Source organism: Streptomyces sp. NPDC041191, from assembly GCF_055591945.1.
Map to the genome: position 1 here is coordinate 93,080 of NZ_JBVIZC010000014.1, position 52,960 is coordinate 146,039.

Genomic DNA, 52,960 nt, shown 5'->3' on the forward strand with positions numbered 1-52,960 from the left:
GGAGGAGACGTCGCAAAACAGGTCAAGCCGCGGCGCTGTGCGGAGGTGCGTGGTGGGGCAGGGGATCACGATCAGGGCCCGGGGGGGCGAGCGGGTCGCTCCCGGTTCAGGGGAACAGGACCCGGGCGGCGGCGAGCCCGGCGAGCACGGCGCCGACCCCGGCGACCACGGAGGCGACGACGTTGGCCGCGGCGAGGAGCTTCGCCCCGGTCTCGGCCAGCCGCAGCGTCTCGTAGGAGAACGTCGAGTACGTCGTCAGCGCGCCGCACAGCCCGGTTCCCAGGAGGAGCCGCGCGGTGTGCCCGGCCGCGCCGGACAGGACGGCGCCCGTGAGGAGGCCGAGGAGCAGGGACCCCACGACGTTGACGGTGAGGGTGCCCCAGGGGAAGGCGGTGCCGAGGCGGGCCTGGACGGCGCGGTCGGTCAGGTGGCGCAGGGACGCGCCGGCGGCGCCGCCGGCGGCCACGAGGAGGAGGTCGTTCACCGGGGGCCCGCCGGGGAGCCGGTGCCGGAGGCCGGGCGCACCGGCGCGTGCGTACGGAGGGTCATGACGCGCTCCGGTCCGCCAGGAGGCGGCGCGCGCCGAACACGCCGGCGCCGACCGCCGCCGCCGCGGCGACGACGGTCGCCACGAGGTAGGCGAGCGCGACGGGGGCGCGGCCGTCGCCCAGGAGGCGGCCGATGTCCGCGCAGTACGTGGAGAAGGTGGTGAACCCGCCCAGCACCCCGGTTCCGAGGAACGGGCGCAGCAGGGGGTGGGCGGCGAAGACCTCCGTGACGGCGACGAGGAGGACGCCGAGCAGGAGGCAGCCGACGGCGTTCACCGTCAGGGTCGTCCAGGGGAAGGCGTCGGGGGCCGTGGGCCACAGCCGGGACGCCTCGAAACGGGCCAGGGAACCGAGCGCGCCGCCCGCCGCGACGGCCGCGAGGACGCCGTGGCGCGATCGGCGCGGCTCCCGGGGCCGGCGGACGTCCTCCGGCCCGTCGCCGGGGCGGGCCGGCCCGGACGCCGCGGCCCGCGGGGGTTCGTCGGAACGCATGTCTCTCCCTACGCGTGGTCTCCCGCACGCGGGCGCGGACGGGACGGGTCACGCGCGGGGACCGTCGGCGACGGCGTGCCTCGCGGTTCGGGTACGGCGGGCCCCACCGCCGCGCGGCGGCCCGGGGACGGTCGCGCCTCCAGGATACCGGGCGGCACCGGGACCCCACCGCCGGGCGCGGGGCGCCGACGCGCGGCCGCCGCGAGCGGTCGCGCGCCGGCACCCCGCCGGACGGCGCGCGCGACCGGAAGCCGCGCGCAGGACGGTGCCCGGGATCAGGCGGTGTGCAGGGTCAGCCCGTAACGGCCCAGGATCTCGTTGACCGGCTGGAACCAGGTCTCGCCGCCGCCGGAGCAGTTGCCCCAGCCGCCGGAGGTGACGCCCTGGGCCTGGTCGCCGCTGATGAACGCGCCGCCGGAGTCGCCGCCCTCCGCGCAGACGCTGGTCTTCGTCATCTGCTGGACGGCGCCCTGGCTGTAGTTGACCGTCTCGTTCTTGGCCAGGACCGTGCCGCAGTGCCACTTGGTCGTGGAGCCCGAGCGGCAGACGGACGAACCGACGGGCGCCTCGGCGGAGCCGCGCACCAGCCGGTCCGGGACGGTGCCCCAGCCGAGGACGACCGGGACGGTCCACCATCCGCTGTGGATGCTCACGTACGCGTAGTCGTTGCCCGGGAACGAGGAGCCCTGGAAGGTGCCCATGGCGGAGCCGTCCCAGCCGCGCACCGCCGCTCCGGCCTGACCGCAGTGTCCGGCCGTCACGAATCCGCCGTGCACGGAGAAGCCGATCGAACAGCGCACGTTGCCGGTGTAGTACGGGTCGCCGCCGACGGTGCCCGCCGCGTACGTACGGGGCGCGGCGGGCGCCTCGGCGACGGTGACCGGTCCGCCGGCGCGGGCCCGCGCGACGAAGGCGCGCACGGCGGGCGCGTCCTTCTCGGCGCGCACGACCGTGACGACGACGCTGTTGCTCCTCGGGTCGACGTGCCAGCCGGCCACGCCCGCCGGGGCGGGGAGCGCGTCCAGGCGGGACTTGGCGCGGTCGAGGGCGGCGGCGCCGTGGCGGACGACCCGGGTGTCGGCGCCGAGGGCGCGCACCCCGGCCTCCCGGGCGCGGTCGGTGAGGGCGACGACGAGGCGTCCCGTCGCGGGCTCGAACCACGACCCTCCGTACGCGTCCCCCGCGGCCCGCCGGGCGGCCTTCTCCACGGCCGTGGCGGTCTTCTCGGCGCGCAACCGCTCCTCGGCCCGCGAGGGAGTCAGGCCGAGGTCCCGCCGCAGGGCGTCGAGAAGGCCGGCCGAGGCCGAGGGGGAGGCCGGGGCCGGTTCGGGGAGCGGGGCGGCGTTCGCGGTCCCGGCGTGGGCGGCGCCGAGACCGAGTGTCAGCAACAGGGCCGCGAAGGCGGCGCCCAGGGAGGTGGTGCGTTTCACGAAGCCTCCTGGTGAGGGGGAGTCGAACGCGTGAGAGCGCTCTCAGGGAGCGTCGGCGCCACGCTAGCGGCATTGTTTTGTCAGGTCCATACCAGAAACAGGTCGCCGTTTCCCCTTCTCGTCCCCCCGCCCGCACGACCGGTCGGCGCCCCGCGCGGCACCGGAGCCGGACGCCGGCCCGCTCAGGTCCGGGAGGCGGTGCCGGTACCGGTGCCGGGATCCCCCGCCGGGGGGCGGGTGGTGTCGCCCGGCGCGGGCCGGACCACGACACCCGTGACGACGCGGGGACCGTCGGCCGTGGACGGCCGCGCCGGTTCGGACTTCATCGCGGCCGCCTCGCTCTTGAGGATCCGTGCCGACGTGCCCAGGGAGCGGGCGAGCCCGGGAAGCTTCTTGGCGCCGAGGAGAAGAATGACGACGATGAGAAGGATGGCGATTTCACTGATGCCGAACATGAGGGCGTGTCCTCTTCTGTGATGCGGGGGGCGGGCAGGCGCCCCGGAGCCGGGGGGTTCGCCGTACGGGGCGGGTGCGGGTCGGACGCGTACGCCGGGGCCGGCCGCGACGCGGGTGGGAGCGCCGGGGGAGGGCCCCGGCGCTCCCGGCGCCGCTCCCGGCCGGGAGGGGGGGATCACTCCTCGTCGGCCCCTTCGTCGCTCCCGCCCTCGTTCTCGCCCTCGCCCTCGTCCTCGTCTTCGTCCTCGAAGAAGTCGCCCACCTCGTCCACGACTTCGGCGGCGATCATGCCGCCGGCCACGCCGACGGCGAGTCCGGCCGCGCCGGCCGCGATCGCGGTGCCCGCGCCGGGACCCGTGCGGCGGTGGCCGCCGTGCCCGCCCTTGTGGGCGTGGTCGTCGTGCGGGCCCCGGCCGAAGAACGCCCCGCCCTCTCCGTACGCGTCCTGGTGGCGGTATGCGGCGTGGTGGTCGAGGAGCCGGTCGATCCACTCCTCCACCCGGGCGTTCCAGTCGGTCCGTTCGACGTCGTGATGGCTCACGGTGAAACGGGTGAGCACGTCGTGGCTCCCGGAGAAGGCGCCTCCGCGCTTGTCGGCCTCCAGGACGACCTCCAGGCCGGCCGGACCGGCCAGGAACGTCAGCTCGATCTCGCCGACCCGGTGCGCGTACCCGGGGGCCGGGACGATCTCGATCTCCTGGTAGAACGGAAGCCGCTGGCCGGTCCCGTCGATGCGGCCCAGCTCCAGGTCCGCCGACTTGAAACCGAAGCCCAGTTGGCCGAACGCCTCCAGGACCGCCTCCTGCGCGGGCAGGGGGCGGACCGCGAGCGGGTCCAGGTCGCCCTTGTCCCGCGCCCCGGCGACCCCGAGTTCGGTCCGCACCCCCAGGGTGATGCCCAGGCCCTGCCCGTACAGCTCGGTGACCGGCGTCTCCCACGGCAGCGCGAAGGAGAAGGGCACGCTGAGCCGTTCGTGCTCCGTCAGGCGGAAGTTCCCGCCGACGACGTGCCGGTGGAAGACGACCGTGCCCTCCGACTCGCCGTCGTCGTGTTCCGCCTCGACGCGGGCCACCAGCTCCAGGGTGAGGTGCTCGACCGTGAAGTCGGCCTCGCCGCCCCGGAGGTGGACCTGCCCGCCGAGGGTGCCGCCCGGGGTTACCGCGCCCGGGTCGAGCACGGTGTCCACCGAGGGGCCTCCTACGCCGAGCGAGCCGAGCAGACGCTTGAACACCATCGGGCGTTCACTCCTTCATGTCACGTGCGGGGAACGGCGCTTCGGGCCGCGCCACCCCTTGTCTACATCCATGTAGAAGCATAAGGGGAGGAGGGCCGCCGCCCGTCGGCCCGAACGGCTCGCCACGGACGCGGTGACCGGGGAAGGGTCCGTGGCGCGGTGAATCCGGTGTGCGGCCCGACGGCCCTGTCCGGGACGCGACCCGGGAGCGGCGCCCGCCGGCCGGCTCGCGCCGGTGGGGGCGTGCGGCTCCCGGCCGGCCCCGGGGGCGTGGCGGACGCGACGGAGCCGCCGGGCCCACCGGAAACAGGCAGCGGCCGGGGACGGAAGCACGGGCCGCCGGAAAGGCTCGGGCGACGGCGGTCCACGGGGCGGGCACGGGCGGACCGCCACCCTCCGGTTCCCGCACCCGTGGGTGTCGCCCGTTCGCCTCCGAGATCGACTCGGCAGGTGTGGGGCGCGGACGAAGGGGCAGGCGGGTGGAGCGAGCGGCCCGTACGTACCGCTCCGTCGCCCGCGGCCCCCGCCGCGGGCGACGGAAACGTCCCGGACGCCCGCACCCGCCGGTCCCGCCGACCGTCCGGCCCGCGGGCGCGTCCGCGCCGCCACGACCGGACGGAACGCCGACACGCCGACGCTGTGCCGTTGGACGGAGATCGGGGGCGCATGCGTTACGGCGCTCCCGCGACCGGTCATGGCTACGGAGTCCCCGCCCGACCACGGAGGAACGATGTCCCACGAGAACCCCCTCAAAGCAGCCGTGAAGAAGCTGACCGAACCGCTCAGGCAGGACGGGCCCCCGGAGGGCGTCCCCGGTGCTCCCTCCCCGGCGTCGGCGTCCCTGGAGGAGCCCACCACTCCGCAGGAGCCCCTGCCGCCCAAGCCCGACCAGACCGGTCCGGAGACGGTGAGCCCCACCGGCCAGCCCACCGGTGCGGAGCAGGCGCGGGTGGCGCAGAGCGGGGCCTATCTGACCACCGCGCAGGGCACCCGTCTGTACGACACCGACCACTCGCTCAAGGCGGGCCCGCGCGGGCCGGTCCTCCTCCAGGACCACCACCTGCGCGAGAAGATCATGCACTTCGACCACGAGCGCATTCCGGAGCGCGTGGTCCACGCCCGCGGCGCCGGGGCGCACGGCGTCTTCCAGTCGTACGGCACGGCGACGGGCGTGACGAAGGCGGCGTTCCTCGCTCCCGAGGCCGAGACCCCCGTGTTCGTCCGGTTCTCGACCGTGCTCGGTTCGCGCGGCTCGGCCGACACGGTCCGGGACACCCGCGGGTTCGCGACGAAGTTCTACACCGAGGAAGGCGTCTTCGACCTCGTCGGGAACAACATCCCGGTCTTCTTCATCCAGGACGCCGTCAAGTTCCCCGACGTCATCCACGCGGGCAAGCCCCACCCCGACCGGGAGATCCCGCAGGCCCAGAGCGCCCACGACACCTTCTGGGACTTCGTGTCGCTCCACACCGAGGCCCAGCACCACGCGCTGTGGAACATGTCCGACCGGGGCATCCCCCGCTCCTACCGGATGATGGAGGGCTTCGGCGTCCACACCTTCCGCCTCGTCAACGCCGAGGGCGCCACGACGCTGGTGAAGTTCCACTGGAAGCCCAAGCTGGGCGTGCACTCCCAGGTCTGGGAGGAGGCGCAGATCGCGGGCGGCGTGGACCCCGACTTCCACCGCCGTGACCTCGCCGACGCCATCGAGGCGGGCGCGTACCCGCAGTGGGAGCTGGGCATCCAGACCTTCCCCGACACCCCCGACCAGACCTTCGAGGGCATCGACCTGCTCGACGCGACGAAGATCGTCCCCGAGGAACTCGCCCCGGTCCAGCCGATCGGCCTGCTCACCCTCAACCGCAACCCCTCCAACTTCTTCGCCGAGACCGAGCAGGTGGCCTTCCACGTCGGCCACCTGGTGCCCGGCATCGACGTCACCGACGACCCGCTGCTGGCCGGGCGCCTCTTCTCGTACCTGGACACCCAGATCACCCGGCTGGCCGGCCCCAACTTCAACCAGATCCCGATCAACCGGCCGCACGCCCCGGTCAACGACATGCTCCGCGACGGCTTCCACCAGCAGGCCGTGCACACCGGCGTCGCGCCCTACAAGCCGAACTCCCTGGACGGCGGCTGCCCGTTCTTCGCGGGCGCGGACACCGGCGCCTTCGTCGAGGTGCCGGTCGAGGTCCCGGCCGGGCGCAAGGTCCGCGAGGCGCCCGCCTCCTTCGGGGACCACTTCAGCCAGGCCCGGCTGTTCTGGCTGAGCATGAGCCCGGTGGAGCGCGAGCACATCATCGCCGCCTACACCTTCGAACTTGGCAAGTGCTGGGACAACGCCATCAAGGAGCGCCAGCTCCAGGCCCTCGCCAACATCGACTCCGAGCTGTGCGCCCAGGTCGCCGCCGGCCTCGGCATGTCCGTCCCCGCGGCCACCGAACCGGCTCCGGACGTCCGGCCCAGCCCCGCCCTCTCGCAGGTCGGCGGGGAGTGGCCGACCGACGGACGGATCATCGGCATCGTCTCCGACGGTTCCACCGACGCCGACGGCGTGCGCGCCCTGCGCCGGGCGGTGCTGGACGCGGGCATGGTCCCGCTGGTCATCGCGCCCGCCGGCGGGGAGATCGGCGGCGACGCCGACCCGATCACCGTCCAGCGCACCTTCGCCACCGCGCGCTCGGTCGAGTTCGACGCCGTCGTCGTCGTGGGCACCCCCGCCCCCGGCGCCGACTCCCTGGGAGCCCGGGACGCCAAGGCCGGCGAGCCCGGACAGGGCGGGGCGTCCGTGGACCCGCGCCTGGCGCTCCTCGTCTCCGAGGCGTTCCGGCACGCCAAGGCCATCGGCGGCTGGGCGGGCGCGGAGGCCGTCCTCGAAGCGGCCTCGGTGCCCACCGGCGCCCCCGGTGTGGTGCTCGCGGACGGCGGTGAGGCGGTCCTGTCGGGACTGACCCCGCTCCTGGCCAAGCACCGCGTCTGGGACCGCTTCCCCACCACGGTCTGACCCCTCCGCGTCACGGGCGGGGCCGCCGTCCCGTACGGCGGCCCCGCCCGTACGGGACGGCGGCCCGGAACGGCTCTCCCCACCGGCTCACGGAGCACGCCGACATCCGGCCACGACCCGCCGCGCCCTTCCAGCCAGGGCGCGGCGCTCCGGTTTCTCCGGTTTCTCCGGTTTCTCCGGTTTCTCCGGCGCCGGACGGGCCGGGGACGCGCGGAGCCCGTACGGGGCTCAGCGCCCGCCCCGCCTCCGCCCGGCGGGCTCGTCCTCGTCCTCCTCCTCGTAGCCGTCCTCCTCGTCGTCGTACGCGTCCTCCTCGGCGGGCTCGTCCTCGTCGTCGTACTCGTACTCGTACGCCTCGTCCTCGTCCTCCTCGGGCTCGTCCCCGTACTCCTCGGCCTCCTCGCCCTCCTCGGTCTCCTCGGTCTCCTCGTCGGGGTCCCGCCCCTCTTCCCCGTCGTCCTCCTCCCGGCCGGCTCCGTCCGCCTCCTGCTCCTCCTCCAGGGCCTCCTCGTGCGTACGGACCACTTCGCCGTCGCGGATCTCGCCGCGCCAGCCCTCCGGCTCGTCGTCGGTGAGGGTGACGTGCCGGCGGAAGTGCTTCAGGTCGAGCCGGAGGCGGCGACCCTGGGCGCGCCAGAGGTTGCCCGTCTTCTCGAAGAACCCGGAGGGGTAGTACTCCACGGTGACCAGGACCCGGGTGAGGGACGGTCCCAGCGCGTGGAAGCTGACGCAGCCCCGGGTCGAACCCTTGGCGCCCTCGGAGGTCCAGACGATGTGCTCGTCGGGGACCTGTTCCTGGACCGTCGCCTTCCAGCCGCGGGTGGAGGGACCCACCTTGACCTTCCAGTCGCTGGTCGTCTCGTCGCCCCGCGACACGTCGCGGACGCCCTTCGTGAAACCGCTGAAGTCCTCGTACTGGCACCAGTGGTCGTAGACCCTGCGGAGCGGAGCACCCACGTCCACCGTCTCGACGATGCTGGTGATCTTCTGCGTTCCGCTCTTGCGTTTGCCCTTGCCCCCGTCCTTGCCGAACAGGCCGGACGCGGTGTCGGCGACCTTGTCCTTCAGACCGCCGAGCGAGTGGCCCACCATCGCCTTGACGGGCGAGTCCCCCTGGAGCATGCGCCCGCCGATGTCCGCGAGGCTGCCACCGTTGTCGGCCACGTCCTGCAGCTGTCCGGTGAGGTCCCCGAGCCTGTCCGTGGCCTTCTCCGCCAGCTGCCCGGTCCGGGCGGAGACGTAGCCGCCCACCTCCCCGAGCAGCTTGTCCAGTCCGGAACCGGCCTCCGTGGGCCGGGTGCGGTCGTCGCGTGCCATGGCCTACCTCCGCGCCGACGGCCTGCGCGCGGCCGTCTTCTTCGCGGCGGTCTTCCCGGCCGCCGGCTCGCGGGCCGTGCTCTTCTTCGCCGCGGGCTTCCCCGCGCCGGTCCTGGCGGCCGCCGTCCCGCGTGCCGCCGTCTTCTTCGCCGCGGTCTTCTTCGCGGCCGTCTTCTTCGCCGGCGGGGCACCGGCGGTCTTCTTCGCGGGAGCGGCCTTCTTGACGGGAGCGGCCTTCTTGACGGGAGCGGCCTTCTTCGCGGGCGCCCGGCCCGTCGCGGGCCCCTTCTCCGCCCCGGTGCCCTTCGCGGACGCCTTCCCGGCGGAGGCGGCCGGGCTCCTTGACGGGGCCTTCCTCCCTCGTGCCGCGGGCGCCCCGCGCGGACGGGTCCCCGGGGCTCCTCCGTCCCGGGCGCGGCCCGGGGCGCGCGAGGACCTGCGCGGCTCCGGGGTTCCGTTCCCCGGTCCGGGCTCTTCGGGTTCCCCGGGCTCCTCCTCCCGGGCGTCCGGGTCCTCCTCGTCCTCCTCGTCCTCGTCGTTCTCCTCGTCCTCGTCGGGCTCCTCGGGCTCGTACGTGCCGTCCTCGTCCTCCTCCCCGTCCTTGTCCTCGTACTCGTCCTCGTCCTCGTACGGTTCCTCCTCCCCATCGTCGCGGTCACCGAGCGCCAGGGTTCGCTCGTGGAGCGTGTCCGCGAGATCGGCGAGCTTGCGGTCGGCCGCCGCCCTGAGAGCCCGGCGGCCTGCGGTCAGGGCCTCGCCCCTGAGCTGGTCACCCATCTCCGCGACCTGCGGTACGTCCTTGAGCCTGGTCAGACCCTCCGTCAGGAGCTGCCGGGGTTCGAGGCCGAAGCGCCGGCCCGCCAGGTAGGTCGCCGCGGTGAACGCGAGACGGCCCTTCTTCGTACGCCCCAATACGTAACCCCCGACCACCGCGGCGGCCAGAGTGATCTTGGACGTGTCCTCCATGGTCTCCGTCCCTTCATCGGGCGCCCGTGGCCTCGCCGTCGCCCGTACGGAACCTTCCGTATCGGGTCGCACATCGGCACGCACGCCGGTGAAGAACGCCCCGCGCGGGCGGTGGGGAACGAGCCTGCTCTCCCGGGCATGGCATATGTCCCTATACCATGAAATTCTAGCCACAACCGGCTGGACGTTCTCTGGGAGTGCCCCATGGCCTCAGCAGACCCGGACCGCCCCCGACGAGCCGCCCCCCACGCCGACGCCGAGCGGCGGGGACGGGCTCCCGCCCGCCGCCGGCCCGCGCCGGACCGGGCGAAACCCGTCGACGCGGGCTCGGCGATGAGTTCGGCCGCCGCCCAGCTGGCGAAGCTGCTCGGCAGACCGCCCGAATCCGTCTCCTCGCTCAGGCCCACCGACTCGGGATGGGAGGCGCAGGTGGAGGTGGTGGAGCTGGAACGCATCCCCGACACGACCAGCGTGCTGGCCAGTTACAAGGTCTCGCTCGACGAGGAAGGCGCCTTGATCTCCTTCGAACGGACCCGTCGCTACAACCGCGGAATGATCGATCGGCCGTTCTGAAACCGGTTCGGCCGCGAAGGGAGGCACCATGACCATGGTGCCGCAGGGCGGCAGCGCAGCCGGGGGCAGGGGCTCCACGGGCAGTCTCTACGACGTCCTGGAACTCATACTGGACCGGGGCCTGGTGATCGACGTCTTCGTCCGCGTCTCGCTGGTGGGGATCGAGATCCTCAAGATCGACGCCCGGATCGTGGTGGCCAGCGTGGACACCTATCTGCGCTTCGCCGAAGCCTGCAACAGGCTCGACCTCGAATCCGGCCGCAAGGCTCCGGCCCAGCTCCCCGAGGTCGTCGGGGACATGATGGAGGGCGGGGCCCACGGCAAGTCCAAGGGCGCCCTCAGCGGGGCGGTCGACGCGGTGACCGAGTCCCTGACCGGGAGGTCCCGCCGGGACGAGGAGGCCGGTGAGGAGCCGTACGAGGAGGAGGCGTACGAGGAGGAACCCGCCCCCCGCCGCCGGAAGCCCCCCGCCCGGCGCCCGGCGCGCCGTGAGAAGGAGTGACCGAGATGGCCCTCTACGTCTACGCCGTCACGGCGAAGGACCGCCCCCTCCCCGTCACGGACCTCTCCGGCGTCGGCGCCGAACCGTCCCCCGTGCGCGCCGTGGCGGCCGGGCCGCTGTGCGCCGTGGTCAGCGATGTCTCCGAGGAGATCCGGCCCAAACGGCGCGACCTGCTGATCCACCAGGAGGTGCAGGAACGCCTCATGGCGGACGGCCCCGTCCTGCCCCTGCAGTTCGGCTACACCGCCCCCGACGAGGAGACGGTCGGACGGGTCCTCCGCGAGAACGCCGACGGCTACCTCGCCGACCTGGACCGGCTCGAAGGCTGCGCCGAGTACCACGTGAGGGCGACCCGGAGCGAGGAGGGGCTGCTGCGGGAGATCCTGCGGGACACCCCCGAGGCCCGGGAACTCGACGAGCGGATCCGCGCCGGGGACCCGGACCCCCAGCTCCCGCCGGCCCTCGGACAACTGGTCGCCGCGCGGGTGCGGGAGCGGCAGGACGCGCTCGCGGCCGGGCTGGTCGACGCGCTCGTCCCGTACGCCCGGGAGCACAGCCTCCGGCCGGCGTCCGGCGACGACTTCCTCAACCTCTCGCTCCTGGTCCCCGACGACCGGAAGGAGGAGTTCCTCGCCGCACGGTCGGATCTCGCCCGGTGGCTCGGAGAAGGGGTGGATTTCCGGCTGACCGGCCCCCTGCCGCCGTACAGCTTCGTCCGGTGACGGATTTCCCCGGAGCGCGGACCCCGGAAGGAGAGCGAAGAGGATGGGACTGCTGACACAGCTGCTGACACTGCCCGTCGCCCCGGTGCGCGGCGCCGTCTGGGTCGCCCGGAAAGTCGCGGAGGAGGCGGAGGCGGAGTACTACGACCCGGCCCCCGTACGGCGGGAGCTCCGGGAGCTGGAGGGCGGGCTCGTGCGGGGCGAGATCGACCCCGAGACCTTCGACCGGCGCGAGGACGAGCTGCTCGACCGGCTGGAGGAGATCGAGGCCCACCGGCGGGGGGCGCCATGACCGGGAACACGGCCGGAAAGCGAGGCCGCCGTCGTGTCTGATCCCCTGCCCGACCGGTTCGGGTCCGTTCCCTCCCGGGCGGCGCCGGTGCCGTACGGGCCGAGCTCCTCCGCCAGCCTCGCGGACATCCTGGAGCGGGTGCTCGACAAGGGCATCGTCATCGCCGGGGACATCCGCATCAACCTGCTCGACATCGAACTGCTGACGATCAAACTGCGCATCCTGGTCGCCTCCGTGGACAAGGCGAAGGAGATGGGCATCGACTGGTGGGAGCACGACCCCTCCCTCTCGTCGAAGCACACCGGCGGTCCGCTGGCGGAGGAGAACCGACGCCTCCGCGCGGAGCTGGAGGCGCTGCGGCGGGACACCCTCGGCACGGCGGGGGAGGCCCGGAGCGAGCCCGTCGCGGAGGAGGGGGCGCCGCGCGACGGGACGCCGCCCGGCCGCGGAGCGCCCGGAAGGCGCGGGACATGAACGGCGGTGGAGGTCTCACCTACGTCTACGCCGCGACCCCCGACACACGGCGGCTGCGCGCGGCCCTCCGGGACGTCCACGGGGTCTCGGGGGCCCCCGTGTTCCTCCTCGGCGAGCACGGAACGGACGCGTCGGCCGTCGCCGCTCCCGGCGGACCGGACGCCCTCGCGTTCGTCGTCAGCCGGGTCGCGCCGCACGAGTTCGACGAGCGGACGCTGAAGGACCGCTTCGAGGACCTGGAGTGGCTGGAGGGCGTCGCCCGCGCCCACCACGAGGTCGTCCAGACCGTCGGCCGCCACGGCACCGTCCTCCCGCTGCGCCTGGCGACCGTCTACCAGAACGACGAAAGGGCCCGCAGGGCCCTCGGGGCCCAGCACCACGTCCTCGCCCGGCGGATCGCCCTGCTCCGCGACCGCGCCGAGTTCGGCGTCAAGCTGTACGTCGGCCCCGACGGCCCCCCGGAGGACCACGACGCCGCCGGTGCGGACGGAACGGCCCCGCCCGGCCCCGGCAGGGCCTATCTGAGCCGCCGCCGGGCCCAGCACGGCGCCCGGGAGGACCGTTACCGGCACGCCCAGGAGGCGGCCGGCCGGATCGAGGCCCTGGCCTCCCGGCTGAGCACGCACCGGGTGCGCCACCCCGCTCAGCGGGGAGCCCTGGCGGGCCCCGAGGAGAACGTCCTCAACGACGCCTACCTCGTCCCGCACGACCGGGCCGAAGAGTTCCGCACCGCCCTCACGGCGGTGGCGGGGGACCTCGACGGCGTACGCGTCGAGGTGACCGGGCCGTGGGCCCCCTACTCCTTCGCCATGCCGTCCGATCCGGGCGGGCTCCCCGAACCGTCAGGGCTCCCCGGTCCGTCCGGTCCTGCCGAACCTCCCGGTCCGTCCGGTCCTGCCGAGCCCCCCGATCCGTCCGGTCCTGCCGAACCTCCCGGTCCGTCCGGCCTCCCCGAGTCCCCCGGGCCGGCGGAGCCGGGCCCGGCCCCGGGCGGGAGGCCCCCGTGACCGTCGCCCGGCCCACCGGGCCGCTGCCCGCCCGCCAGGTGGCCCTGGTCGACCTGCTGGACCGGCTGCTCGCCGGGGGAGTGGTCCTCTCCGGCGACATCGTGCTGTCGATCGCCGGCATCGACCTCGTCCGCGTCTCGCTCCGCGCCCTGGTCGTCTCCGTCGACTCCGCGTCGGACCCCCTGGGACCGTTCGACCGGGAGCGGACGTGAGCGAGGAGGCCCCGCCCCCCGGCGAACGGGAGGCCCGCCCCGCGCGGGAGGCCGTCCCGCCGCTGCGCGAGGTCGGGGACACCCTGGGAGACGCCTTCCGCCTCCTGCGGGCGCCGCCCGCCCCGGCAGACGGTCCGGCGCGCCCCGCCCGCAGGCTCCGGGCCGACCGCGAGACGGTGGAGGAGGACCTGCTCAAACTGGTCCTCACCCTCGTGGAGCTCCTGCGCCAGCTCATCGAGCGGCAGGCGCTGCGGCGCGTCGACGCCGGCGACCTCACCGAGGAGCAGGAGGAGGAGCTGGGCGCGACCCTCATGGCCCTGCACGACGCCCTGTCCGACCTCTGCGCCGAACACGGCTACACCCTCCAGGACCTCAACCTCGACCTCGGCCCTCTCGGACCCCTGCTGCCACGGGAGGAGTGAGGACCGGGACGGACCCCCCACTCCCTAGGGACCGGACCCGCCCGTTCGGGGCGGCATATGCCCGGGGCTCTTCCGTGCACACCTCTGGCGCGCACCCGGGTGCCGGTGGCAGGGTGACGGCACGCGGTCCCCGCGCCCGCCTCCGAAGGGACCGTCCCCCGGGTCCGTCCGTCCCCCCGAACCGGCGGACCCGCGCCCCCCTTCCCGGCTCCCCACGGGAAGGGGCCAGGCGCGTGCGCGGAGCCGGAACGGTCCGGGGCGACCGCCTCTCGCGGGGCGACCGCCCGCTGCGGGATCAGGACGGCCGGCCACCGAACTGCCAGGCGTGCACCTCCACATCGGCGTACCGGTCCCGGGTGAGAACGCTGCCCGCCGCATCCGGGTCCGGCGCCCGGAGCAGCGCCGCCGTGCCCAGCCACGCGGCGCCGTCGTCGGACAGCAGCGGCCCGTACGCGATCAACTCGTCCTTGTCGCGCGGCACGGAGAGGTCGACCGGCTCTCCCGCTCCGAGGCCGAGCACCAGGTAGCGGTCGTCGCCGTCACGGCCTCCGGGGAAGTCCCACATGGTCCGGCCCAGCAGGTCGCGCCACCGGCGCACCATGACGTCCCGGTAGACGCCGGCCTGGTAGCCGGGCTCCTCGAAGGCGAACGCGCGGGCGGCGGCGGCGTCGGGCAGGTCCACGATGTGCACGCTGCCCGTGGGCGTCCCGCGGTCGTCGGTGAGGGTCGGGCCCCGGGCGATCATCTCCGCCGCGTACGCGTCCATGAAGGACCAGTGCCGCTCCAGCAGTTCGAAGCGCAGCTCCTCGGAGCCGGGGCGGTCACGGTGGTGACAGAAGAATTCCATGCCCGCAGTCTGGAGGAGCGGACGCCCGTTCGGGAACCGCCGGCGGACCGGGCCGTACGCGTCGGGGCCCCTCCGGCCCGGGGCCGTCCACCACGCCCGGGGGAGCCGTACCGGCGGAAGCCCCTCCGTGCGGGATCCGTGCGGAGGGGCGGACGGGACCGCCCGTTCCGGCCGGGCGGGACGGAACGGGCGGGAACGGGCGGGAGGAACGGAAGGCGGTCAGTCGCGGTCGACTTCCTGACGGAGGACCTTCTGCTCGGTCAAGGACACCTCGTACGTGGTCTTGTACCACGTCTTGGTGTCGACGACGTCCACCGACCAGGCGTCGTCGTCCAGCTCCACGGCCGTGACGGTGCCCTTCTTGTCCTTGGTGGCCGTCTGGACGGCCTGCTGCGGCGTGACGGTGGTCTTCTTCAGCAGGGCGACCAGCTTGCTCTTGTCCTCGGCGTCCTGGTCCTTGTCCGGCTTGTCGCTGATGATCCTGCCGTTGACGCCGTCGACCCAGATGTCGTGGAGGGTGCCGTCCGGCGCGGCGACACTGGCGTGCCACGCCGGGGTCCGCGCGCCCGCGCTCTGCGAGGGGCTCGCACCGGCCGACGTGCTCGTGCTCGGGGAGGCGCTCGCCCCGGCCGACATGCTCGCGCTCGCCGAAGCACCGGCGTTCGGCGGCGCCCAGTCGAGCTCGTTCTCGACCAGCTTCCCCCGGGTGACGGCGGCCACGGCGGTCTGCGTCGCCTTGTCCCAGGTGATCTTCGTGGCCGGTACGATCCGCCGGCGCTCCGCCTGGTCGTCGGTGAGCCGCGGCGAGGCGGACGCGGAGGGGGAGGCGGACGCCGACGCCGACGCGCTCGCACCGGTGGTGGTGGTCGGGGACGGCGCGACGCGGCCGGAGGTGGTCGTGGTCTCCTCCTGCCCGGAACCGCAGGCGGCGAGGAGGAGGGCACAGGAAGCGGCGAGGCCGGCGACGGCCGTGCCGCGCAGTCGATGTCGCGGAGAAGTACTCATGCGCGTATCCCTGACCCGGGCTTCCCGCTCCATGACACGGTGGTCCGCACAACCACCCGATCGCGGTCCTCCTCCGGTCCGGACGGGGGAAACGCCGGGCGGCCGGCCGGCCGCCCGGCGCGCACGCCCACGAAGGAACGTTTCCTCAGGACGTTCCGTCGGCCGGGTCGTCGTTCCCGTTCGTGTAGCGGATCCGTGCCCACAGCGGCAGGCCGAACCAGCAGATCAGGTACCAGGCGAGGACCCCGGACACCAGCCACGGGACGTAGCCGTCGTGCGTGGCCACGCGCAGGATCAGGAAGAGCGCGAAGGTCAGGGTCGCCAGGAGCAGGACGAGGCCGAGGAACGTGAGCCGGGACGCCCAGACGACCGCCTGCGGTTTGATGCGCCGTCCCGACACGATGCGGTGGAAGGCCACGGGGCCGATGAGGGCGCCGGTGGCCAGCGAGCCGAGCACGACGGTGATGATGTAGATCGTCCTGTCGGTCTGCTCCAGCTCCTGGAAGTGCGGTGTGAACACCACCGTGAGCAGGAAACCCAGGAGGATCTGCACGCCGGTCTGGGCGACCCTGATCTCCTGGATCAGTTCGGTCCAGCGCCGGTCGGCGCGCTCCTCGGGCGTCTCGTTCCTCCGTGTCCGCCGATCCTGGTCGGGTCTCACGTCCTCAGTCATGGCGACCTCTTTCCCGCAGGTCGGCATCCCATCCGCTCCGAGTTGCCTTTTCCAGGGTGCGCGCCGTTCTCCGTTCCGGCTCGGCGGGAAGACGTTCCACGAGGAGGGCCGTCCCGCCGCCGGGTCCGGCTCCGGCCCCTGGCGGACGCCTGCCGGGAGGCGGGCACGAGCGTCCGGGAAGAACGGGTACGGCGGCGGGGGCGACACGCCCGTGGTCCCGCCGGTGAGGAGTGCGATCACCGGGGGGCCTGCGTAGCCTGGGAGCCACCCCGGGGCCGCCCGGGGGAGGACGGCCGCTCCACGCCGCCGCAGGACGCCGGAGGAGAGCCGCGGAGGCCGCGTGTCGATGTACGAGGATGCCCTGACCGATCTGCTGGTCCGCTCCCGCCTGCGGGTGGGACGGGACCTCGCGGACCTCGTCCAGGAGGCGGGCCGGCGCCTGGGGTTCCGGGGGACGGCCCTGTACGTGACGGACCTTCAGCAGATCCGGCTGATCGCCCTGCCCCAGTCCGACGCCCCGGGGCGGTCGGCGCTCGACGTCGACGCGTCCCTCGCCGGCCTGGCCTACCGCATACAGCAGGCGCAGCGGTCGCGCGACGGCGGCACCGCCTGGCTCCCGATGATCGACGGGGTCGAACGCCTCGGCGTCCTGATGGTGACCGCGCCCGCCCTCGACGACACCCTCCTCGTGCGCGGCGAGGCGCTCGCCGGGCTGGCCGCCCTGCTCGTGAGGTCGAAGTCCTCCCACAGCGACCTGGTGGTCGAGGCGGAACGCTCGCGGCCGATGACGGTGCAGGCCGAGCTGCTGTGGGCCTTCCTGCCGCCCCGGACCATCGGCACGGCGGACGTGACCTCCTCGGCGGTCCTGGAACCCGCGTACGACATCGGGGGCGACACCTTCGACCACATCCTGGACGACCGCGGTCTGCACCTGACCGTCATCGACTCCATGGGCCACGACCTGGCCTCGGGCGGCGCCAGCGCGGCCGGGCTCGCCGCCTGCCGCGCGACCCGGCGCTCCGGCGGTTCGCTGACCGACATCGTCACCTCGATCGACCGCATCCTCGACCAGTGGTTCACCGACCGGCTGATGACCGCCGTCGTCGCCCACCTGGACACCTCCGACGGCCGGCTGACCTGGATCAACTGCGGACACCCCCCGCCCCTGCTGATCCGCGGCGGCAGGGTGCTCCCGCACGTGCTGGCCCGGGAGCCCGATCTGCCGCTCGGATGGGGGTTCCTCGCCGGATCGCCGCCCACCGAACACACCGAGCGCCTCCAGCCGGGCGACCGGGTCCTCCTCTACAGCGACGGCGTCACCGAGGCCCGCTCGCCCGAAGGCGACCTCTACGGCGAGGAACGGCTGGCCGACACCGTCATCCGCGCCACCGCGGCGGGCGCGCCCGCCCCCGAAGCCCTCCGGCGCCTGGTCCAGGGGCTGCGGCAGCACCAGGAGCACAACTTCCGCGACGACGCCACCATCCTGCTCGTCGAGTGGCACCCGAGCGGCCGGAGGGCGGCGGCGCGCGGCCGGACCACGGAGGCGAGTGACCGTTCCGGACGCGGGTAGGCGCCGGTCCGACAGAGAGATCACGGCGAACCGTCAGGAGGGTTCATGAGCACGCCCCCGAACGACCCCGTCCCGCCGAGTCCCACGCCCCCGCCGGGACCCGGCCCGACGCCCGGCCCGCTGCCGGGACCGGTCCCCGGACCGGGCGGACCGGACCCCGTCCCGCCGGTACCGCCCCGGCCGGACCCGGACCCGCCGGCCCCGGTGCCGGCGCCGGAGCCGTTCCCGCAGCCGGGTCCGCCGCCCTCGCCGGGGCCCGGCCCCGAACCGGTGACCTGAGCGCCCCGCGCGCGGCCCCCGTCCTTCCCGGGCGGGGGCCGCGCGCGTGTCCGGTGTCAGCCGAGCGGCGGGACCCGCTCGGACGGGGGCGGGGGACCGGGCGGCGTGCCGTCGCCGAACGGCCGCCCGCCGAGTTCCTCCCGCCCGTGGGGCGAGAGCCAGTTCCGGGTGTCCGGGCCCAGGGGGACGATCCCGGTCGGGTTGATGTCGCGGTGGACGCGGTAGTAGTGGGCCTTGATCTGGTCGAAGTCGATCGTGTCACCGAAGCCGGGCGTCTGGAACAGGTCCCGCGCGTAACCCCACAGGGCCGGAAGCTCCGTCAGCTTCTGCCGGTTGCACTTGAAGTGGCCGTGGTAGACGGCGTCGAAGCGCACGAGGGTCGTGAAGAGCCGGACATCGGCCTCGGTGAGGGTGTCGCCGACCAGGTAGCGCCGGCCGCGGAGCCGTTCCTCCAGCTGGTCCAGCCGCTCCCACAGCCTTCGGTACGCCTTGTCGTACGCTTCCTGGCTGTTCGCGAAACCGCACTGGTAGACGCCGTTGTTGACGTCCCGGAACACCTTCTCGGCCACGTCGTCGATCTCGTCGCGCCACTTCTCCGGGTAGAGGTCCGGGGCGCCGTCCCGCTGGTACGCCGTCCACTCGCTCCCCAGGTCGAGCGTGATGCGCGCGAAGTCGTTGGTGACCACCGCGCCGGTGGGGACGTCGACGATCGCGGGCACGGTGATGCCGCGCGCGTAGCCGGGGTCGCGGCGGAAGAACGCCTCCTGGAGCCGTTCGATGCCGAGGACGGGGTCCCGGCCGTCCGGGTCCAGGTCGAAGGACCAGCTGCGCTCGTCGTGCACGGGCCCGGCGATGCCCATCGACAGCACGTCCTCCAGGCCCATGAGCCGCCGCACGATCGCGGCCCGGTTCGCCCACGGGCAGGCCCGGGCGATGACCAGCCGGTAGCGTCCGGGCTCCACCGGGTAGCCGTCCCGGCCGTCGGCCGTGATCCGCGTCGTGAGGTAGTTCTGGTCCCGCTCGTACGCGCCGTCGTCAGCCATGGTTCCGCGTCCGGCCTTCCGTGTGCGTGTCCGCCGGGCCGGCGGCTTCCTTGTCGCGGGGCGCGGGGCCCCCGGCCGGCCGGGGAGGGCCGTCCGGCGACCCGGCGGCGCCCGTGCGCCGCCGGATCGGCAGCATCGTCTCGACGGCGTCCCGCGCCAGGTGGTCGAGGATCATGCGGTTGACCCGCGCGGGCTGCTCCAGCGGGACCAGGTGGGACGCCCCGGGCACCACGGCGAGCCGGGCGTCCGGGAGCGCGCGGTAGAGGGCGGCGGTGTGTTCGAGGGTCATCATGTCGTCGTCGCCGGTCATGACCAGGGTGGACGCCCGGACGCGCGCCAGGTCCCCGGCGGTGAGCGTCGGCTGGGTCCGCCACATGTCGATCATCCTGGCCGCCACCACCGGCCAGTGGTCCGGGCCGTCCGGTGAGACGGCCTCGTACATCTTCCGGAAGAACTCCAGGTCCGGGCCGTCGGGCGTCATCGCGTCGAGCATCGACGGTTCGGCGAAGCACTCCGGCGCCGGGCGGAAGTTCGCCCCGATCACCACGACCTTGCGGACCAGGTCGGGCCGGGCCGCGGCGACGAGCAGGGCGACGACGCCCCCGTCGCTCCAGCCGACCAGGTGCGCCGGGCCCGCGACCACCCGTTCCAGGAACGCCACCGTGTCGTCCGCCATGTCCCGGTACGTCAGCGGACCCGCCACGTCGGGAGTGTGCCCGTGCGCGCGCCGCTCGGGCAGGAACAGGCGGTACGCGCCCGCGAGGTCGGCCCGCTGGGAGCCCCACGTCTCGTTGGTGCAGAAACCGCCGTGCAGCAGGAGCAGCGGATCGCCGCTCCCCTCCGTCTCGTACCAGGTCCTGACCCCGGGAAGATCGGCGTACTCGCCCATGGTCCAGCTCCCTCTCCGCGACCGCCCGCACCTCGGCCCAGTCTCCGCCGGGCGCCGGGGGGACGCAAACGACGGCCCGCCGCACCGGGAGGGCGGCCGGACCGCCGGTCTCCGTTCGAACACCCGGGAGGGTTCGAACGGGGAGGACGGGGCACCCGGAAGTTCCGATCCGAGAGGGGTGCATGGACATGAGCGCAGGGGGGACGACCGCGGCCGCGGCGAGAAGAACGGCCCGCGGGGACGTGGTGCGGGCGGGAGCCCGGGCGGGCTTCGTCGCACGCGGGGTGCTGTACCTGCTCATCGGCGTCCTGGCCGCACGCATCGGCCTGACGGGGACGAACGAGCAGGCCGACAAGGGCGGGGCCCTCGGGCAGGTCGCCGCGACGCCCTTCGGGGCGGTGATCCTCTGGGCCCTCGGCATCGGCCTCGTCGGCATGGCGCTGTGGCGGCTGTCGGAGGCCCTCTTCGGCTCCGCGGGCCCGAAGGGCGACAAGGCGCGCAAGCGAGCGCTGTCCGGGGCCAGGTTCGTCTTCTACGCCGTCTCGTCCTTCTTCGTCCTGTCCTTCGCGACGGGGAACCGGGGCAGCGGAGCGGGCTCGACCGACCGGCAGAGCCACGACCTCACCGGGCGGCTGCTGGGTCTGCCGGGCGGCCAGTGGTGGGTCGGCGCGGTGGCCGCGGGTTTCCTGGCCGCGGGGCTGTGGATCGGCGGCCGGGCCGTGGCGCGGAAGTACCGCAAGCGCCTGAAGTGGGACCGGATGTCGAAGAAGGAACAGCGCTTCATGGACGTGACGGGCATCGTCGGCGGCGTCGGGCGCGGCCTCGTCTTCGCCGCCGCCGGTTTCTTCGGCCTGAAGGCGGCGATCGCCTTCGACCCGAACGAGGCCAAGGGCATGGACGACACGATCCGCTCGTTCGCGCAGACCCCGGCGGGACCGTGGCTCCTGGTCGCCGTGGCGCTCGGGCTCGTGCTCTTCGGGATCTTCTCCTTCGGCCAGGCCAAGTGGCGCGACGTTTGATCCGTCGTACGCGGGTGTCGGCGGCGGGCGGAGGGGACGGAACCCCGGCCCGGCGCGGGGCGCGGTGCCGGACACCGTCTCCCGCGCCGGGCCGCACCCGTGGGTGAAGGCGTGACGTTCCCTCAGCCGCCGTAGCGGCCGGTGCCGATCTCCCAGCGGTGGTACCCCGCGATCCAGGAGGCGAGGCCGTCGACGTACCGGCGGGCGGCCTCGCGTCCGGCCGGATCCAGACCGAGGAGGTCGCAGATCCCGGGGACCTCGTCGGACAGCTCCACGAAGCGGTCGACCATCTCCTGGGCCTCGCGCATCACCTCGGCTGCCGCCTCCTCGACGGTGCCGCCGCGCTCCTCGCGGGCGATCATCACCAGGTTGGCGACGTCCCCCCGCGCGAGTTCCTGGGCGTAGGAGTGCACGTCATTGGTGAACGACGGTATGTCGGCCGCCAGCTGGCGCATCCTGCGGAGGGTCGGGTGGTGCAGCACCTCCTGGGGCAGCTCGAACCGGTTGAGCCGTTCGACCATGTCGAAGAGGGTCTCCATGGCGGCCGTGCCCCGGCGGAGCGCCAGGTACCCCTCCCGGTCGGGGAAGCGGCCGGACACGCGGCCGGCGGCCTCGGCGGGATGACAGGCGAAGTACCACTCCCAGTTGTAGGCGCTCCTGGCCCGCCACCGGGCGGACATGCCCTCCGCGCTGCGCTCCCAGAGGTCGGCGAAGGCCCGCTCGACGGGGGTGCGGGCGGCGGGCGCCGGACCGTCCCCGTGCAGGAGGGCCGTCAGCCGGGCGCAGATCTCCGCCACCTGCGCCGGGGAACGGCCGAGGGTGGTGTCGAAACCGTCGTCGAAGAGGAAGTAGAAGCCGAGCAGGTCCGAGGCGAGCGCGAGGTCGTCGGCGGCGCAGTCGGGGCTGGTCAGCGCGGCGAGCCGGGGCACGTCCCACTGGTCGTACGCCTTCGGGGCCACGGCCCCGGCGAGCCCTTCGTGACGGTCCAGCCACGACCGGTGGAGCCGTGCGGCGGACTCCCGGTCCGGGTGGGCCCGGGGCGGGAACGGCAGATCGAGTACTGCGGCCTTGAACACTGGCACCCTCCAGGCGCTGAGCCCGGGTGCCCCCAACGCCCCGCGGCGCGATCGAAGAGTACTTGAATCGATCACTAACTGCCAGAAACGCAAGGAGGTTTACTTTCGGACTGTCGGGAATTGAAGGCCGGGTAGGGTGACTTGGGCATATGCCCGTCCGTGAACACCGGCCGGACCTGCGGTCCGACCCTCCCCGCGCCCCGCTGCCGACGACCGACCGGCCCCCGGGAACCCGACGCGCCCCCTGTCCGGAACCGGACCCGGTTCCTCACGTGGAGTGGCGCCCGGACCGTGACCGGCGCCGGGGGCGACTCACCGCCGGGAAGCGCGGCGGCGCGGGGGAGGGCCGTGCGCCCGGGAATGGTCACGATTCTGTACGCACGGTCCCCGGCGGGCACGGAAGACTGGCCCCACGGCTGCCGACCGGCGAACCTGGACCACGTGCCCCACCCGTCCCTCCCCGCCCCGCCGCCGGACCGCCGACCGGGCGAACCCGGTTCCCGCGAAGAGCCGCGCGCGTCCGAAGCGCCCCGCGCGCCCGCCGCTCCCCGCGACGCGCCCGCGACGCCCCGTACGGCCGGTCCACCCGCGACGCCCCGCACGGCCGGTCCGCGCGAAGAGCCCGGCGCGGTCGGCCCGTCCGGCCCGTCGGAGACGCGCCCCTCCTTCCGCCGCCCCGCCGAACTCCTCGCGGCCGGGCCGGGATTCCCGAGGCCCTTCCGGTCCGGCGTGTCCCGGCCGGGCCGGACGGCGCGCCCCGCGCGCTGGTTCGGCACCCCCCTCGTCCCGCTGCTCACGGCGGCCCTCGTGGTGACCGCCTTCCTGCTCGTCGGAGCCGGCGCCGGGGACGGCGGGACCGCCGGCCGGGACGCGGCCGCTCCGCCGTCCCCCGTCGTCACCGGGGACCCCGGCCCGGCCGTCCCCCCTCCCACGACCGGCGCCCGGACGTCCGGCACGGCGCACGCCGGGACCACCGGCACGCCGACGCCCGGCGCCACACCGGGCGGCACGCCGACGCGTACGACGCCCGGAGGAAGGTCCCTCCTCACGAGCGCGGCGCCGGAACCGCCCCGGCGCGCGAGGACCGCCTCCCCGGCGACCGCCCCCGCGACCGGACGGTCCCCTTCCGGGAGACCGGCGAGTACTCCGCCGCCCGCCCGGCCCGTCTCCTTCGAGGCGCTGCGCGTGGGCGACTGCTTCGACATCGACCGCGCCGCGCCCGGCACCGCCGTCCGGCGCCCCTGCGACACGCCGCACTCCGCCGAACTCGTCGCCCGGCCCCGCCTGACCGGTCGTTACGCCACGGACCGGGCGGTGCGGGAGGCGGCCGCGGTCCTCTGCCGGGGGCCCCTGCGCGTCAAGGCGGCCCGGCAGCCGCTCGGCACGCGCTGGACGACCTTCGTCCAGTACCCCTACCGGACGAGCTACCTCCTCGGCTCGGACACCGTGGCCTGCAGCCTGGCCGCCCCCGCCGCCGGCGGCGGAAGGATCGGCCACCGCCTCAGGTAGCGTCCGCCGCGAGGGCCGTCGCCAGGGCCGTCGCCGGGTCCCGGTCCGGCGGCCCCGCCGGGGACCAGCGCCCGCCGGACCTGAGGTACGGCCACCAGCGGCCGTCCTCGCCGAGCCGCAGCTGCGCCTGCGTGCCCGCCGCCGTCCACCGCGCGCCGCCCGCCCGGCGGAGGGCCGGCCGCTCGTCGTCCTCCCAGGCCGCCGAGAGCCGTGCCCCGGCGCGGTCCAGCGCACCGGCGTCCGGAGCCCACTCCTCCTCCAGGACGGCGAGGGCGGCGGCGCCCCCGAACCGCCACGCGCGCGCGGCGAGGTCCATGTCGGTCCGCGTCCGCCCCGAACCGGAGGCGAGCCGCGCCGCGATCCGGGGAGCGGGAGAAGCGGCGGCGAGCCGTACCGCGTCCTGGGCGACCGTCGGCGGCGCGTCCCCGGCCGCCGGGCCGTCCGCCTCCGCCTCCGACACCCCGGCCAGCAGCCGGTGGGCGCGGGCCGCCGCGTCCGCCGCCAGGAACTCGAGGGCCGCCGGGTCCACCCCGGGCCCCGGTTCCGTGTCGGTGTCCAGGGACGGCGGCCGGCCGGGCGCGGCGGGGACGGCCGGAGGGTCCGGCAGCGGCGGCAGCAGGAAGGCCGACCCGTACGCCTCCCCGGCCGGCACGCCGGGCATCCCGTCGGTGCCCCCGGACGTGCCGCTCCCCGCGCCGTCCCCGTCGCCCGCCGGGAGGGCGGCGCGCGAGGCGCTGCGCGCCTGCAACTGGCCCAGCAGGGTCCGTTCGCCGCGTCCCCGCATCAGGAGCAGGACGAAGGGGTCCTCGTCGAGCAGGCGGGCCACCTGGTAGCAGAGGGCCGTCGTGTGCGAGCAGTGGTCCCAGGCGTCGCAGTCGCACTCCGGGACGAGGTCCCCGATGCCCGGCAGCAGATCGAGCCCGGCCGCCGCCGCGTCCTCCACCAGGTGCGGCGGCATCTCGCGGTCGAGGAGCGCCGCGATGTGCCCCGCGCTGTCCGCGGCGAGGCCGAGGAGCCGTTCCCACTCCTCCTCGGAGAACTCCCGCACCAGCACGTCGCTCCGGCAGGCCGTGCCGTCGCGATCCTTGACCACCGCCGTGATCCGGCCGGGCCGCACCGACACGGCGCCCACCGCGCCCGCGCGCGCGTGGCGGCGCCCCGCCTTGAGCTGGGCGTTGTCGAGCGCGGTGTCCTCCAGGGCCTTGAGCCACGCCCGGCCCCACCAGGTCCGGGTGAAGCCCGCGCCCCGCGCCGGCGGCAGCGCCGCGAACGTCCGCTCGTCGTCCCGGTGTCCGTACCCGCTCATCGTCCGTCTCCTCGCAGTCGCACCAGCTCCGCCAGTTCGGCATCGGTCAGTTCGGTCAGCTCCGGCGGCATGTCCCCGCCGGTGCCGAGGACGGAGTCCGCCAGCTCCCGCTTGCGGTCGAGCATCACGGCGATCCGGTCCTCGATCGTGCCCTCGGCGATCAGCCGGTGGACCTGGACCGGACGGTCCTGCCCGATCCGGTACGCGCGGTCGGTGGCCTGGGCCTCCACCGCCGGGTTCCACCAGCGGTCGTAGTGCACGACGTGTTCGGCGCGGGTGAGGTTGAGCCCCGTGCCGGCGGCCTTCAGGGAGAGCAGGAAGACCGGGACCCCGCCGTCCTGGAAGCGGGCGACCATCGCCTCCCGCTCCGCGACCGGTGTGCCGCCGTGCAGGAACTGCGTCCGCACGCCCCGCGCCGCGAGATGGCTCTCCAGGAGCCGGGCCATTCCCACGTACTGGGTGAAGACCAGGGTGCGGGCACCCTCCGCGAGGATCGTGTCGAGGAGTTCGTCGAGCAGTTCCAGCTTGCCCGAACGGCCCGCGATCCTCGGGTCCTTCTCCTTGAGGTACTGCGCGGGGTGGTTGCAGATCTGCTTGAGCGCCGTCAGGAGCTTCACGACGAGCCCCCGGCGCGCCATGCCGTCCGCCTCGGAGATCGCCGCCAGCGTCTCCCGCACCACCGCCTCGTACAGCCCGGTCTGTTCGGGCGTCAGCGGGACGGACCGGTCGGTCTCCGTCTTCGGCGGAAGTTCGGGCGCGATGCCGGGGTCCGACTTGCGGCGGCGCAGCAGGAACGGCCGGACGAGCGCGGCCAGCCGCTCGGCGGCGGCGGGGTCCCTGCCTCCCTCGACGGCGGCGGCGAACCGGGTGCGGAAGGCGCCCAGACCGCCCAGGAGCCCCGGGGTGGTCCAGTCGAGGATCGCCCACAGCTCGGAGAGGTTGTTCTCCACCGGGGTGCCGGACAGCGCCACGCGCGCGCGTGCCCCGATGGTCCGCAGCCGGCGCGCCGTCGCCGAGTACGGGTTCTTGACGTGCTGCGCCTCGTCCGCGACGACGAGCCCCCAGTCCCGCGCGGCGAGCCGCTCGGCGTCGAGCCGCATGGTGCCGTACGTGGTCAGGACGAAACCGCCGTCGGCGAGCCCCTCCAGGTCGCGGGCCGCGCCGTGGAAGCGGCGCACCGGCGTGCCGGGCGCGAACTTCTCGACCTCCCGCTGCCAGTTGCCCAGGAGCGAGGCCGGACAGACCACGAGGGTGGGGCCCGCCGAGGCCGGATCGGTCTGCCGGTGCAGGTGCAGGGCGATGACCGTGATCGTCTTGCCGAGTCCCATGTCGTCGGCGAGGCAGCCGCCGAGACCGAGCGAGGTCATCCGGTGCAGCCAGTCGAGCCCGCGCAGCTGGTAGTCGCGCAGGGTCGCGGCGAGCGCGGCGGGCTGCGGCACTTCGGGCCGGCCGCCCTCGGGCTCGGCGAGCCGTTCCCGCAGCCGCTCCAGCCACCCCGTCGCCGCCACCTCGACGGGCCGTCCGTCGACCTCGGTCGTGCCGGTGAGGACGGCCGAGAGCGCCTCCACGGGCGTGACCTCGCGGTCCTGGTGGGTCCTCGCGCGGCGGACCTCGGCGGGATCGACCAGGACCCACCGGTCGCGCAGCCGTACGAGGGGGCGACCCGCCTCGGCGAGCCGGTCGAGTTCGGCCCGGGTCAGTTCGTGGTCGCCGACGGCGAAGCGCCAGTTGAAGGCGAGCAGGGAGTCGGCACCGAGGAGGGAGGGCCCGGCGGAGGACCCCGTGGAGCCGCCGGTGGCGGCGTCGGGGCCGTGCGGGTCGTGCGGGTCGTGCGCGTGGGGGTCCCGCGCCGCGCCCGCCGTTCCGGGCGCGTCCCCGTCCGCCGGTCCGATCACGGCCCGGGCGGTCAGCCGGTCGGTGAGTTCGCGCGGCCAGTGGATCCGGACGCCCAGCGCCGCGAGGGCGTCGGCCGCCGGGCCCAGGAGCTCCGCGACCTCCTCGTCGGCGAGTTCGACGGCGTCCGGCACGGCGGCCGACAGGAGCGGGGAGAGCGGGGGCCAGACGCGGGCGGCGCGCCGCAGGGCGAGCAGGGCGTCCATGGGGGCCCGCGGGCCGAACGCCGCTCCGGCCGGTCCGGAGCCCGACCACACCTCGGCCGCGTCCGCGACCAGGTCCGGATCGGCGGCGCCGCGCAGCTGGAGCACCGCCCGGAAGGCGGGCGCCTCCCGCGACGCGGCGGTGAAGCCGGGCAGTTCGATCCGGAGCGACAGCCGTACGCCCGCGTCGTGGACGGCCGCCACGTCGGCCGTCCACGCCCGTTGCTCGGGGGCGGGCCGGGGCTCGCGGGCCGCGAAGGCGGAGCCGCCGGCCGCGAGCGGTGCCGCCGGGGAGCGGGGCAGGGTGTCCGCCACGGCGTCGGCGAAGGCCCGGAGCAGCGCCTCGGGTTCGGGCAGCAGCGGCTCGCCGGAAGGGGCCGGGGCGCCGGGGCGGACGGAAGGGGAGGGAAGGGGCACGGCGTGGGCCGCGGGCGGCATCGACGCGGCGAGCGTGCGCAGGTCCGCCAGCTCTCCGGGGCCGAGCGGCCCCGCCCGCCACGCGTCGTGGTCGCCGGGCGTGAGGCCGGGCAGGAGCAGGCCGCGCGCCACCAGGTCGAGGGCGAGCAGCGCGGCGGCGCCCCAGAAGGCGGTGGCGGGGGAGGCGGCGTCCGCGAACCGGGCGCGGGCGAGCAGCGGCAGGGCGTCCCCCACGGAGAGGGTGAGGGCGGGAACGGTCACGGGCCGGAGGGTGTCGCCGTCCACGACCGTGATCCCGGTACCGGACGCCGGGGTGCCGGAGGGGTCGGGCAACGGGTCGCCGCCGGGCGACCAGAAGGCGATCCGCCCGGCGCGGGGCGGGTCGGCGGGGAGGAAGACGGCGGAGTGCCGGGGGAGGCGGCGAAGGGCTTCGGGTGAGGTCGCGGGGGCGGGTTCCTGGACGGGTTCGCGAGCCGAATCATCGGGTCCGTGCGACGGCGACAACGCATTCCTCAAATTTGACTACTGGGGGTTCGAACGGCCGAGGATACTCCACGAACCCCGCCGTGGCGCACCGCTCCGCAGTGTTCCGCGCCACACCCGCGATCCCGCCCGGAAGGGGGGTCCTCCCCACCCCGGCCCCCCGGCGCGCCCCCCGCCGCGGGCGGGTGGTGCCGCCATGGCCCCGGACGGGAGCGGGTCCGTACGTTCTTCACAGGCACCCACGGGCCGGTCTCCGGCCCCCCTCCCTCCTGACAGGGCCCCACCCGGCCGGGCCACCCGGCCCCTCCCTCCTGACAGGCGCCCACCGGCCGGTCCCCGGCCCCCTTCCGCCTTCCGCCCGCACACCGCCCCGAAGAAACCGGAGCCGCCATGTCCCAGGCCACCGTCCTCCCGCCGGCCGCCGCGCCCGCCCGCCACAGGGGCGGCAGCGACTTCGCGCCGCTCCTGCGGTCGGTCAGGGAGCAGGGCCTCCTCGAACACCGCCCCGGCTGGTACGCCCGCCGCATCGCCCTCAACCTCCTCGCCCTGGCCGCCGTGGTGGCCGGGCTCGCCCTCGTCGGCCCCTCCTGGTGGGCCCTTCCGCTCGCCGTCCCCCTCGCCCTGCTCTCCGCCCGCGCCGCCTTCGTCGGCCACGACGCCGGGCACGCCCAGATCACCGCCGACCGCAGGACGAGCCGGATCATCCAGCTCGTCCACGCCAACCTCCTCCTCGGCATGAGCAGGGAGTGGTGGAACGACAAGCACAACCGTCACCACGCGCACCCCAACCACCTCGACAAGGACCCGGACGTCGCGGCCGACGTCCTCGTCTTCGCCGAGCACCAGGCGGCGGGCCGGACGGGCCTGCGCGGCTTCCTCACCCGCCACCAGGCCGCGCTCTTCTTCCCGCTGACGAGCCTGGAGGGCATCGCGCTCAAGGTGTACGGGGTCCGGGCGCTCCTCGCGCAGGACGGCCCCTGCCGCACCCGGCGCGAACGGCTCGTCGAGGGCGGACTGCTCCTCGCCCACTTCGCCGGATACGCGACCCTCCTCCTCGCCCTCCTCACCCCGCTCCAGGCCCTGGTCTTCGCGCTGCTCCACCAGATGCTCCTCGGCGTCCACCTCGGCATGGCCTTCGCCCCCAACCACAAGGGCATGGAGCGGCCGGACGAGCACGCGGACGGCGACAGCTGGGGCCATCTGCGCCGCCAGGTGCTCACCTCGCGCAACATCCGCGGCGGCGCCCTGACCGACTGGTTCCTCGGCGGGCTCAACCACCAGGTCGAGCACCACCTCTTCCCGAGCATGCCGCGGCCGAACCTCCGGCTCGCCCGGCCCGCCGTCCGGGCCCACTGCGCCGCCCTGGGCGTGCCGTACACGGAGACCGGCTTCGTGGACTCGTACCGCCAGGCCCTCGGTCATCTGCGCGAGGTGGGCGCACCCCTGCGCTCCGGGGCCGCCGAGTAGGGTCGGACGCGTCCACACGTGAGGTGATCACCGACTCGCGGGGCCGGTCCGCCGGTTCCCGGGTCGCAGGGAAGGGGAGTCCCCGTGATGAGCAGCGGTATCGTCACCGCGGTCAGCAGCAACGGCACGTACGCGTTCACCAAGCCCAACAGGGACGAGATCACCCTCCTCGCCGGACTCGGCGTGGCGGGCGACGTCCACGCGGGCGTGACGGTGAAGCACCGGTCCCGTATCGCGCAGGACCCGACCCGGCCCAATCTGCGCCAGGTCCACCTCATCCACGCCGAACTCCTCGACGAGGTCGCGGAGGCCGGTTTCGAGGTCGCCCCCGGCGCCCTCGGCGAGAACGTCACGACCCGGGGGATCGACCTCCTGGGCCTGCCCACCGGCACCCTCCTGCGCCTCGGCGCCGAGGCCGTGGTCGAGGTCACCGGCCTGCGCAACCCCTGCGCCCAGATCGACGCCTTCCGGCCCGGCCTGCTCAAGCGGCTCGTCGGCCGCGACGAGAACGGCGGGATCGTGCGCAGGGCGGGGATCATGGGCATCGTGCTGACCGGCGGGGAGGTGCGGCCCGGCGACCCGATCGGGGTCGAGCCGCCGGAGGGGCCGCACCGCCCGCTGGACCGGGTCTGACGCCGGGCGGCGTCAGCGCTCCAGGGCGCAGGAGTTGACCACGTCACCGTCCGCCGGCCGTGCGATCGTACGGTCCGGCGGCGGGGCCGCGCCCTCCTCGACCCAGCGCGTCAGCGCGTCGAACGCCGACCGGTAGCACGGCAGGATCGGCCGCAGCCGGTCCGGGTGGGTGTCGTACAGGCCGTCGGCGTGCGTCCCGCCCCGCACCGTGTAGAAGCGGTGCAGCCGGCCCCGGCCCCGCGCGTCGACCATCCGCGCGTAGACGTCGGAATCCGTCGCGAGGGGCAGCAGGGCGTCCAGGTCGCCGTGGAGGGTGATCAGGGGCTTGCCGATCCGCCCGGTGAGCGCGACCCTCGCGACGGCGCGGTGGACGGACGCGGGCCGGGAGGCGTAGTCGTACGAGGCGTCTGAGGCGCACGGCGCGAAGATCTCCCGCGCGGTCCCGCCCGCGGTGGAGCCGGGGCAGGCCGGATCGTACGAGGGGTCGAACTCGGCGCGGAAGATCTTCTGCGTCAGCCCCCAGTACACCTGCTCGTGGTACGGCCAGAGGAAGCGCGAGTCCGGTGCGAAACCGGCCCCGATCAGGTCCTCGTCCGTGGCCCGGCCCAGGGAGCGGGCCACGGTGACGGGCAGGCTCGTCAGGAGGTTGGGGCCGCGCGCGGTCCACAGCACGCCCTCCCAGTCGACTCCGCCGTCGTACAGCTCGGGCCGGTTCTCCAGTTGCCAGCGCGTCAGGTAGCCGGCGTTCGAGATGCCGGTCATGTACGTGCGCGCCGGACGGCGGCCGTACCGCTGCCGTACGGCCTGTTGGGCGGCGACCGTCAGCTCGGTCACCCGGCGGTTCCACTCGGCCACCGCGTCGCCCGGCTCCCGCCCGTCGGTGAAGAAGTCCGGGCCGGTGTTGCCCTTGTCGGTGGCGGCGTAGGCGAAGCCCCGGGCGAGCACCCGGTCCGAGACGAGGGCGTCCGTGGAGTACTGGCGACGGGTGCCGGGGGCGCCGGTGACGACGAGCCCGCCGTTCCAGCGGTCGGGCAGCCGGACGACGAACTGCGCGTCGTGGGCCCAGCCGTGCGTGGCGTTGAGCCGGGAGTCGTCGGGGAAGTAGCCGTCGATCTGGACGCCCGGCACCCCCGAGGGGTTGCGGGTCCCCTTCGCGGCGAGCCCGGCCTGGTCCGCCATGTCGGTGTACGGCGTGCCGGCGAGCCCCGCCGTCGTCAGGTCGCCCAGACAGGCGGACCGCTGGTGCGCGGCGCCCGGCACGCGGACCCGGTCCTGGCGGGCGCAGTGCGCGGCGGCCTCCGCCCCGGCGGGGCTCGCGGGGGCGAGGAGGGTGGCCCCGGCCAGGAGCGCGGTGAGCAGGGAGACGCCCGGGAACAGGCGCATGACGGACCTCCGGTGGGACGGCGGAAAGGAGTGCGGCGGCACATCCTGCGGCGCGCGCCCCCCGCCGGACCATGGTCCGGGACCACACCACGGGCCCCCGTCCTGTGGGGCGCGCCCCGGATGCGGGTCCCCGACTCACTACGCTGCGGGGATGGACATTCCCTCGGTCGACGAGATACGTGCGTTGCACAGGAAGCACGCTCCCCACGAGGAGGCGTTCCACCGCGTCTTCACGCACTGCGAGATCGTGTGGCGGATCGCCGAGAGCCTGATGCCGCGCCTGGACGGCGGCGTGGACCCCGAACTCGTGCGCGCGGGGTGCCTGCTGCACGACATCGGGGTCTACCGCCTCTACGACACCGAAGGACGCCTCGACGGCCGGAACTACATCCGGCACGGGCTCCTGGGGCACGAGATCCTGGCGGCCGAAGGACTGCCGGAGGCGGTGTGCCGGTTCTGTTCGCACCACACGGGGGTCGGGCTCACCCGGGAGGACGTCCTGACCCAAGGGCTGCCGCTGCCGCCCGCCGACTACGTGGCGGTCACCCCGGAGGAACGCCTGGTCATGTACGCGGACAAGTTCCACAGCAAGAGCACGCCGCCGAGGTTCCTGACCCCGGACACCTACGCGGTGTCCGTGAGCCGGTTCGGTCCGGACAAGGTGGCGGCGTTCGGCGCGCTGCGCGCGGAGTTCGGCGATCCGGAGCTCGACGGTCCGGTCGCCGCGTACGGACACGCCCTGACGTGAGGGACACCGTCCCGGCGGCCGGGCGGAGCCCCGGGGCGCCTCCGGGGCGGGCGTACGGCGATCCCGGTGGCGGGCCCACGGCCGTCCTCAGGACGGGCGTACGGCCATCGCGTCGAGGGCTTCGAGGAGCGCGGGGAGCCTCGGCCCCCGCGCCACCGGCAGCACCGCGCGCGGCGCCTCGTCGAGGAGGACGAACGCCATGTCGCCGACCCCGGCCACGAGCGACCAGCCGGGACCGTCCGCGCGCAGCAACCGCCCGCCGCCCGTCGTGCCGGAGACCGTCCGCACCCGTCCCGCCGACGGCGGCTCCTCCAGATAGCCGCGCAGCTCGTCCAGGGCCTTGCGCACCCCGTCGTAGGGGTCGCCCCCGGTCGCCGCGTCCGCCGTGTCCCCGGCGTCCCCCACGTCCGAGGGGCTGTCCTCCGCGTACGTGCCGTCGTCGTTCATCCGGGACCGCCAGGCGGCCCAGTGGAGCGCCACCTCGTCGGCGCCCAGACGGCGCTGGGCCGGGCCCCACACGTCGCCCGACGGCGGGACCAGGGGAGCGGGATCGCCCTCCTCCGGCTCCGGGTCGTGCGGCGCCGGGATGCCCGGGACGGAGGTCGCCAGGGCCAGCGGCCAGCCCGGGAGCCCGGTGACCACCGAACGCTCGTCCGGGGACAGGTCGTAGGCCATGCCGCAGTCCCAGGAGGAGATGGCCACGGCGACCAGCGCCACGTCGTCGACGACCACCGTCCACCGCGCCCCGCGGCCGTCCTGGCCGAAGACGAGGCCGTACCCCTCCGGGCGGGGCCCCAGCCCCAGGGCCGCGCAGGCCGCCGGGTAGTCGTCGCCGAGCACGCAGGGGAAACTCGCGGGCGTCAGCAGCGCGGCGGTCAGCACGAACAGCGCGTCGGCGTCGGTCTCGGCGATCGGGTCCGTCCCGGCCACGGCAGCCTCCCCATCCGGTCGTCGGCGCACCTTAACCAGTGAGTAACCCGCGCGTCGAGGGTCCGACGCGCATCGGGGTCCTCGTACGCGCCGGGACCCGGCACCGTCTCCGGGCCCGCCGCCCGCTTCGGAGCCGGTCCGTCACGCGGGAGCCGTCCGGACGACGCCGCCGGTCCGGTCCTCGCGGACGGCCAGGGCCAGGAAACGCGTGTCCTCGTCGGTGTAGCCGGCCGGACGCCAGCCGGACCCGGTGAGCAGGGCCCGCAGCCGGGGTTCGGCGCGCACGTCGTCGGACGTCGGCCGGCGACCGTGCCGTGCCGCGAGGGCGGCTCGTCCGACCGGGTGGAACAGCGCGAGCCGGCCGCCGGGCCGCACGACGCGGGCGAGTTCCCGCAGGCCGGCGGCGGCGTCCGCGAGGTGCGAGACGAGCCCCGCGGCGAAGACGGCGTCGAGCGCGCCCCCGCGCAGGGGCAGCCGGCCCACGTCCGCGAGCAGCAGCGCTCCACCGCCTTCGCCGCCGCGCCCGGCTCCCAGGGCCTGTTCCAGCATCTCGGGAGTGAGGTCCACCCCGACGACGGTGCCGGAGGGACCCACGGCGGCCCGGAGCGCCGGGAGCGCGCGTCCGGTTCCGCAGCCCGCGTCGAGGACCGCGTCGCCCGGACGCAGCCCCAGTTCGGCCACGGCGGCGGCGTACGCGGGACCGTCGTCGGGGAACCTGCCGTCCCAGTCGGCGGCGCGGACGCCGAAGAACTCCCGGACGCGTGTGGGGTCGTCGCTCATGCGTCCATGGTTCCGCATCCGGGGGGTGGGGGGTGGGGGAGCGCGTGCTCGTCGTCCGCGAGGGCGGGGACCGGCCGGGGCTCAGTCGGCGAGGCCGGCCTCGGCGACCACCTTCTCGATCCGCACCCGGACCACGAGTTCACCGGGGACGGCGTTGCGCTCGCCGAACTCCTCCGCCCGGTCCTCCCCCATGTAGCGGGCGCCGATGCGAGTGGCCCAGTGACGCAACTCCTCGGTTTCCTCGCTGAGTTCGGCGCGCCCGAACAGGGAGACGAAGGAGAAGGGCGGGGTGTCGTCGTCGACGCACAGGGCCACCCGTCCGTCACGGGCGAGGTTGCGGCCCTTCACCGTGCCCCTGCCGGTGTTGAACACGAAGTCGTCGCCGTCGAGCACGAACCAGACCGGCACGACATGGGGACTGCCGTCGTCGCGCACGGTCGCGAGCTTGCCGGTGCGGGTCCCCGCGGACACGAAGGCCCGCCACTGTTCCTCGGTCATCTTCGTCATGTTCCCCATCCTGCGGCACGCACGGATGTGATGCAGTGCTTGCCCTGTCCACGACAGTGCGTAAGGCTTGCGGCGACACGCGGGCCTCGGTGACACGGGGAGCACGGGAACCCGGTCGGCGGGGGCGCACCACCTAGGGGGAGGACCACCGATGGCGTTGGACAAGGGACTGGACTGGCTCCTGGACGACCTGACCCGGCGGGTCGGGCACATACGGCACGCGCTGGTGCTCTCGAACGACGGTCTGGTGACGGGCGCGAGCAGCGGGCTGGCGCGCGAGGACGCCGAGCACCTGGCCGCCGTCTCCTCGGGCCTGCACAGTCTCGCCCGGGGCTCGGGCCGGCACTTCGGCGCGGGCCGGGCGCGGCAGACGATGGTGGAGTTCGACGAGGCCCTGCTCTTCGTGACGGCGGCGGGCGAGGGCAGCTGCCTGTGCGTCCTGAGCGCGGCGGAGGCCGACGTCGGTCAGGTGGCGTACGAGATGACGCTCCTGGTCAACCGTGTCGGCGAACACCTTGCCGTGGCGGCGCGTCAGTCCGGGTACCCGGGCGACGGCCTGTTCTGACCTCCGCCCCGGTTGTCCACAGGCGGTTGTCCACAGGGCACCCACGATTCGTCACTCTGCGTTACTTTCTGTTCGGCGGGCCACGCGGGACGTGCGGGTTCGCGACACGGAGAGAGTACGGACGTACGGGGAGGGCCGCGGGATGACGGCGGACGGTCACGGCGGGGCGACGGGCGACGGGACGGTGGACGACGGGGCGGTGGACGAGCGGGCGCACACGGTGACGCCGGCGCGGGCCGCGCGGGAGCTGGAGCTGGGGCGCGACGAACTCGGGCTCGGCGTCCAGCTCGGACTGGTGAGGACGGTGCCGGCCGGCGGGAGCGGCCGGTGGCGTGTCGAGCGGCGCGAACTCGACCGTCTCAGGGCCGCGCCGGACTTCCCCGCGGGGCTGCGCGACCGGGTGCGCACGGTCGGTACGGGAGAGGCCGCGGCGCTGCTCGGGATCGCCCCGGGCCGGTTCACCGGACTGGCCCGGACGGGGCACCTCAGCCCGGTGCGGTTCTCGCTGAACCGCTGTCGGGCGGTGGTGTGGACGTATCCGGCGGAAGAAGTGGCCGAGTTCGGCCGGAGGTGTCCGGCGCTCCTCGCGGGACGGCTGCCGCCGGACCTGGAGGAGCGCCTGGCCGCGCACGAGGACCTGCGGCCGAGAAACTGGCGTGCGCGACGGCTCGCCCTGCTGCTGCGCGCCACCGGCGAGCCGTGGACGCGGGCCTCCGCCGTCGCCTCCCTGCTCGACCCGGTCCAGGTGGCCGAGATCGTGGACGATCCGTACGAGCGCGCCCACCTCGACCGGCTGCGCCCGCCCCCGCCGGCCGGGCTGCCGGTGTCCGCGGCGGCGCGCGAGATCGCCGAGCGGCTGATGCGGGCGGACGATCCGGACGAGATCCTCTGGCACCGGTTGAACCTGGCGCTCGCCCTCGACGAGGCGCGGGCCGCGTGTCCGGCCCCGTATCCGGGGGAGGACGTGGCCGCGCCGCCGTTCCCGGCCGGAGGGGGGACCGGCCCGGTAGCCTCCGTCTGGACCGGCGCCCCGCCCGCCGTCCCGCCGGGGGCGGGGCCTGCCGCGCGGCCCGGGGCGGCGGACCCGTGGGCCCTGCCGGTGGCGGTGCGGGGCGGGCCGCGAGCGCTGTCGGCGCCGCCCGTGGGTCCGGTACCGCAGCGGCCCCCGGGTCCGTTGCCGGAATTCCCGACGGCTGTCGCCCCGGCGGCCCCGGTGTTCCCGTTCCCGGACGCCTCCGTCCGGACGGCCCCGGAAGCCCCGGGCCCGGAAGCCTCGGTTCCGGAGCCGTCCGGGCGGCCGAGGGCGATGCCCGGCCGTCCGCCCTCCCGTCCGGTCCGCACCCGACTCCTCGACCGGTTCCGGCGGGGGAGGCCGGGGCGCGCGGCACGCACCCGGCGGCGGAGGCGTCCGGCGGAGTGGCCCTGAGGGCGGTCCCGCTCCCGTGCGGGACGGGGCGCTGGGCCACCGGCGTGCGAGGACGGCGGGGCCGGAGAGGAGGGGCGACCGGCCGCCGCCGAGGACGTGGCGGCGGCCCTCGCGGTGCGGCGTCCCGGGAGGGATGCTGGAGGAGTGGCATCACGGGTGCCCGGCGCGAGGAGCGGGCGGCGCCACGCGCGACCGGCGGACCACGAGGAGATGAGCGACGTGTACGACCTGCACATCGACACCGACGTCACCGTCCAGCTGAGCGACTGCGACCGGGAGGACGCCCGGGCCGTCTTCGGGGTCCTCGACGGGGTCTACCGGCTGGAGGACATGGCGGCACCGGACTCGTCGGCGGAGACGGCCCCGGCCCCCACGGTCTGGACGGCCACCTTCGACACGGCCGGAGGGCCGCACCGGGACGTGCGCCCCGCCCGTCTGTCCGCCCCGGTCGGCGTCACGCTCACCGGCGGCTACCGCGCCGTCGGCGAGGTGGAGAAGACGCTGGCCACAGGTTTCGAAGTCCGGTCCCTGCGCGCCGTCTCCGGCGACCAGGAGACCGAGGCGCGCCTGCTGCTCGCCTCCCGCTGAGGCCGGCGGGCGGGCGCCGGGGGCCGCCCGGGGGCGCGGCCGGACGCCCCGGGCCCTCGCGTGCCCGCACCCGGCGAGCGGCCCCCGGCCGGCGGCCCCTCGAACCCCGCAGTCCTTCGAACCGCTCCCGCAGCCCCTCGAAGTACTCCCGCAGCCCTTCGAACCGCTCTCACAACCGCTCGGAGTGCGCCCGTGCGCCCGCGCGCGGCCGGTGACCCCGCGCCCCGTCCCGCTATACACCCTGTGTAGAGTGCGTGTTCGGCCGCGCGTCCCGCCCTGACCAGGCGATGGCGGCCCTGTCGAAGACGTCACCGGGGAAAGCGGGTTCCAGCATGTTCCGATCCAGGCCGCGCCGACGTGGGGGAGCGGTCGTCGCCCTGCTCGCCGTCGCGTCACTGATGGTGACGCTGAGCGGCTGCGGAGTCGATCCCCTCACCCCGCAGGAGGCGCGGGAGGAGGCCGGAACGGACGGCAAGGCGGGCGGCCCGGCCCGCCGCACCGACTGCGCCAGGGCCAAGTGCATCGCGCTGACCTTCGACGCGGGGCCGGGCAAGGACACCCCCAGGCTCCTCGACGTCCTCAAGGAGAAGGGGGTTCCCGCCACCTTCTTCCTGCTCGGCAGCAAGCACGTCGACCGCTACCCCCAGGTGGTCAAGCGCATCGCCGACGAGGGCCACGAGGTGGCCAACCACACCTGGACGCACCGGATCCTGACGGATCTCGACGCCGCCGAGGTCCGCGAGGAGTTGTCGCGCACCCAGGACGCCGTCGAGAAGATCACCGGCCGGAAGCCCACCCTGATGCGCCCGCCCCAGGGCCGCACCGACGACACGGTGTCCGACGTCAGCCGGGAACTCGGCCTCGCCCAGATCCTGTGGAGCATCACGGCCAAGGACTACTCCACCACCGACTCGGCCCTCATAGAGAAGCGCGTGCTCGAACAGGCGCACGGCGACGGGATCATCCTGCTCCACGACATCTACGACGGCACGGTCCCGGCGGTCCCCCCGATCGTCGACGAGCTCAAGCGGCGGGGCTTCACCTTCGTGACGGTGCCGGAACTCCTCGCTCCGGGGAAGGCCGAGCCGGGCACCGTCTACCGTCCCGAGAAGGACTGACAGGGTCCGCCGAAAACGGGTGAGGTGCCTCACATGCCCCATGGGGGAACTCTCGGAACATTCGGGAGGGACCCGTCGTTCTCCTCTGTGTGACGGCGAAGGGGCCCGGTCCCCCAGGTCCCCCCGCCGGAGGCGACCGCCCTTCGTCCGTCACGGCGAACGGCCCCGGTTGGAACCCCCCGTCCAACCGGGGCTCTGTCGTTCCCGGCCCGTTTTCCACCCGGCGTCGGACCCGCCCGGCGTCAGACCCGGGCGGGGGCGGCGGTCGGGTGGCGGAGGGCGGAGGCGAGCATCAGCCCCGCCCCCCGGACGACGCTGGTCGACGGATCGTTCGCCAGACGGAGGCGGGCCCGCAGGAGGTGGGCCAGCCGGGCGGTCACGTCGAGGCGGAAGGCTCCGCCGCCGGTCACCAGGACCCCCCGGCGCAACGCCCCGCGGACGGCACCGGTGCGGTCGTGCCGCCACAGGTCGCTCACCATGTCGGTGGCCGTTCCGGCGACCGCGTCCGGGGCGCTTCCCGTCTCCGGGAGGTCGTCGACGCCTATCTCGGCGAGCCGCGCGTCCTGGACGAGGCCGTCCACCACGAGCGTGACCTCGGTCAGCTGCGCGCCGAGATCGACCACCAGCAGCGGTCCCTCGCCGGCCGGGGCCGCGTAGGCCGCCGCGGCGCGGGCGCTGTCCACGGCGAAGCCCCGGACCGCGCCGAGACCGTCCACCACCCGCTTCACGGCCTCCCGCTCCTCCCGGCCGACGAGCACCGGGTGGGTCAGCATCACCACGGTGTCGTGCCCGTGGCCCGGGGCCGCGGCCGTCAGGCGCCGCAGCAGGCGGAGCTGCGCGTCCGTGTCGGTCACGCGACCGCGCCGCACCGGTCCGCTCGGCACGTCCGCGTAGACCCCGGCTCCGGGCGTCCAGGCGCGGGTCCGGGAGCTGCCGATGTCGAGCGCGATCCTGCGCACCGGCTGCCCGGCACTCCGGACGCCCCCTGCTGACCCGAACGCACCCATCGTCTCCGTCGCTTCCGTCTGCTCGTCGCGGACCCGCTGAATGCGAGGCCGACATGGCACATCACTATGCAGTATTCGCAACAACAGCGCCATGCTGCTTTGGATCGAAGGGAAGCCGTCGGTGCGGGTCAGCCCTCGGCGCCCAGCCACAGGTCGGGCCCGAACACCTCGTAGTGGATGCCGGCGGCGGGGACGCCCAGGCCGAGGAGATCGCCGCGCACCGCGCGGAGGAAGGGCAGCGGCCCGCAGAGGTAGGCGGTCACGCCCTCCGGCAGGTCGAGCGTCGTGACGTCCGCGCGCCCCGGCCGGGCCCCGGAGTCGCCCGGCTCCTCGTACCAGAGGTGCAGCGTCCCCTGCGGCAGGGTGTCCACGAGGCGTCGCAGTTCGGCGGCGTGCGCGTGGTGCCCGGGGGCGCGGTCGGCGTGCACGACCGTGACGGGGCGGGTCGACCCGGTGCTCACGAGGTGGTCGAGCATCGCCAGCATCGGGGTGCTGCCGATTCCGGCGGAGGCGAGCAGCAGCGGGCCGTCGCCCCCGGGCAGGACCAGGTCGCCGAACGGTGCCGAGACCTCCACGGCGTCCCCCGCGCGCGCGTGGGCGTGCAGCCAGGACGAGACCTCGCCCGCCGGGTCGCCGTCGGCCCGCTTCACGGTGATCCGCCACTGCGGACGCCCGGGGGCGGAGGAGAGGCTGTACTGGCGGATCTGCCGGGCGCCGTCGGGCAGGGCGACCCGGACGCTCACGTACTGGCCCGGCCGGAACGCGGTCGCGGGGCTTCCGTCGGCGTGGCGCAGCGTGAACGAGACGGTGTCGGCCGTCTCCTCCCGCCGTTCGGCGATCTCCATCGTCCGCCAGACCCGGCCCTCGGCGACACCGGACTCCTGGTACAGCCGGGCCTCCACGGCGACGAGCGCGTTGGCCATCAGCCAGTACACCTCGTCCCAGGCGCGGGCGACGTCGGGCGTCACCGCGGCGCCGAGGACCTCCACGATCGCGGCGAAGAGGTGCTCGTGCACGATCTTGTACTGCCCGGAGGTGACCCCGAGCGAGGCGTGCTTGTGGGCGATCCGGGACAGCATCGCGTCGGGCCGCCGGTCCGGGTGTTCGAGCAGGGCGACGGCGAAGGCGGCTATGGAGCCGGCGAGCGCCTTGCGCTGCTCGCCGTTCGCCTGGTTGCCCCGGTTGAACAGGTCGCGCAGGAGCTCGGGGTGGGCGGCGAAGAGGCGTCCGTAGAAACGCTCGGTGATCTCGTCCAGGGCGCCGCCGACGGCGGGAAGGGTGGCGCGGACGACCGGCACGGCCTGCTCGGACAGCATGAGAACTCGCAATCTGGTAGATCATCTACCTGTTCAAGGGGGGAGGAGAGGGCGTCCCCCGAGGGGCGCGGTCAGGACGGAGGGCGTGGAGTGAGGGAGAGGAGCAGTGGGCCGGTCGGCGAGGACACGAGTTCCGCCACGGTCAGCGGGTCGAGCACGCGGTAGAACGCCTCCTGGGCCTCGCGGAGCTTCCCCCGCAGCCGGCACGCGGTCCGGAGCGGGCACGGCGGATCGCCCTCGCAGGCGACGACCTCCTCCTCGCCCTCCAGGGTCCGGGCCAGCCACCCGACCGACGAGCGCCGGCCCAGCTCCGTCAGGACGAGCCCGCCCCCGCGCCCGCGACGCGCCTCGATCACGCCGAGGTGCTGGAGCCGGGTGACCACCTTGGCCATGTGGGCGTGCGGCACGTCCATCGACTCCGCCACCTCGCGGGTGGTGACGGACTCCTCCCGGGGGGTGACCGCCAGGCGCATCACGGCACGGAGCGCCAGGTCGGTGAACTTCGTCAGCCTCACGGCCCGACCGTATCAAAGTGGTATTTCATGTACGTATTAGGGGGGCGGCGCGGTTCAGCCGCGACGCAGGGCGGCCAGGGCGCGGTCCGCGTGCGCGCTCATCCGCAGCTCGCTGCGTACGACCTCCCGCACCCGCCGGTCCTGCCCGATCACGAACGTGACCCGCTTGGTCGGCGCGAGCGAGAACCCGCGCCGGACGCCGAACCGTTCCCGTACGGCGCCGTCCGGATCGGACAGCAGGGGGTAGCCGAGGGAGTGGCGCCCGGCGAACTCCCGCTGCCGCTCCACCCCGTCGGAGCTGATACCGACGGGCAGCGCGCCGGCGGCCCGGAACTCGGCCGCCAGGTCGCGGAAGTGACATGCCTCGGCGGTGCAGCCGGGGGTGAGCGCCGCCGGGTAGAAGAAGAGGACGACGGGGCCCTCGGCCAGCAGTCCCCTCAGGGAGCGCGGAGTGCCCGTCTCGTCCGGAAGGCTGAAGTCCTCGACGAGGTCACCGACGTTCATGGAGGTCCGTCCCCGATCCGTCCCGATGCGTCACCGGTGCCTCCGGTGGCCGGTCGGTGACGTTACCGCAGGGTAAGGGCGTCGGTCACCCTTTCGGGGGACCGGCGCGCGTCCCCGGTCGCCGTCTTGCCCGCCGTTCCGGTTCCCGCGGCGGCGCGCCGGTCCAGCACGGCGAGGACGCGGGCGCACCAGCGCAGGTTCTCCTCCTCGAAGGCCCGTCCGCGCATCAGCGTGAGGTACGGCCCGATCCGCTCCGCCCCGCCCAGGTACGCCTCCTCGTCCCGGCCGTCGAGCATCCGCTCCCGCAGCCGGTCGTAGCGGCCCAGCTTCTCCCGGGCCACCTCCATCCGCCGGGCCACGGACTCGCGGACGGCCCCGGTGTCTCCCCCGTCGCACGCCTGGACCTGGACCATCAGCTCGTCGCGGACGGCGCTCAGGCGCGGGGGCGCCGACGTGTAGAGGGCCAGGTCCCGCCTGCCGGACTCCGTCAGGCTGAACATCCTCTTGTTGGGGCGCCGTTCCTGCTCCACCACCCGGGCCGTGATCAGACCGGCCCCGGCGAGCCGTTCGAGCTCGCGGTAGAGCTGCTGCGGGGTGGCGGCCCAGAAGTTGGCGACGGACACGTCGAAGATCTTGGCCAGGTCGTATCCGGATGCCTCGCCCTCCAGGAGGGCGGCGAGGACGGCGTGCTTGAGGGACATCCGGACACGCTAGCAGTCCGTTGAATAGTTTCCTCCGCACCTATTCAACGGAAGAAGGATCATCGGACCGGCGGAGGTCCCGCGGGCCGGACGGGCCCTTCACTGGCACGTCCGTCCGGCCCCTGCCTAGGCTGGAGGGGGCAGCCGTGGGGGCAGATCCGAGGGCAGCGCGATGGACAACGACACGTTCGTCTACACCACCTACATCCGGACCACTCCCGACGAGCTCTGGAAGGCGCTCACCGAACCGGATCTGACCCGCCGCTACTGGGGCGTGGCCTTCGAGACGGAGTGGACCCCCGGGGCGCCCATGGTCTGGGACGAGGGCGGCCGCAGGACCGCCGACCCCGGCCAGGTGGTCCTGGAGGCCGAGCCCGGCCGCCGCCTCTCGTACACCTGGCACGCCTTCACCCCGGCCTGGGCGGAGGCCGTCGGCCTCGGGCCCGACGCGTACGAACGCCTCGCCCGGGAGCGCCGGTCCCGGGTGGCCTTCGCGATCGAACCGTCCGGCGACACGGTCCGGCTGACGGTCACCCACGGCGACCTGGAACCCGGCGGGACCGTCGGACGCCTGGTCGCCGAGGGATGGCCCGCGCTGGTCTCCAGCCTCAAGTCGCTCCTGGAGACCGGCGAGGAGCTTCCGGAACCGCCCCGCTGACCCCCGCCGCCCCCGGGGCCGCTGGTCCGTCCGGGTGACCCGGGGCGGTGGGTACCCGCGGGCCGCTCCCCGTCCCGCGACGCGCGGGGCGGGGAGGGCGTCCGGTCCTCCGGGCGGCGGGGAGGGCCGGTACGGGAGGCGCGCGTCAGTCGTTGACGGCGGTCAGGAGGACCACCGCGTCCTCCAGGGCGGTCAGCCCGTGCCGTTCCTTGGGGATCATGCGGAGCGTGCCCGTCCTCAGCTCCTCCGCCCGGCCGGCCGCCGTGAGGTCCACCCGTCCCCGCAGCACCTGGAGGCTCGCTGCGGGGGGCGCGTTGTGCTCGTCCAGGGACGTGCCCGCCGTCAGGGCGATGACGGTCTGGCGGAGCACCCCGTCGTGCACCACCAGACGGGCGCTCCGCCCGTGCGGGGCGGCGTGGGCCGCGGTCAGGTGTTCGTCGGCGAGGGCGGCGAGGTCCGGCATCGTGTCTCTCCCTGCGGGGCGCGGGCGGGTGTTCCCAGCCTCCCGCGCGACGACGGGGACGCAAGTCGGGACCCCCGGCCGGCCCCGGGCCGGGGCCGGCCGACCCGGGAAGCGCCCTCGGCGCGACTCCCCACCCGGCGGATGCTCCCGAAGGGCTACCCGACGCGTCCGCCGCGCGGTCCGAAGGCGCTGCCGGCCACCGGCGCGACGGTGCGCCCGCCCGCCGCGACGACGGCAGGAGTGACGCACGTCGGGCGCCGTCCCCCACGGGGCGGTCCCTCAGGCGTCCGCCCCCGGGCCGCTCCGCGCGATGATCGCCGCCGTGTCCGGGCCCGCCGGAAGCGTGCCGAAGGCCAGGCCCCGGTCGCCGTCGAGCCGCGAGGCGCAGAACGCGTCCGCCACCGCCGGGTTCCCGTGCCGCACGAGCAGCGAACCCTGGAACACGAGGGCGAGACGCTCCACGAGCCGTCGCGCGCCGTACGCCGCCGCGTCGGGGTCGCCGAGCGCCGCGAGGTCCTTGCGGAGCCCGGCGACCGCCGCGTCCAGGCGCCGGTCGGCGCCCGCGCCCCGGTCGACCTCCGCGAAGAACGCCTCCACCGCCTGCGGCTGACGGGTCATCGCCCTCAGCACGTCGAGCGCGGCCACGTTCCCCGACCCCTCCCAGACGGAGGGCAGCGGCGACTCCCGGTAGAGCCTCGGCAGCCCGGAGTCCTCGACGTAGCCGTTGCCGCCCAGGCACTCCAGGGCCTCGGCCGCGTGCGCGGGCGCCCGCTTGCACACCCAGTACTTGGTGACCGCGAGGCCGAGCCGCCGCAGCTGCTCCTCCTCCGCGTCGCCGCGCGCCGCCCGGTCCACCGCCCCGGCGAGCCGCAGCGCCGCGAGCGTGGCCGCCTCCGCCTCCACGGCCAGGTCGGCCAGGACGTTCCGCATCAGCGGCTGGTCGACGAGCCGGGCCCCGAACGCCCGGCGGTGCGTGGCGTGGTGGACCGCGTGCACGAGCCCGAGGCGCATCCCGGAGGCCGAGCTGATCGCGCAGTCGAGCCGCGTCATGTTGACCATCCGGATGATGGTGGCCACACCGCGCCCCTCCTCACCGACCAGTCGGCCGAGGGCGCCCTCGTACTCGATCTCGGACGAGGCGTTCGACCGGTTCCCCAGCTTGTCCTTGAGGCGCTGGAGGCGGATCGCGTTGCGGGTGCCGTCCGGCAGGACGCGCGGCACCAGGAAGCAGGAGAGACCGCCGGGCGCCTGTGCGAGGGTGAGGAAGACGTCGGACATGGGGGCCGAGGTGAACCACTTGTGGCCGGTCAGCGCGTACAGACCGGGCTCGCCCGCCGGAACGGCTCGGGTCGTGTTCGCCCGGACGTCCGAGCCGCCCTGCTTCTCGGTCATCGACATCCCGGCGACGATCCCGCGCTTCTCCGTCGGCACCCGCAGCCCGAAGTCGTACGACGGGGAGGTGAGCAGCGGCTCGTACACCTCGGCGAGGTCCGGCTGGACGCGCAGCGCGGGCACGGCGGCGTACGTCATCGAGACCGGGCACAGGTGACCGGCGTCGGCCTGCCCCCACACGAACACCTTGGCCGCGCGCGCCACGTGGGCGCCGGGCCGCTCGTTGCGCCAGGGCGCGGCGCCCAGGCCGTGCCGTACGGCCACGTCCATCAGGGAGTGCCAGTACGGGTGGAACTCGACCTCGTCGATCCGGTGGCCGTACCGGTCGTGGGTGTGGAGGACGGGGGAGTGGCGCTCGGCGAGCCGCCCCCACTCCTGGGCCTCCGCGCCGCCGGCCCGCGCCCCCAGCGCGCGGACCTCCGCCTCGGCCCAGCCGGCGCCCTCCCGGCGCAGCGACTCCAGGAGCGCGGGGTCGGCGGAGACGTCGTGGCCGGTCAGCGGGGGGACCTGGTTGGTGACCTCATGCGTGGTCGGCATCGGGGGCTCCCAGTGCTCGCAGGGTGAAGGTGACGAGTGCGGGTACGGTGCCGGGGCCGACGGACCCCTCCGCCAGCGGACCGACGAGCGCCTCGGCGCCCGCTCCGACCAGCGCCGAGGCCGTCAGGACGGGGTCCTGGGGCGGCAGCTCGCCCGCGCGGACGCCCTCCGCGATCCGGGCGGCGAACACGTCCCGGAAGGCGCGCCGGAAGACGAGCCGTTCCGCGTCCACGGCCGGGTCGACGGGCTCGGCGAGCAGCGCGTAGGCGAGGCGCGGCGATTTCAGGGCGCGCCGGGCGAAGGTCTCGACCACGGCGACCACCCGCTCGGCCGCCGTGCGGTGCGCGGGGTGCCCGGCCGCCTCGGAGACGGCCGCGACCTCCCGGCGGACCACGGTCCTGAAGAGTTCGACAGCGAGTTCGGCCTTGCCGTCGAAGTGGCGGTACACGCTGCCGGTGGCGATCCCGGCCCGGGCGGCGACGGCCGCCACGGTGCAGCCCGCGTATCCCCGCTCGGCGAGCAGTCCGAGCGCCGACTCCACGACGGAGGCGCGCTGGGCGTCGAGCCGGGCCTGGACGGCGGGGGTGCGTCGGTAGGGCACGGAAGGAGTGAAGCAGTGATTCAGTTCTTCCTCAAGGGTCCGGACGGCGCCGTTTCCGGAGCGCTCGCCGCCGGGTGCGTCCGCCGGACCCGGCGCGCCCGGCGGGACGCACCCGGCCGGGCGGCAGGCGGATTCCCCGGGGGCCGGGCCCCGCCCCCTCCCGGCCCGGGGACGCCGAACGGGCCCGTACGGACCCCGGCCGGAGTCCGTACGGGCCCGTTCCGGGCGGAAGGCGTCAGCCGGTGAAGACCTCGACCAGGGACCAGATCGCGAGCCCCGCCATGCACACGCCGCCGACGCGCTGGACGGTCTTGAGGGGGACGCGCTTCGCGATGAAGCGCCCCGCGACCAGGGCGAGGGCGGAGACGCTCATCAGGGCGGCGAGCGAACCGATCGCCGTGGACCAGGTGCCGTTGGTGGCGGCCAGGTTGGCGGTGGTGATCTGGGTCAGGTCGCCCCACTCGCTGATGAAGACGGCGGTGAACGCGGTCGAGAAGACGGGCCAGAAGCCGGTGACCGTCCGGCCGCCGGTGTCGTCGTCCTCGTCGTCGTCCCCGCCGCGCAGCAGCATGAAGGCGCCGAAGCCGAACAGCAGCGCCGAGACGAGTTTGACGATCCACCCCGGGAGCAGCCCGAGCAGGCTGCCGGCGCCGACGGCGATGGCGACGTGGGCCAGGAAGGCGGTGGAGGTGCCGATCCACACGTACAGGGGACGCATGCGCGTTCCCATGGCGAGGGACGCGAACATCGTCTTGTCGGGAAGTTCGGCGAGGAAGATCAGCCCGAAGGCGGTGAGGATCGCCAAGGGGTCGAGGTGCATACCGGGGCTCTCTGCTCGGTCCGGGCCCCGGGCCCGTACGACGCCTCGGCGGGCGACGGGAGGACCACTCGGCCCGGCATGACGGACCACGCCCACGGAAGCGCGGGCGTGGTTGATGCCTGGCCGAAGGTCTCGCCCGTCCACGTCGTCCGTGGACCCGGCCACCGGGAACCCGGGGGTTCCAGTGTGTCGACGACCGGTTCGCGGGGCTACTCCCCTTCGCTGCCGCCAGTCTAACGGACCGCGGCACGGCAGGGAGCGGGCACCGTCTGCCCGGTCCCGGTGGACGGGGCCCGTGGACGAGGACGGCGAGGGGCGCGAGGGTCACGACGGCGGCGAGGGCCCCGCCCGGCGGTCCGGCGTACGGCCGCGAGGAGACCGGGGCCCGCCGGCCCTACGCCTCCGGGACCCCGGCGCTCCCCGGGTGCCCGCCGGGTCCCGCCCGGTGGCGGGCCGCCTGTTCGGCGGCGGTCAGAACGGCTTCGACGGCCGTGTCGTAGACCGCCTTCTCGTCGACCAGGGCCAGCGCTTCGGCGTGTGCCCGGGTCGCCGGACAGTCCGCGGCCGGCAGCCGGGTGTAGAACCGGGTCCAGGTGGCGGCGTCCTTGGCGCGGTCCTCGGGGGGGGAGCGAGAGGAGCGCGGCGGAGCCGGCGCAGAGCCCGAGGACCGTCTCGACGAAGGTCCGGTAGAACAGCGCCACCCGGTCGGGAGCGAGTCCCGAGCGGGCGAAGCCGGAGAGGAGCAGCTCCACCATCCGGTGTTCGGCGGGCCCTCCGGTGGTACGGGCGAAGGTCAGGGTGGTGATCGCCGGGTAGCGGGTCTGGACCCGCCACGTGACCTCGGCGACGCGGCGCAGCGCATCCTGCCAGGACTCCGTCCCGGGCGTCTCGCCGATCTCGTCGAGCGCCAGCTCGATGGTGCGCTCGCACAGGGCGATCAGGAGTTCGTCCTTGTCGCGGAACAGCCGGTAGAGCGCGGTCACGTCGACGTCGAGTTCCTGTGCGAGCCGACGCATGGTGAGGCCGGTGGGGCCGTCCCGCTCGGCGACCCGGAACGCGGCCTCCACGGCCTCCTCCGGACGCAGACTCCTGCGCGCCCGCCGCCGGCGCGGCCCGCCGGTCTCCTCCCCGGCGCTCCGGGAGTCCCCGGTCGCGGTCCTCTTCGCCATCGCTCTCCTCGGTCGGGGCCGCTCCGGGCTGCCGGTCCACGACCCTACAACGGATGACCACCAGAAGTTGGCAACAGTATTGACAACACTGTTTCGCATCGGGTTCCGTGGTCCGCGCCCGACCCGGATCCCTCTCTTCCGGTCCGGTTTCCTTCCGCCCGACGAATCAGGAACCCCGTGAGCAGGTACCTCCGTGTCGCCCTCGTCCAGACGTCCGAGGAGAACCTCGACCAGTTCGCCGACGGGCTGCGGGCCCGCATGAAGTCGCCCAACGCGGCGGAGCTGGTCGTCTACCCCGAGCTGCACCTGTGCCCGGCGGGAGCCGCCGCGGACGTCGAGGAGTACTACGCGGCCCACGCCCAGCCCCTCGACGGCCCGCGCGGAAAGGCCCTCTCCGGCCTCGCCCGCGAGCTGGGGATCTGGCTCGTCCCCGGCACCGTCCTGGAACGGGACGAGGACGGGAACGTCTACAACACGGCCGTGGTCTACGACCCGCGGGGCGAACTCGTCGCGACCTACCGGAAGATCTTCACCTGGCGCCCCTACGAGCCGATGTGCGCGGGCCGGGAGTTCGTCGTCTTCGACATGCCCGGCACCGGCAGGATCGGCCTGTCGATCTGTTACGACAGCTGGTACCCGGAGGTCACCCGGCACCTCGCCTGGATGGGCGCCGAACTCGTCCTCAACCTCGTGCAGACCACCACGACCGGCCGCGCGCAGGAGATCCCGGTCAACCTGGCGAACGCCATCGTCAACCAGATCTGGGTGGCCAGCGTGAACGGGGCCGCCCCGACCGCCGAGGGCCGGAGCCTTCTGATCGACCCCGAGGGACACGTCCAGGCCGCCGCCGTCGGCACGGAGGACACCACTCTGCTCGCCGTCGTCGACCTCGACCGCGTCCCCGCCGCGAGGAAGCACGGCACCGGCGGCGACTCCTGGCCCTGGGACCACTTCGCCCCCGGCGACACCCCCCTGGAGCTGCCCCTCTACAACGGCCGCATCGACCCGGCAACCTGGCGGCCCGCGATCTCCCCCGAGACCCCGGCCGGGCTGCGCCCCGCCGGTCCGGCCGTTTTCCGCCGTCCGGCCGTCGAGGGCGAGGAGCCGTGACCGGGACCGGGCCGGGCGCGGGCGGGGACACGGTGCCCACCGGCCGGGGCCTGACGGACGGGCCCCGTGCCGCGCCACCGGGTCCGTACACGAAGCCCCCGGCCGGCGCCCCGGGGCCCCGGGAGCGGAGGAGAACCTCAGGGGCGGTACGGGACGTTCGCCCGTGCCCAGTCGGCCAGCACCCGCGCGCACCCGGCGACCGAATCGCGCCAGGTGCGCGCGGCGCCCTCCCCGGCCTCGTCGCTGACGTGCTTCACCAGGCGCAGCGGCACCCCGGCCGTCGCGGCGACGTGCGCGAGGGCGTACCCCTCCATGTCGACGAGGGCCGCCCGCTCCGCGAGCCGGGCACGGGCGGCCTCGTCCGAGATGAACGTGTCCCCGGTCGCCAGGACCGTGTCGCCGCCGTCCGGCAGCGTCAGCGGCGCCCCGTACGACTCGCCCGTGAGCATCGCGAGCAGCCGGCCGTCGAAGTCGTGCTGCACCACGGTGCCGACGACGTGCGTCCCGGTCAGACCGGGACGCAGGGCCCCGGCCGTCCCCAGGTTGACGATCCCGGACGGCCGGGGCCCCCGGCCGAGCACGGTCGCGAGGGCGGTCGCGGCGTTCACCTTGCCCATGCCGGTGAGCAGGACCGGCAGCTCCGTGTCGAGGAACTGCGCCTCCTCCTTGACGGCGAGGACCAGCAGGGGGCGGTCGGCCGCGATCTCTCCCAAGAGTTCCATGGGTGCCACGCTAGTTCGAAGGACCGCCCGTCGTACAACCGGCCGGGTCGTTCCTCCCGGCGGCCCGGACCGCCCCCGCCCCCCCCCGGCGCCCGTCACCCCCGCCCCACCCGTTCGGCCGCATCCCGCGATGCCGTGCCGCCCGGCCGGGTACCTCACGTGGCATGCCCCCCACACCCGGTCCGCCGCACGACGGTGCCCCCACCGAACACGGCCACTGGTTCCCGCGGCTCCACGCCCGTGTCGCCTCCTCCTCCGCCGCCGTCGCGTGGAACCGGGGCCGCGCCATGGAGCTCATGCACCGCGCCATGGGCTTCGCGGCGCTCAGCCTGCTCACCCTCGTCCCCCTCCTCATCGTCGTCGCGGCGGCCGACCTCGCCAGCGGCCAGGGCTTCGCCCGCTGGCTCATCCAAGGCCTCGGCGTCTCCGAGGTCTCCCAGGAAGAGGTCGAACGGCTCTTCGGGCAGCCGGGACAGGCCCTCCAGCGCACCACCGCCTTCGGCCTCGCCGCCCTCGCCGCCTTCGGCGTCACCTTCGGCTCCGCCGTGCAGACCGGGTACGAACGGGTCTGGGACCTCCCCACCGCCCGCTGGCACACCATGTGGCGGCACGTCGTCTGGCTCGCCGTCCTCGTCGCGGCCCTCCTCCTCTTCGTCGCCTTCCCCGCTCCCGAGAACGCCTCCGCCGCCGTCACCGCCGCCGTCGCCCTCGGGGACCTCGCCGGCACCTTCGTCTTCTTCTGGTGGTCCCAGCGCCTCCTCCTCTGCGGCCGCATCAGCTGGCGCGCGCTCGCCCCCGGGGCCGTCCTCACCGCGCTCGGCCTGCTCGGCCTGCGGCTCTTCTCCCAGATCGTCTTCTCCCCCCTCATCGCCTCGAACACGGTGACGTACGGCGAGTTCGGCACCGTCCTCGTCCTCCAGTCCTGGCTCGTCGGCGTCGGCTTCGTCGTGTACGGGAGCGCCCTCGTCGGCCGTCTCGTCCACGAACACCTCGTCGGGCGCCGCCTGCGCCGCCGCCGGCCGAACGGCGCGTGACCCGGCCCCGGCACCGCCCGGTCGCGCGGGAGCACGCTCACACGATCCGGTGATCCGCCCGCGAGCGGCCGGCCGGACCCTTCCGGGCCGCTTGGATGGGGACGTCCACCGCTCCGCCGAGAGAGAGCCGCCCATGACGCACACCTGGCTGCCGCCCGCCGAGTACGTCGCGACCCTGCCGAGAGCGACGGCGTACGCCTGCCTCTACTTCACCGATACCCGGGGCCGCCCCTTCCAGCTGCGCTCCACCTACGACTCCGGGCTGTGGCAGTGGCCCGGCGGCAACATGGACCCGGGGGAGACCCCCTGGGAGACGGCGGTGCGCGAGTGCCACGAGGAGACCGGGATCACCTTCACCGGAGAACCCCGCCTCCTCGTCACCCACTTCACGACCGACCGGGGCGACGAGTGGCCCGCCAACCACATCGGCTTCGTCTTCGACGGCGGCGGGCTGACGGACGAGCAGATCGCCGCCGTCGTCCTCGACCCGCACGAGCACAGCGAGTACCGCCTGCGCACCCTCGACGAGTGGGAGCGGGAGATGGAGCCGGTCGAATTCACCCGCCTGGCGGCGGTCGACCGCGCCCGCGCGACCGGCACGTCCGTGTACCTGGAGGACGGCCCCGAGCAGGGCTGACCCCCGGTGGTACGGCGGCCCGGCCGCCCGCGCGGCCCGGCCGCGCCCCGCACCGCACGCCGGACGGCACCGGCCGCGGCCGTACGGAGCCGCCCGGCGTGCGGTAGAAGTGCGCCATGTGCTGGAGCGCGACGGCCGACCTCTGGGCGGGCCTCGGGATCGGCGCCGCGGGCGTGGCCTCCCTCGCCTCCGTACGCCGTCCCGGGGACGCGCCGCTCGCCGCCCTGCCCCTGCTCCTCGGCGCCCACCAGCTCCTGGAGGCCGCCGTCTGGCACGGCGGCGGCGGGGCCGGGCCCGCCACCCTCGCCTGGGCCGTCGTCGCCCTGCCCCTGCTGCCCCTCTGGGTGCCGGCCGGCGTCCTGGCCGCGGCCCGCCCCGCCGACCGGCCGCGCCTCCTGGCGCCACTCGTCCTCGGCCTCGCGACCTCGGGGTACCTCGCCCACCGGCTCGCCACCCGCCCCGTCACCGCCGAGATCCGCGGCCACACCCTCGGCTACGCCGTCGACCTGCCGTACGCGCCCCCGGTCCTCGCCGCGTACCTCCTCGCCACCGTCGGCGCCCTGCTCCTCGCCCGCGACCGGCTCCTGCGGCTCCTCGGACTCCTGACCGGGGCCGGGGCGGCCGTCTGCGCCCTCCTCTGGACCACCGAGTTTGTCTCCACCTGGTGCGCCCTCGCCGCGGTGGCCTCCCTGCTGCTGCTCACCTGGACACGGCGCCGGGCCGGCCCCGGCACGCGTCCGATCCGGTCACGCCCGTAACCCTCCCGGCCGCTCCACAGTTGACCAGGCCATGAAGAAGCGCAGCATGCTCGCCATCGCCTCCCTCGCCGCGGGCGTCGTCACCGCCCTCGTCACGCCCCCGCCGCAGGCGAACGCCGCCGTCGAGAGCCCGCTCGGGGGCGCCACCGGCCTCCTCCAGGAGGACCGGGGCGTCGAGAGCGTCCTCCACGACACCGTCCAGGGGGCCGAAGGCACCCTCCCGGCCCCGGAGGCCGGCGGACTGCTCTGACCCCGCCCCGTCCGCCCGGCGTCCGACGACGCGAACGGTGCCCCGCGCCCCACGGGCGGCGGGGCACCGGCGTGCCGTGACACGGGAGGGGCGGCCCGTGCGCGCCCGGCGCGCGAGTAATGACAGGATGGACCCCATGAGCGACAACGTGTACTTCGACATCTCCATCAACGACGAGCCCGCGGGACGCATCGTCTTCAAGCTGTTCGACGACGTCGTCCCGAAGACGGCGCGGAACTTCCGCGAGCTCGCCACCGGTGAGCACGGCTTCGGTTACGCCGGCTCCCCGTTCCACCGCGTCATCCCGCAGTTCATGCTCCAGGGCGGCGACTTCACCCGGGGCAACGGCACCGGCGGCAAGAGCATCTACGGCGAGAAGTTCGCGGACGAGAACTTCCAGCTGAAGCACGACCGCCCGTTCCTGCTCTCGATGGCCAACGCCGGCCCGGACAGCAACGGCTCGCAGTTCTTCATCACCACGATCGTCACCGACTGGCTCGACGGCAAGCACGTCGTCTTCGGCGAGGTCGTCGAGGGCCAGGACCTGGTCAAGAAGATCGAGGGTCTCGGCTCCCGTTCCGGTGCCACCAGCGCCACCATCAAGGTCTCGGAATCCGGCGTCGTGAAGGTCTGATCGCCTTCCGGAGCCGAGCGGAGGGCCCCGTGCCCCCGCTCGCCCATCCGGCCGGGGCGGGAACGCGGACACGCGTCCCCGCCCCGCCGCGCGTGTGGGCGGCAGTGCCCGGAGGGCTCAGTCC

57 protein-coding genes (1 of these 57 only partly in view) are annotated in these 52,960 nt (G+C 74.8%); 26 read left to right on the forward strand and 31 right to left on the reverse strand.

The window, feature by feature from the left end:
* Nucleotides 1–106 precede the first annotated feature (106 nt).
* The 5 genes from crcB to ACZ6AQ_RS25945 form a co-directional block, all read right to left on the reverse strand.
* Complete coding sequence (crcB, locus tag ACZ6AQ_RS25925) at nucleotides 107–484, reverse strand: fluoride efflux transporter CrcB (RefSeq protein WP_468762793.1); 378 nt, start codon at nucleotides 482–484, stop codon at nucleotides 107–109.
* A gap of 61 nt (nucleotides 485–545) precedes the next feature.
* Nucleotides 546–1,040 (reverse strand): fluoride efflux transporter FluC, encoded by a 495-nt coding sequence (locus tag ACZ6AQ_RS25930; RefSeq protein WP_468762795.1) that lies wholly within the window; start codon nucleotides 1,038–1,040, stop codon nucleotides 546–548.
* A gap of 275 nt (nucleotides 1,041–1,315) precedes the next feature.
* Nucleotides 1,316–2,470, reverse strand: coding sequence for a S1 family peptidase (locus ACZ6AQ_RS25935; RefSeq protein WP_468762797.1), 1,155 nt, complete (start codon nucleotides 2,468–2,470; stop codon nucleotides 1,316–1,318).
* Between the two features lie 182 nt (nucleotides 2,471–2,652).
* Nucleotides 2,653–2,925, reverse strand: a complete 273-nt coding sequence (locus tag ACZ6AQ_RS25940) for a twin-arginine translocase TatA/TatE family subunit (RefSeq protein ID WP_468762799.1) — start codon at nucleotides 2,923–2,925, stop codon at nucleotides 2,653–2,655.
* A gap of 176 nt (nucleotides 2,926–3,101) precedes the next feature.
* Nucleotides 3,102–4,160 (reverse strand): sporulation protein, encoded by a 1,059-nt coding sequence (locus ACZ6AQ_RS25945; protein WP_468762801.1) that lies wholly within the window; start codon nucleotides 4,158–4,160, stop codon nucleotides 3,102–3,104.
* 730 nt (nucleotides 4,161–4,890) lie between these two features.
* On the opposite strand from ACZ6AQ_RS25945, the gene ACZ6AQ_RS25950 reads away from it, so the two are divergent.
* Nucleotides 4,891–7,164: a catalase gene (locus ACZ6AQ_RS25950; protein WP_468762803.1), complete on the forward strand. Its 2,274-nt coding sequence runs from the start codon at nucleotides 4,891–4,893 to the stop codon at nucleotides 7,162–7,164.
* A 228-nt stretch (nucleotides 7,165–7,392) separates the two neighbouring features.
* Here the strand turns inward: ACZ6AQ_RS25950 and ACZ6AQ_RS25955 are convergent, their stop codons facing one another.
* Nucleotides 7,393–8,481: an SRPBCC family protein gene (locus ACZ6AQ_RS25955; RefSeq protein ID WP_468762805.1), complete on the reverse strand. Its 1,089-nt coding sequence runs from the start codon at nucleotides 8,479–8,481 to the stop codon at nucleotides 7,393–7,395.
* 3 nt (nucleotides 8,482–8,484) lie between these two features.
* A complete protein-coding gene (locus tag ACZ6AQ_RS25960) occupies nucleotides 8,485–9,447 on the reverse strand; it encodes a histone protein (protein ID WP_468762807.1) in 963 nt (320 codons plus the stop codon).
* Between the two features lie 204 nt (nucleotides 9,448–9,651).
* On the opposite strand from ACZ6AQ_RS25960, the gene ACZ6AQ_RS25965 reads away from it, so the two are divergent.
* From ACZ6AQ_RS25965 to ACZ6AQ_RS26000, 8 genes are read left to right on the forward strand one after another with little or no spacing between them, the layout of a single operon-like run.
* Nucleotides 9,652–10,020: a gas vesicle protein GvpO gene (locus ACZ6AQ_RS25965; RefSeq protein WP_468762809.1), complete on the forward strand. Its 369-nt coding sequence runs from the start codon at nucleotides 9,652–9,654 to the stop codon at nucleotides 10,018–10,020.
* A 28-nt stretch (nucleotides 10,021–10,048) separates the two neighbouring features.
* Nucleotides 10,049–10,522, forward strand: coding sequence for a gas vesicle structural protein GvpA (locus ACZ6AQ_RS25970; protein WP_468762811.1), 474 nt, complete (start codon nucleotides 10,049–10,051; stop codon nucleotides 10,520–10,522).
* A 5-nt stretch (nucleotides 10,523–10,527) separates the two neighbouring features.
* Nucleotides 10,528–11,244 carry a GvpL/GvpF family gas vesicle protein gene (locus tag ACZ6AQ_RS25975; RefSeq protein ID WP_468762813.1) on the forward strand — a complete coding sequence of 239 codons (717 nt, stop codon included), beginning with the start codon at nucleotides 10,528–10,530 and terminating at the stop codon, nucleotides 11,242–11,244.
* A 43-nt stretch (nucleotides 11,245–11,287) separates the two neighbouring features.
* Nucleotides 11,288–11,536 (forward strand): gas vesicle protein GvpG, encoded by a 249-nt coding sequence (locus ACZ6AQ_RS25980; RefSeq protein ID WP_468762815.1) that lies wholly within the window; start codon nucleotides 11,288–11,290, stop codon nucleotides 11,534–11,536.
* A gap of 33 nt (nucleotides 11,537–11,569) precedes the next feature.
* On the forward strand, nucleotides 11,570–12,010 hold the full coding sequence (locus tag ACZ6AQ_RS25985) for a gas vesicle protein (RefSeq protein WP_468762817.1): 441 nt from the start codon (nucleotides 11,570–11,572) through the stop codon (nucleotides 12,008–12,010).
* Entirely contained in the window at nucleotides 12,007–13,017 is a 1,011-nt protein-coding gene (locus ACZ6AQ_RS25990; RefSeq protein ID WP_468762819.1) for a GvpL/GvpF family gas vesicle protein, read from the forward strand. Before ACZ6AQ_RS25985 ends, ACZ6AQ_RS25990 begins: the two co-directional genes overlap by 4 nt.
* Nucleotides 13,014–13,229: a gas vesicle protein gene (locus ACZ6AQ_RS25995; protein ID WP_468762821.1), complete on the forward strand. Its 216-nt coding sequence runs from the start codon at nucleotides 13,014–13,016 to the stop codon at nucleotides 13,227–13,229. Before ACZ6AQ_RS25990 ends, ACZ6AQ_RS25995 begins: the two co-directional genes overlap by 4 nt.
* Nucleotides 13,226–13,651, forward strand: coding sequence for a gas vesicle protein K (locus ACZ6AQ_RS26000; RefSeq protein WP_468762823.1), 426 nt, complete (start codon nucleotides 13,226–13,228; stop codon nucleotides 13,649–13,651). The genes ACZ6AQ_RS25995 and ACZ6AQ_RS26000 overlap by 4 nt, the downstream gene beginning before the upstream one ends.
* 295 nt (nucleotides 13,652–13,946) lie before the next feature.
* Here the strand turns inward: ACZ6AQ_RS26000 and ACZ6AQ_RS26005 are convergent, their stop codons facing one another.
* The 3 genes from ACZ6AQ_RS26005 to ACZ6AQ_RS26015 all read right to left on the reverse strand — a co-directional run bounded on the left by ACZ6AQ_RS26005 (nucleotide 13,947) and on the right by ACZ6AQ_RS26015 (nucleotide 16,176).
* Complete coding sequence (locus ACZ6AQ_RS26005; protein ID WP_468762824.1) at nucleotides 13,947–14,498, reverse strand: YciI family protein; 552 nt, start codon at nucleotides 14,496–14,498, stop codon at nucleotides 13,947–13,949.
* Between the two features lie 219 nt (nucleotides 14,499–14,717).
* Entirely contained in the window at nucleotides 14,718–15,503 is a 786-nt protein-coding gene (locus ACZ6AQ_RS26010) for a PepSY domain-containing protein (protein ID WP_468762826.1), read from the reverse strand.
* A 145-nt stretch (nucleotides 15,504–15,648) separates the two neighbouring features.
* Nucleotides 15,649–16,176 carry a DUF6328 family protein gene (locus ACZ6AQ_RS26015; RefSeq protein ID WP_468762828.1) on the reverse strand — a complete coding sequence of 176 codons (528 nt, stop codon included), beginning with the start codon at nucleotides 16,174–16,176 and terminating at the stop codon, nucleotides 15,649–15,651.
* A 346-nt stretch (nucleotides 16,177–16,522) separates the two neighbouring features.
* Here ACZ6AQ_RS26015 and ACZ6AQ_RS26020 point away from each other — a divergent pair, with 346 nt between their 5' ends.
* Nucleotides 16,523–17,746 carry a PP2C family protein-serine/threonine phosphatase gene (locus ACZ6AQ_RS26020; protein WP_468762909.1) on the forward strand — a complete coding sequence of 408 codons (1,224 nt, stop codon included), beginning with the start codon at nucleotides 16,523–16,525 and terminating at the stop codon, nucleotides 17,744–17,746.
* A 335-nt stretch (nucleotides 17,747–18,081) separates the two neighbouring features.
* Here the strand turns inward: ACZ6AQ_RS26020 and ACZ6AQ_RS26025 are convergent, their stop codons facing one another.
* Both ACZ6AQ_RS26025 and ACZ6AQ_RS26030 read right to left on the reverse strand, forming a co-directional pair.
* Complete coding sequence (locus tag ACZ6AQ_RS26025) at nucleotides 18,082–19,068, reverse strand: glutathione S-transferase family protein (protein ID WP_468762830.1); 987 nt, start codon at nucleotides 19,066–19,068, stop codon at nucleotides 18,082–18,084.
* Entirely contained in the window at nucleotides 19,061–19,957 is an 897-nt protein-coding gene (locus ACZ6AQ_RS26030; RefSeq protein ID WP_468762832.1) for an alpha/beta fold hydrolase, read from the reverse strand. The genes ACZ6AQ_RS26025 and ACZ6AQ_RS26030 overlap by 8 nt, the downstream gene beginning before the upstream one ends.
* 188 nt (nucleotides 19,958–20,145) lie before the next feature.
* Between ACZ6AQ_RS26030 and ACZ6AQ_RS26035 the strand changes: the two genes are divergently transcribed.
* Entirely contained in the window at nucleotides 20,146–20,976 is an 831-nt protein-coding gene (locus tag ACZ6AQ_RS26035; protein WP_468762833.1) for a DUF1206 domain-containing protein, read from the forward strand.
* 122 nt (nucleotides 20,977–21,098) lie between these two features.
* Here ACZ6AQ_RS26035 and ACZ6AQ_RS26040 read toward each other — a convergent pair whose 3' ends face one another.
* Nucleotides 21,099–22,052 (reverse strand): terpene synthase family protein, encoded by a 954-nt coding sequence (locus tag ACZ6AQ_RS26040; protein ID WP_468762835.1) that lies wholly within the window; start codon nucleotides 22,050–22,052, stop codon nucleotides 21,099–21,101.
* A 729-nt stretch (nucleotides 22,053–22,781) separates the two neighbouring features.
* Between ACZ6AQ_RS26040 and ACZ6AQ_RS26045 the strand changes: the two genes are divergently transcribed.
* Nucleotides 22,782–23,561: a hypothetical protein gene (locus ACZ6AQ_RS26045; RefSeq protein ID WP_468762837.1), complete on the forward strand. Its 780-nt coding sequence runs from the start codon at nucleotides 22,782–22,784 to the stop codon at nucleotides 23,559–23,561.
* Here ACZ6AQ_RS26045 and ACZ6AQ_RS26050 read toward each other — a convergent pair.
* Together ACZ6AQ_RS26050 and ACZ6AQ_RS26055 are read right to left on the reverse strand one after the other, a co-directional pair.
* Nucleotides 23,554–24,867, reverse strand: a complete 1,314-nt coding sequence (locus tag ACZ6AQ_RS26050; RefSeq protein ID WP_468762839.1) for an SWIM zinc finger family protein — start codon at nucleotides 24,865–24,867, stop codon at nucleotides 23,554–23,556. The genes ACZ6AQ_RS26045 and ACZ6AQ_RS26050 overlap by 8 nt on opposite strands.
* Complete coding sequence (locus ACZ6AQ_RS26055) at nucleotides 24,864–27,884, reverse strand: DEAD/DEAH box helicase (protein WP_468762841.1); 3,021 nt, start codon at nucleotides 27,882–27,884, stop codon at nucleotides 24,864–24,866. Before ACZ6AQ_RS26055 ends, ACZ6AQ_RS26050 begins: the two co-directional genes overlap by 4 nt.
* A gap of 369 nt (nucleotides 27,885–28,253) precedes the next feature.
* Here ACZ6AQ_RS26055 and ACZ6AQ_RS26060 point away from each other — a divergent pair, with 369 nt between their 5' ends.
* Together ACZ6AQ_RS26060 and ACZ6AQ_RS26065 are read left to right on the forward strand one after the other, a co-directional pair.
* Nucleotides 28,254–29,330: an acyl-CoA desaturase gene (locus tag ACZ6AQ_RS26060; RefSeq protein ID WP_468762843.1), complete on the forward strand. Its 1,077-nt coding sequence runs from the start codon at nucleotides 28,254–28,256 to the stop codon at nucleotides 29,328–29,330.
* Between the two features lie 87 nt (nucleotides 29,331–29,417).
* A complete protein-coding gene (locus tag ACZ6AQ_RS26065) occupies nucleotides 29,418–29,963 on the forward strand; it encodes an MOSC domain-containing protein (protein WP_468762845.1) in 546 nt (181 codons plus the stop codon).
* A gap of 12 nt (nucleotides 29,964–29,975) precedes the next feature.
* On the opposite strand, the gene ACZ6AQ_RS26070 is transcribed toward ACZ6AQ_RS26065, so the two are convergent.
* The gene (locus tag ACZ6AQ_RS26070) at nucleotides 29,976–31,346 is read right to left on the reverse strand and encodes a tannase/feruloyl esterase family alpha/beta hydrolase (RefSeq protein WP_468762847.1); all 1,371 of its coding nucleotides are present in this window, start codon (nucleotides 31,344–31,346) and stop codon (nucleotides 29,976–29,978) included.
* A gap of 151 nt (nucleotides 31,347–31,497) precedes the next feature.
* Between ACZ6AQ_RS26070 and ACZ6AQ_RS26075 the strand changes: the two genes are divergently transcribed.
* Nucleotides 31,498–32,094: an HD domain-containing protein gene (locus ACZ6AQ_RS26075; RefSeq protein WP_468762848.1), complete on the forward strand. Its 597-nt coding sequence runs from the start codon at nucleotides 31,498–31,500 to the stop codon at nucleotides 32,092–32,094.
* An 87-nt stretch (nucleotides 32,095–32,181) separates the two neighbouring features.
* Here ACZ6AQ_RS26075 and ACZ6AQ_RS26080 read toward each other — a convergent pair whose 3' ends face one another.
* From ACZ6AQ_RS26080 to ACZ6AQ_RS26090, 3 genes are all read right to left on the reverse strand, one after another.
* Complete coding sequence (locus tag ACZ6AQ_RS26080) at nucleotides 32,182–33,024, reverse strand: hypothetical protein (protein WP_468762850.1); 843 nt, start codon at nucleotides 33,022–33,024, stop codon at nucleotides 32,182–32,184.
* A 141-nt stretch (nucleotides 33,025–33,165) separates the two neighbouring features.
* The gene (locus ACZ6AQ_RS26085) at nucleotides 33,166–33,804 is read right to left on the reverse strand and encodes a class I SAM-dependent methyltransferase (RefSeq protein WP_468762852.1); all 639 of its coding nucleotides are present in this window, start codon (nucleotides 33,802–33,804) and stop codon (nucleotides 33,166–33,168) included.
* Between the two features lie 81 nt (nucleotides 33,805–33,885).
* Nucleotides 33,886–34,311 (reverse strand): PPOX class F420-dependent oxidoreductase, encoded by a 426-nt coding sequence (locus ACZ6AQ_RS26090; RefSeq protein ID WP_468762854.1) that lies wholly within the window; start codon nucleotides 34,309–34,311, stop codon nucleotides 33,886–33,888.
* A 151-nt stretch (nucleotides 34,312–34,462) separates the two neighbouring features.
* Between ACZ6AQ_RS26090 and ACZ6AQ_RS26095 the strand changes: the two genes are divergently transcribed.
* The 4 genes from ACZ6AQ_RS26095 to ACZ6AQ_RS26110 all read left to right on the forward strand — a co-directional run bounded on the left by ACZ6AQ_RS26095 (nucleotide 34,463) and on the right by ACZ6AQ_RS26110 (nucleotide 38,008).
* Entirely contained in the window at nucleotides 34,463–34,876 is a 414-nt protein-coding gene (locus tag ACZ6AQ_RS26095; RefSeq protein ID WP_388695423.1) for a roadblock/LC7 domain-containing protein, read from the forward strand.
* Nucleotides 34,877–35,018: 142 nt separating this feature from the next.
* Complete coding sequence (locus ACZ6AQ_RS26100) at nucleotides 35,019–36,302, forward strand: DUF6397 family protein (protein WP_468762856.1); 1,284 nt, start codon at nucleotides 35,019–35,021, stop codon at nucleotides 36,300–36,302.
* Nucleotides 36,303–36,512: 210 nt separating this feature from the next.
* Nucleotides 36,513–36,890 carry a hypothetical protein gene (locus tag ACZ6AQ_RS26105; protein WP_388695429.1) on the forward strand — a complete coding sequence of 126 codons (378 nt, stop codon included), beginning with the start codon at nucleotides 36,513–36,515 and terminating at the stop codon, nucleotides 36,888–36,890.
* Between the two features lie 332 nt (nucleotides 36,891–37,222).
* On the forward strand, nucleotides 37,223–38,008 hold the full coding sequence (locus ACZ6AQ_RS26110) for a polysaccharide deacetylase family protein (protein ID WP_468762858.1): 786 nt from the start codon (nucleotides 37,223–37,225) through the stop codon (nucleotides 38,006–38,008).
* 242 nt (nucleotides 38,009–38,250) lie between these two features.
* Here the strand turns inward: ACZ6AQ_RS26110 and ACZ6AQ_RS26115 are convergent, their stop codons facing one another.
* The 5 genes from ACZ6AQ_RS26115 to ACZ6AQ_RS26135 all read right to left on the reverse strand — a co-directional run bounded on the left by ACZ6AQ_RS26115 (nucleotide 38,251) and on the right by ACZ6AQ_RS26135 (nucleotide 42,051).
* Nucleotides 38,251–39,015 carry a rod shape-determining protein gene (locus tag ACZ6AQ_RS26115; RefSeq protein WP_468762859.1) on the reverse strand — a complete coding sequence of 255 codons (765 nt, stop codon included), beginning with the start codon at nucleotides 39,013–39,015 and terminating at the stop codon, nucleotides 38,251–38,253.
* A 128-nt stretch (nucleotides 39,016–39,143) separates the two neighbouring features.
* Nucleotides 39,144–40,331 carry a globin domain-containing protein gene (locus ACZ6AQ_RS26120; RefSeq protein ID WP_468762861.1) on the reverse strand — a complete coding sequence of 396 codons (1,188 nt, stop codon included), beginning with the start codon at nucleotides 40,329–40,331 and terminating at the stop codon, nucleotides 39,144–39,146.
* 71 nt (nucleotides 40,332–40,402) lie between these two features.
* Nucleotides 40,403–40,846, reverse strand: a complete 444-nt coding sequence (locus ACZ6AQ_RS26125; RefSeq protein ID WP_468762863.1) for an RrF2 family transcriptional regulator — start codon at nucleotides 40,844–40,846, stop codon at nucleotides 40,403–40,405.
* A gap of 54 nt (nucleotides 40,847–40,900) precedes the next feature.
* Nucleotides 40,901–41,350 (reverse strand): peroxiredoxin, encoded by a 450-nt coding sequence (locus tag ACZ6AQ_RS26130; RefSeq protein WP_468762865.1) that lies wholly within the window; start codon nucleotides 41,348–41,350, stop codon nucleotides 40,901–40,903.
* A 62-nt stretch (nucleotides 41,351–41,412) separates the two neighbouring features.
* The gene (locus ACZ6AQ_RS26135) at nucleotides 41,413–42,051 is read right to left on the reverse strand and encodes a PadR family transcriptional regulator (RefSeq protein ID WP_468762867.1); all 639 of its coding nucleotides are present in this window, start codon (nucleotides 42,049–42,051) and stop codon (nucleotides 41,413–41,415) included.
* A gap of 172 nt (nucleotides 42,052–42,223) precedes the next feature.
* On the opposite strand from ACZ6AQ_RS26135, the gene ACZ6AQ_RS26140 reads away from it, so the two are divergent.
* Nucleotides 42,224–42,709, forward strand: a complete 486-nt coding sequence (locus tag ACZ6AQ_RS26140; RefSeq protein ID WP_468762869.1) for an SRPBCC family protein — start codon at nucleotides 42,224–42,226, stop codon at nucleotides 42,707–42,709.
* Between the two features lie 145 nt (nucleotides 42,710–42,854).
* On the opposite strand, the gene ACZ6AQ_RS26145 is transcribed toward ACZ6AQ_RS26140, so the two are convergent.
* The 5 genes from ACZ6AQ_RS26145 to ACZ6AQ_RS26165 form a co-directional block, all read right to left on the reverse strand.
* Nucleotides 42,855–43,172 (reverse strand): cupin domain-containing protein, encoded by a 318-nt coding sequence (locus tag ACZ6AQ_RS26145; RefSeq protein ID WP_468762871.1) that lies wholly within the window; start codon nucleotides 43,170–43,172, stop codon nucleotides 42,855–42,857.
* A gap of 279 nt (nucleotides 43,173–43,451) precedes the next feature.
* On the reverse strand, nucleotides 43,452–45,101 hold the full coding sequence (locus ACZ6AQ_RS26150) for an acyl-CoA dehydrogenase family protein (protein WP_468762873.1): 1,650 nt from the start codon (nucleotides 45,099–45,101) through the stop codon (nucleotides 43,452–43,454).
* Complete coding sequence (locus ACZ6AQ_RS26155) at nucleotides 45,085–45,702, reverse strand: TetR family transcriptional regulator (protein WP_468762875.1); 618 nt, start codon at nucleotides 45,700–45,702, stop codon at nucleotides 45,085–45,087. Before ACZ6AQ_RS26155 ends, ACZ6AQ_RS26150 begins: the two co-directional genes overlap by 17 nt.
* A gap of 235 nt (nucleotides 45,703–45,937) precedes the next feature.
* Entirely contained in the window at nucleotides 45,938–46,522 is a 585-nt protein-coding gene (locus ACZ6AQ_RS26160) for a TMEM165/GDT1 family protein (RefSeq protein ID WP_467390967.1), read from the reverse strand.
* Between the two features lie 233 nt (nucleotides 46,523–46,755).
* Nucleotides 46,756–47,691 carry a TetR/AcrR family transcriptional regulator gene (locus ACZ6AQ_RS26165; RefSeq protein ID WP_468762878.1) on the reverse strand — a complete coding sequence of 312 codons (936 nt, stop codon included), beginning with the start codon at nucleotides 47,689–47,691 and terminating at the stop codon, nucleotides 46,756–46,758.
* Nucleotides 47,692–47,868: 177 nt separating this feature from the next.
* Between ACZ6AQ_RS26165 and ACZ6AQ_RS26170 the strand changes: the two genes are divergently transcribed.
* Nucleotides 47,869–48,801: a carbon-nitrogen hydrolase family protein gene (locus tag ACZ6AQ_RS26170; protein WP_468762880.1), complete on the forward strand. Its 933-nt coding sequence runs from the start codon at nucleotides 47,869–47,871 to the stop codon at nucleotides 48,799–48,801.
* A 137-nt stretch (nucleotides 48,802–48,938) separates the two neighbouring features.
* On the opposite strand, the gene ACZ6AQ_RS26175 is transcribed toward ACZ6AQ_RS26170, so the two are convergent.
* Nucleotides 48,939–49,523 carry a nucleosidase gene (locus ACZ6AQ_RS26175; protein ID WP_468762882.1) on the reverse strand — a complete coding sequence of 195 codons (585 nt, stop codon included), beginning with the start codon at nucleotides 49,521–49,523 and terminating at the stop codon, nucleotides 48,939–48,941.
* Between the two features lie 164 nt (nucleotides 49,524–49,687).
* Between ACZ6AQ_RS26175 and ACZ6AQ_RS26180 the strand changes: the two genes are divergently transcribed.
* The 5 genes from ACZ6AQ_RS26180 to ACZ6AQ_RS26200 all read left to right on the forward strand — a co-directional run bounded on the left by ACZ6AQ_RS26180 (nucleotide 49,688) and on the right by ACZ6AQ_RS26200 (nucleotide 52,836).
* The gene (locus ACZ6AQ_RS26180; protein WP_388695463.1) at nucleotides 49,688–50,557 is read left to right on the forward strand and encodes a YhjD/YihY/BrkB family envelope integrity protein; all 870 of its coding nucleotides are present in this window, start codon (nucleotides 49,688–49,690) and stop codon (nucleotides 50,555–50,557) included.
* Nucleotides 50,558–50,690: 133 nt separating this feature from the next.
* Nucleotides 50,691–51,194, forward strand: coding sequence for an NUDIX domain-containing protein (locus ACZ6AQ_RS26185; RefSeq protein WP_468762884.1), 504 nt, complete (start codon nucleotides 50,691–50,693; stop codon nucleotides 51,192–51,194).
* A 116-nt stretch (nucleotides 51,195–51,310) separates the two neighbouring features.
* On the forward strand, nucleotides 51,311–51,952 hold the full coding sequence (locus ACZ6AQ_RS26190; RefSeq protein ID WP_468762886.1) for a DUF6629 family protein: 642 nt from the start codon (nucleotides 51,311–51,313) through the stop codon (nucleotides 51,950–51,952).
* Nucleotides 51,953–51,983: 31 nt separating this feature from the next.
* Nucleotides 51,984–52,202, forward strand: coding sequence for a hypothetical protein (locus tag ACZ6AQ_RS26195; RefSeq protein WP_388695470.1), 219 nt, complete (start codon nucleotides 51,984–51,986; stop codon nucleotides 52,200–52,202).
* A gap of 136 nt (nucleotides 52,203–52,338) precedes the next feature.
* Nucleotides 52,339–52,836 (forward strand): peptidylprolyl isomerase, encoded by a 498-nt coding sequence (locus tag ACZ6AQ_RS26200; RefSeq protein ID WP_468762888.1) that lies wholly within the window; start codon nucleotides 52,339–52,341, stop codon nucleotides 52,834–52,836.
* A 117-nt stretch (nucleotides 52,837–52,953) separates the two neighbouring features.
* On the opposite strand, the gene ACZ6AQ_RS26205 is transcribed toward ACZ6AQ_RS26200, so the two are convergent.
* Nucleotides 52,954–52,960, reverse strand: partial view of a type B 50S ribosomal protein L31 gene (locus tag ACZ6AQ_RS26205; RefSeq protein ID WP_468762890.1) — the 3' end only. The gene runs 254 nt beyond the window's last position; only the last 7 of its 261 coding nucleotides appear in the window; its start codon lies beyond the right edge, outside the window; the stop codon is at nucleotides 52,954–52,956.

Bases quoted from the DNA above. Each gene is read 5' to 3' on its own strand.
- ACZ6AQ_RS25930 (WP_468762795.1), bottom strand. From the start codon at position 1,040: ATGCGTTCCGACGAACCCCCGCGGGCCGCGGCGTCCGGGCCGGCCCGC.
- ACZ6AQ_RS25940 (WP_468762799.1), bottom strand. From the start codon at position 2,925: ATGTTCGGCATCAGTGAAATCGCCATCCTTCTCATCGTCGTCATTCTT.
- ACZ6AQ_RS25945 (WP_468762801.1), bottom strand. From the start codon at position 4,160: ATGGTGTTCAAGCGTCTGCTCGGCTCGCTCGGCGTAGGAGGCCCCTCG.
- ACZ6AQ_RS25950 (WP_468762803.1), top strand. From the start codon at position 4,891: ATGTCCCACGAGAACCCCCTCAAAGCAGCCGTGAAGAAGCTGACCGAA.
- ACZ6AQ_RS25955 (WP_468762805.1), bottom strand. From the start codon at position 8,481: ATGGCACGCGACGACCGCACCCGGCCCACGGAGGCCGGTTCCGGACTG.
- ACZ6AQ_RS25960 (WP_468762807.1), bottom strand. From the start codon at position 9,447: ATGGAGGACACGTCCAAGATCACTCTGGCCGCCGCGGTGGTCGGGGGT.
- ACZ6AQ_RS25965 (WP_468762809.1), top strand. From the start codon at position 9,652: ATGGCCTCAGCAGACCCGGACCGCCCCCGACGAGCCGCCCCCCACGCC.
- ACZ6AQ_RS25970 (WP_468762811.1), top strand. From the start codon at position 10,049: ATGACCATGGTGCCGCAGGGCGGCAGCGCAGCCGGGGGCAGGGGCTCC.
- ACZ6AQ_RS25975 (WP_468762813.1), top strand. From the start codon at position 10,528: ATGGCCCTCTACGTCTACGCCGTCACGGCGAAGGACCGCCCCCTCCCC.
- ACZ6AQ_RS25980 (WP_468762815.1), top strand. From the start codon at position 11,288: ATGGGACTGCTGACACAGCTGCTGACACTGCCCGTCGCCCCGGTGCGC.
- ACZ6AQ_RS25990 (WP_468762819.1), top strand. From the start codon at position 12,007: ATGAACGGCGGTGGAGGTCTCACCTACGTCTACGCCGCGACCCCCGAC.
- ACZ6AQ_RS26005 (WP_468762824.1), bottom strand. From the start codon at position 14,498: ATGGAATTCTTCTGTCACCACCGTGACCGCCCCGGCTCCGAGGAGCTG.
- ACZ6AQ_RS26010 (WP_468762826.1), bottom strand. From the start codon at position 15,503: ATGAGTACTTCTCCGCGACATCGACTGCGCGGCACGGCCGTCGCCGGC.
- ACZ6AQ_RS26015 (WP_468762828.1), bottom strand. From the start codon at position 16,176: ATGACTGAGGACGTGAGACCCGACCAGGATCGGCGGACACGGAGGAAC.
- ACZ6AQ_RS26020 (WP_468762909.1), top strand. From the start codon at position 16,523: ATGTACGAGGATGCCCTGACCGATCTGCTGGTCCGCTCCCGCCTGCGG.
- ACZ6AQ_RS26025 (WP_468762830.1), bottom strand. From the start codon at position 19,068: ATGGCTGACGACGGCGCGTACGAGCGGGACCAGAACTACCTCACGACG.
- ACZ6AQ_RS26030 (WP_468762832.1), bottom strand. From the start codon at position 19,957: ATGGGCGAGTACGCCGATCTTCCCGGGGTCAGGACCTGGTACGAGACG.
- ACZ6AQ_RS26035 (WP_468762833.1), top strand. From the start codon at position 20,146: ATGAGCGCAGGGGGGACGACCGCGGCCGCGGCGAGAAGAACGGCCCGC.
- ACZ6AQ_RS26050 (WP_468762839.1), bottom strand. From the start codon at position 24,867: ATGAGCGGGTACGGACACCGGGACGACGAGCGGACGTTCGCGGCGCTG.
- ACZ6AQ_RS26060 (WP_468762843.1), top strand. From the start codon at position 28,254: ATGTCCCAGGCCACCGTCCTCCCGCCGGCCGCCGCGCCCGCCCGCCAC.
- ACZ6AQ_RS26065 (WP_468762845.1), top strand. From the start codon at position 29,418: ATGAGCAGCGGTATCGTCACCGCGGTCAGCAGCAACGGCACGTACGCG.
- ACZ6AQ_RS26070 (WP_468762847.1), bottom strand. From the start codon at position 31,346: ATGCGCCTGTTCCCGGGCGTCTCCCTGCTCACCGCGCTCCTGGCCGGG.
- ACZ6AQ_RS26075 (WP_468762848.1), top strand. From the start codon at position 31,498: ATGGACATTCCCTCGGTCGACGAGATACGTGCGTTGCACAGGAAGCAC.
- ACZ6AQ_RS26085 (WP_468762852.1), bottom strand. From the start codon at position 33,804: ATGAGCGACGACCCCACACGCGTCCGGGAGTTCTTCGGCGTCCGCGCC.
- ACZ6AQ_RS26090 (WP_468762854.1), bottom strand. From the start codon at position 34,311: ATGACGAAGATGACCGAGGAACAGTGGCGGGCCTTCGTGTCCGCGGGG.
- ACZ6AQ_RS26095 (WP_388695423.1), top strand. From the start codon at position 34,463: ATGGCGTTGGACAAGGGACTGGACTGGCTCCTGGACGACCTGACCCGG.
- ACZ6AQ_RS26100 (WP_468762856.1), top strand. From the start codon at position 35,019: ATGACGGCGGACGGTCACGGCGGGGCGACGGGCGACGGGACGGTGGAC.
- ACZ6AQ_RS26105 (WP_388695429.1), top strand. From the start codon at position 36,513: ATGAGCGACGTGTACGACCTGCACATCGACACCGACGTCACCGTCCAG.
- ACZ6AQ_RS26110 (WP_468762858.1), top strand. From the start codon at position 37,223: ATGTTCCGATCCAGGCCGCGCCGACGTGGGGGAGCGGTCGTCGCCCTG.
- ACZ6AQ_RS26115 (WP_468762859.1), bottom strand. From the start codon at position 39,015: ATGGGTGCGTTCGGGTCAGCAGGGGGCGTCCGGAGTGCCGGGCAGCCG.
- ACZ6AQ_RS26120 (WP_468762861.1), bottom strand. From the start codon at position 40,331: ATGCTGTCCGAGCAGGCCGTGCCGGTCGTCCGCGCCACCCTTCCCGCC.
- ACZ6AQ_RS26130 (WP_468762865.1), bottom strand. From the start codon at position 41,350: ATGAACGTCGGTGACCTCGTCGAGGACTTCAGCCTTCCGGACGAGACG.
- ACZ6AQ_RS26135 (WP_468762867.1), bottom strand. From the start codon at position 42,051: ATGTCCCTCAAGCACGCCGTCCTCGCCGCCCTCCTGGAGGGCGAGGCA.
- ACZ6AQ_RS26140 (WP_468762869.1), top strand. From the start codon at position 42,224: ATGGACAACGACACGTTCGTCTACACCACCTACATCCGGACCACTCCC.
- ACZ6AQ_RS26145 (WP_468762871.1), bottom strand. From the start codon at position 43,172: ATGCCGGACCTCGCCGCCCTCGCCGACGAACACCTGACCGCGGCCCAC.
- ACZ6AQ_RS26150 (WP_468762873.1), bottom strand. From the start codon at position 45,101: ATGCCGACCACGCATGAGGTCACCAACCAGGTCCCCCCGCTGACCGGC.
- ACZ6AQ_RS26160 (WP_467390967.1), bottom strand. From the start codon at position 46,522: ATGCACCTCGACCCCTTGGCGATCCTCACCGCCTTCGGGCTGATCTTC.
- ACZ6AQ_RS26165 (WP_468762878.1), bottom strand. From the start codon at position 47,691: ATGGCGAAGAGGACCGCGACCGGGGACTCCCGGAGCGCCGGGGAGGAG.
- ACZ6AQ_RS26175 (WP_468762882.1), bottom strand. From the start codon at position 49,523: ATGGAACTCTTGGGAGAGATCGCGGCCGACCGCCCCCTGCTGGTCCTC.
- ACZ6AQ_RS26180 (WP_388695463.1), top strand. From the start codon at position 49,688: ATGCCCCCCACACCCGGTCCGCCGCACGACGGTGCCCCCACCGAACAC.
- ACZ6AQ_RS26185 (WP_468762884.1), top strand. From the start codon at position 50,691: ATGACGCACACCTGGCTGCCGCCCGCCGAGTACGTCGCGACCCTGCCG.
- ACZ6AQ_RS26190 (WP_468762886.1), top strand. From the start codon at position 51,311: ATGTGCTGGAGCGCGACGGCCGACCTCTGGGCGGGCCTCGGGATCGGC.
- ACZ6AQ_RS26195 (WP_388695470.1), top strand. From the start codon at position 51,984: ATGAAGAAGCGCAGCATGCTCGCCATCGCCTCCCTCGCCGCGGGCGTC.
- ACZ6AQ_RS26200 (WP_468762888.1), top strand. From the start codon at position 52,339: ATGAGCGACAACGTGTACTTCGACATCTCCATCAACGACGAGCCCGCG.